52 protein-coding genes (2 of these 52 only partly in view) are annotated in these 57,671 nt (G+C 53.8%); 37 read left to right on the forward strand and 15 right to left on the reverse strand.

Annotated features, from left to right (window positions below; translation table 11 throughout):
- Positions 1-544, forward strand: the end of a protein-coding gene (locus tag ACZ5BI_RS01360; RefSeq protein ID WP_464896459.1) for a TrpB-like pyridoxal phosphate-dependent enzyme. Its footprint begins 761 nt before the window's first position; 544 of the gene's 1,305 nt are visible here — the last part of the coding sequence; its start codon lies beyond the left edge, outside the window; it ends in the stop codon at positions 542-544.
- A gap of 45 nt (positions 545-589) precedes the next feature.
- Here ACZ5BI_RS01360 and ACZ5BI_RS01365 read toward each other — a convergent pair whose 3' ends face one another.
- On the reverse strand, positions 590-2,164 hold the full coding sequence (locus ACZ5BI_RS01365; protein ID WP_464896460.1) for an AMP-binding protein: 1,575 nt from the start codon (positions 2,162-2,164) through the stop codon (positions 590-592).
- 618 nt (positions 2,165-2,782) lie between these two features.
- Here ACZ5BI_RS01365 and ACZ5BI_RS01370 point away from each other — a divergent pair.
- From ACZ5BI_RS01370 to ACZ5BI_RS01380, 3 genes are all read left to right on the forward strand, one after another.
- The gene (locus tag ACZ5BI_RS01370; protein ID WP_464896461.1) at positions 2,783-3,874 is read left to right on the forward strand and encodes a 1,4-dihydroxy-2-naphthoyl-CoA synthase; all 1,092 of its coding nucleotides are present in this window, start codon (positions 2,783-2,785) and stop codon (positions 3,872-3,874) included.
- A gap of 111 nt (positions 3,875-3,985) precedes the next feature.
- Positions 3,986-5,068 (forward strand): o-succinylbenzoate synthase, encoded by a 1,083-nt coding sequence (locus ACZ5BI_RS01375; RefSeq protein WP_278613024.1) that lies wholly within the window; start codon positions 3,986-3,988, stop codon positions 5,066-5,068.
- Complete coding sequence (locus ACZ5BI_RS01380; protein ID WP_464896462.1) at positions 5,065-7,242, forward strand: thiamine pyrophosphate-binding protein; 2,178 nt, start codon at positions 5,065-5,067, stop codon at positions 7,240-7,242. The genes ACZ5BI_RS01375 and ACZ5BI_RS01380 overlap by 4 nt, the downstream gene beginning before the upstream one ends.
- An 8-nt stretch (positions 7,243-7,250) precedes the next feature.
- On the opposite strand, the gene ACZ5BI_RS01385 is transcribed toward ACZ5BI_RS01380, so the two are convergent.
- On the reverse strand, positions 7,251-8,633 hold the full coding sequence (locus ACZ5BI_RS01385) for an isochorismate synthase (protein WP_316691022.1): 1,383 nt from the start codon (positions 8,631-8,633) through the stop codon (positions 7,251-7,253).
- Between the two features lie 397 nt (positions 8,634-9,030).
- On the opposite strand from ACZ5BI_RS01385, the gene rpsL reads away from it, so the two are divergent.
- From rpsL to tuf, 4 genes are all read left to right on the forward strand, one after another.
- Positions 9,031-9,405: a 30S ribosomal protein S12 gene (gene rpsL / locus ACZ5BI_RS01390; RefSeq protein WP_022864284.1), complete on the forward strand. Its 375-nt coding sequence runs from the start codon at positions 9,031-9,033 to the stop codon at positions 9,403-9,405.
- A 1-nt stretch (position 9,406) separates the two neighbouring features.
- Positions 9,407-9,877 carry a 30S ribosomal protein S7 gene (gene rpsG / locus ACZ5BI_RS01395; protein ID WP_022864283.1) on the forward strand — a complete coding sequence of 157 codons (471 nt, stop codon included), beginning with the start codon at positions 9,407-9,409 and terminating at the stop codon, positions 9,875-9,877.
- A 21-nt stretch (positions 9,878-9,898) separates the two neighbouring features.
- Entirely contained in the window at positions 9,899-12,052 is a 2,154-nt protein-coding gene (fusA, locus tag ACZ5BI_RS01400) for an elongation factor G (RefSeq protein WP_464896463.1), read from the forward strand.
- A gap of 128 nt (positions 12,053-12,180) precedes the next feature.
- Positions 12,181-13,371 carry an elongation factor Tu gene (gene tuf / locus ACZ5BI_RS01405; protein WP_024059455.1) on the forward strand — a complete coding sequence of 397 codons (1,191 nt, stop codon included), beginning with the start codon at positions 12,181-12,183 and terminating at the stop codon, positions 13,369-13,371.
- A gap of 174 nt (positions 13,372-13,545) precedes the next feature.
- Here the strand turns inward: tuf and ACZ5BI_RS01410 are convergent, their stop codons facing one another.
- Positions 13,546-14,697 (reverse strand): IS1249 family transposase, encoded by a 1,152-nt coding sequence (locus ACZ5BI_RS01410; RefSeq protein ID WP_464895789.1) that lies wholly within the window; start codon positions 14,695-14,697, stop codon positions 13,546-13,548.
- A gap of 464 nt (positions 14,698-15,161) precedes the next feature.
- Here ACZ5BI_RS01410 and relB point away from each other — a divergent pair, with 464 nt between their 5' ends.
- The 16 genes from relB (at position 15,162) to ACZ5BI_RS01490 (ending at position 24,947) form a co-directional block, all read left to right on the forward strand.
- Positions 15,162-15,383, forward strand: coding sequence for a type II toxin-antitoxin system RelB family antitoxin (gene relB, locus ACZ5BI_RS01415; RefSeq protein ID WP_024059454.1), 222 nt, complete (start codon positions 15,162-15,164; stop codon positions 15,381-15,383).
- Positions 15,380-15,646, forward strand: coding sequence for a type II toxin-antitoxin system RelE family toxin (locus ACZ5BI_RS01420; protein WP_278606102.1), 267 nt, complete (start codon positions 15,380-15,382; stop codon positions 15,644-15,646). The genes relB and ACZ5BI_RS01420 overlap by 4 nt, the downstream gene beginning before the upstream one ends.
- 61 nt (positions 15,647-15,707) lie before the next feature.
- On the forward strand, positions 15,708-15,926 hold the full coding sequence (locus tag ACZ5BI_RS01425) for a hypothetical protein (protein ID WP_278609057.1): 219 nt from the start codon (positions 15,708-15,710) through the stop codon (positions 15,924-15,926).
- Positions 15,927-16,440: 514 nt separating this feature from the next.
- Positions 16,441-16,749 carry a 30S ribosomal protein S10 gene (gene rpsJ, locus ACZ5BI_RS01430; protein ID WP_022864279.1) on the forward strand — a complete coding sequence of 103 codons (309 nt, stop codon included), beginning with the start codon at positions 16,441-16,443 and terminating at the stop codon, positions 16,747-16,749.
- 11 nt (positions 16,750-16,760) lie between these two features.
- Positions 16,761-17,429, forward strand: coding sequence for a 50S ribosomal protein L3 (gene rplC / locus ACZ5BI_RS01435; protein WP_278606100.1), 669 nt, complete (start codon positions 16,761-16,763; stop codon positions 17,427-17,429).
- A 2-nt stretch (positions 17,430-17,431) separates the two neighbouring features.
- Positions 17,432-18,076 (forward strand): 50S ribosomal protein L4, encoded by a 645-nt coding sequence (rplD, locus tag ACZ5BI_RS01440; RefSeq protein WP_024059451.1) that lies wholly within the window; start codon positions 17,432-17,434, stop codon positions 18,074-18,076.
- A 4-nt stretch (positions 18,077-18,080) separates the two neighbouring features.
- Positions 18,081-18,386, forward strand: a complete 306-nt coding sequence (gene rplW, locus ACZ5BI_RS01445) for a 50S ribosomal protein L23 (protein ID WP_024059450.1) — start codon at positions 18,081-18,083, stop codon at positions 18,384-18,386.
- A 14-nt stretch (positions 18,387-18,400) separates the two neighbouring features.
- Entirely contained in the window at positions 18,401-19,237 is an 837-nt protein-coding gene (gene rplB, locus ACZ5BI_RS01450; RefSeq protein WP_024059449.1) for a 50S ribosomal protein L2, read from the forward strand.
- A gap of 14 nt (positions 19,238-19,251) precedes the next feature.
- Positions 19,252-19,533: a 30S ribosomal protein S19 gene (gene rpsS, locus ACZ5BI_RS01455; RefSeq protein WP_024059448.1), complete on the forward strand. Its 282-nt coding sequence runs from the start codon at positions 19,252-19,254 to the stop codon at positions 19,531-19,533.
- Positions 19,534-19,560: 27 nt separating this feature from the next.
- Positions 19,561-19,929, forward strand: coding sequence for a 50S ribosomal protein L22 (rplV, locus tag ACZ5BI_RS01460; RefSeq protein WP_022864273.1), 369 nt, complete (start codon positions 19,561-19,563; stop codon positions 19,927-19,929).
- Positions 19,929-20,825 (forward strand): 30S ribosomal protein S3, encoded by an 897-nt coding sequence (rpsC, locus tag ACZ5BI_RS01465; RefSeq protein WP_278610649.1) that lies wholly within the window; start codon positions 19,929-19,931, stop codon positions 20,823-20,825. Before rplV ends, rpsC begins: the two co-directional genes overlap by 1 nt.
- A 1-nt stretch (position 20,826) precedes the next feature.
- The gene (gene rplP, locus ACZ5BI_RS01470) at positions 20,827-21,246 is read left to right on the forward strand and encodes a 50S ribosomal protein L16 (protein ID WP_024059446.1); all 420 of its coding nucleotides are present in this window, start codon (positions 20,827-20,829) and stop codon (positions 21,244-21,246) included.
- Positions 21,246-21,476 (forward strand): 50S ribosomal protein L29, encoded by a 231-nt coding sequence (gene rpmC / locus ACZ5BI_RS01475; protein ID WP_022864270.1) that lies wholly within the window; start codon positions 21,246-21,248, stop codon positions 21,474-21,476. Before rplP ends, rpmC begins: the two co-directional genes overlap by 1 nt.
- A 5-nt stretch (positions 21,477-21,481) precedes the next feature.
- Positions 21,482-21,766: a 30S ribosomal protein S17 gene (rpsQ, locus tag ACZ5BI_RS01480; RefSeq protein WP_278610651.1), complete on the forward strand. Its 285-nt coding sequence runs from the start codon at positions 21,482-21,484 to the stop codon at positions 21,764-21,766.
- A gap of 301 nt (positions 21,767-22,067) precedes the next feature.
- Positions 22,068-23,267, forward strand: a complete 1,200-nt coding sequence (locus ACZ5BI_RS01485) for a Gfo/Idh/MocA family protein (RefSeq protein ID WP_464896464.1) — start codon at positions 22,068-22,070, stop codon at positions 23,265-23,267.
- A gap of 30 nt (positions 23,268-23,297) precedes the next feature.
- The gene (locus ACZ5BI_RS01490; protein ID WP_464896465.1) at positions 23,298-24,947 is read left to right on the forward strand and encodes an MFS transporter; all 1,650 of its coding nucleotides are present in this window, start codon (positions 23,298-23,300) and stop codon (positions 24,945-24,947) included.
- A gap of 272 nt (positions 24,948-25,219) precedes the next feature.
- On the opposite strand, the gene ACZ5BI_RS01495 is transcribed toward ACZ5BI_RS01490, so the two are convergent.
- Positions 25,220-25,975, reverse strand: coding sequence for a sulfite exporter TauE/SafE family protein (locus ACZ5BI_RS01495; protein WP_464896466.1), 756 nt, complete (start codon positions 25,973-25,975; stop codon positions 25,220-25,222).
- Positions 25,976-26,391: 416 nt separating this feature from the next.
- On the opposite strand from ACZ5BI_RS01495, the gene ACZ5BI_RS01500 reads away from it, so the two are divergent.
- Positions 26,392-27,519, forward strand: a complete 1,128-nt coding sequence (locus ACZ5BI_RS01500; protein WP_278610657.1) for a zinc-binding dehydrogenase — start codon at positions 26,392-26,394, stop codon at positions 27,517-27,519.
- A gap of 479 nt (positions 27,520-27,998) precedes the next feature.
- Here the strand turns inward: ACZ5BI_RS01500 and ACZ5BI_RS01505 are convergent, their stop codons facing one another.
- Positions 27,999-28,229, reverse strand: a complete 231-nt coding sequence (locus tag ACZ5BI_RS01505; RefSeq protein ID WP_024059439.1) for a hypothetical protein — start codon at positions 28,227-28,229, stop codon at positions 27,999-28,001.
- A 394-nt stretch (positions 28,230-28,623) separates the two neighbouring features.
- Here ACZ5BI_RS01505 and ACZ5BI_RS01510 point away from each other — a divergent pair, with 394 nt between their 5' ends.
- Positions 28,624-29,427, forward strand: coding sequence for an HAD-IIB family hydrolase (locus tag ACZ5BI_RS01510; protein WP_238127487.1), 804 nt, complete (start codon positions 28,624-28,626; stop codon positions 29,425-29,427).
- On the opposite strand, the gene ACZ5BI_RS01515 is transcribed toward ACZ5BI_RS01510, so the two are convergent.
- A complete protein-coding gene (locus ACZ5BI_RS01515; protein WP_464896467.1) occupies positions 29,417-30,826 on the reverse strand; it encodes a hypothetical protein in 1,410 nt (469 codons plus the stop codon). The genes ACZ5BI_RS01510 and ACZ5BI_RS01515 overlap by 11 nt on opposite strands.
- 236 nt (positions 30,827-31,062) lie before the next feature.
- Between ACZ5BI_RS01515 and ACZ5BI_RS01520 the strand changes: the two genes are divergently transcribed.
- Positions 31,063-33,072: a hypothetical protein gene (locus ACZ5BI_RS01520; protein ID WP_464896468.1), complete on the forward strand. Its 2,010-nt coding sequence runs from the start codon at positions 31,063-31,065 to the stop codon at positions 33,070-33,072.
- 117 nt (positions 33,073-33,189) lie between these two features.
- On the forward strand, positions 33,190-34,377 hold the full coding sequence (locus ACZ5BI_RS01525; RefSeq protein WP_278610665.1) for an ADP-ribosylglycohydrolase family protein: 1,188 nt from the start codon (positions 33,190-33,192) through the stop codon (positions 34,375-34,377).
- 82 nt (positions 34,378-34,459) lie between these two features.
- Here ACZ5BI_RS01525 and ACZ5BI_RS01530 read toward each other — a convergent pair whose 3' ends face one another.
- From ACZ5BI_RS01530 to ACZ5BI_RS01540, 3 genes are all read right to left on the reverse strand, one after another.
- Positions 34,460-35,332, reverse strand: a complete 873-nt coding sequence (locus ACZ5BI_RS01530) for a polysaccharide deacetylase family protein (RefSeq protein ID WP_412585300.1) — start codon at positions 35,330-35,332, stop codon at positions 34,460-34,462.
- 135 nt (positions 35,333-35,467) lie between these two features.
- A complete protein-coding gene (locus ACZ5BI_RS01535; RefSeq protein ID WP_464896469.1) occupies positions 35,468-36,325 on the reverse strand; it encodes a 5'-methylthioadenosine/S-adenosylhomocysteine nucleosidase in 858 nt (285 codons plus the stop codon).
- Between the two features lie 12 nt (positions 36,326-36,337).
- Positions 36,338-36,799, reverse strand: coding sequence for an S-ribosylhomocysteine lyase (locus tag ACZ5BI_RS01540; protein WP_024059432.1), 462 nt, complete (start codon positions 36,797-36,799; stop codon positions 36,338-36,340).
- A 707-nt stretch (positions 36,800-37,506) separates the two neighbouring features.
- Between ACZ5BI_RS01540 and nrdH the strand changes: the two genes are divergently transcribed.
- The 3 genes from nrdH to nrdE all read left to right on the forward strand — a co-directional run bounded on the left by nrdH (position 37,507) and on the right by nrdE (position 40,453).
- The gene (gene nrdH / locus ACZ5BI_RS01545) at positions 37,507-37,755 is read left to right on the forward strand and encodes a glutaredoxin-like protein NrdH (protein WP_024059431.1); all 249 of its coding nucleotides are present in this window, start codon (positions 37,507-37,509) and stop codon (positions 37,753-37,755) included.
- A gap of 143 nt (positions 37,756-37,898) precedes the next feature.
- Positions 37,899-38,312 (forward strand): class Ib ribonucleoside-diphosphate reductase assembly flavoprotein NrdI, encoded by a 414-nt coding sequence (gene nrdI, locus ACZ5BI_RS01550; RefSeq protein WP_238127490.1) that lies wholly within the window; start codon positions 37,899-37,901, stop codon positions 38,310-38,312.
- The gene (nrdE, locus tag ACZ5BI_RS01555; protein ID WP_024059429.1) at positions 38,297-40,453 is read left to right on the forward strand and encodes a class 1b ribonucleoside-diphosphate reductase subunit alpha; all 2,157 of its coding nucleotides are present in this window, start codon (positions 38,297-38,299) and stop codon (positions 40,451-40,453) included. Before nrdI ends, nrdE begins: the two co-directional genes overlap by 16 nt.
- Before the next feature lie 132 nt (positions 40,454-40,585).
- On the opposite strand, the gene ACZ5BI_RS01560 is transcribed toward nrdE, so the two are convergent.
- Entirely contained in the window at positions 40,586-41,362 is a 777-nt protein-coding gene (locus ACZ5BI_RS01560; protein WP_238127491.1) for an SDR family NAD(P)-dependent oxidoreductase, read from the reverse strand.
- A 181-nt stretch (positions 41,363-41,543) separates the two neighbouring features.
- Positions 41,544-42,518, reverse strand: a complete 975-nt coding sequence (nrdF, locus tag ACZ5BI_RS01565; protein ID WP_024059426.1) for a class 1b ribonucleoside-diphosphate reductase subunit beta — start codon at positions 42,516-42,518, stop codon at positions 41,544-41,546.
- 121 nt (positions 42,519-42,639) lie between these two features.
- Between nrdF and ACZ5BI_RS01570 the strand changes: the two genes are divergently transcribed.
- Entirely contained in the window at positions 42,640-44,370 is a 1,731-nt protein-coding gene (locus ACZ5BI_RS01570; RefSeq protein WP_464896470.1) for a P-loop domain-containing protein, read from the forward strand.
- A 404-nt stretch (positions 44,371-44,774) separates the two neighbouring features.
- Here the strand turns inward: ACZ5BI_RS01570 and ACZ5BI_RS01575 are convergent, their stop codons facing one another.
- The 3 genes from ACZ5BI_RS01575 to ACZ5BI_RS01585 form a co-directional block, all read right to left on the reverse strand.
- A complete protein-coding gene (locus tag ACZ5BI_RS01575; protein ID WP_464896471.1) occupies positions 44,775-46,262 on the reverse strand; it encodes an amino acid permease in 1,488 nt (495 codons plus the stop codon).
- 441 nt (positions 46,263-46,703) lie between these two features.
- Entirely contained in the window at positions 46,704-47,135 is a 432-nt protein-coding gene (locus ACZ5BI_RS01580) for a low molecular weight protein-tyrosine-phosphatase (RefSeq protein WP_464896472.1), read from the reverse strand.
- 104 nt (positions 47,136-47,239) lie between these two features.
- Positions 47,240-48,661 carry a GuaB1 family IMP dehydrogenase-related protein gene (locus ACZ5BI_RS01585; protein WP_464896473.1) on the reverse strand — a complete coding sequence of 474 codons (1,422 nt, stop codon included), beginning with the start codon at positions 48,659-48,661 and terminating at the stop codon, positions 47,240-47,242.
- Positions 48,662-48,853: 192 nt separating this feature from the next.
- Between ACZ5BI_RS01585 and ACZ5BI_RS01590 the strand changes: the two genes are divergently transcribed.
- From ACZ5BI_RS01590 to ACZ5BI_RS01600, 3 genes are all read left to right on the forward strand, one after another.
- On the forward strand, positions 48,854-49,384 hold the full coding sequence (locus ACZ5BI_RS01590; RefSeq protein ID WP_307738028.1) for a phosphoribosyltransferase: 531 nt from the start codon (positions 48,854-48,856) through the stop codon (positions 49,382-49,384).
- A 64-nt stretch (positions 49,385-49,448) separates the two neighbouring features.
- On the forward strand, positions 49,449-49,949 hold the full coding sequence (locus ACZ5BI_RS01595) for a SprT-like domain-containing protein (RefSeq protein ID WP_464896474.1): 501 nt from the start codon (positions 49,449-49,451) through the stop codon (positions 49,947-49,949).
- 87 nt (positions 49,950-50,036) lie between these two features.
- Entirely contained in the window at positions 50,037-51,428 is a 1,392-nt protein-coding gene (locus tag ACZ5BI_RS01600) for a serine/threonine-protein kinase (protein WP_464896475.1), read from the forward strand.
- Positions 51,429-51,438: 10 nt separating this feature from the next.
- Here ACZ5BI_RS01600 and hrpA read toward each other — a convergent pair whose 3' ends face one another.
- Entirely contained in the window at positions 51,439-56,232 is a 4,794-nt protein-coding gene (gene hrpA, locus ACZ5BI_RS01605; protein WP_464896476.1) for an ATP-dependent RNA helicase HrpA, read from the reverse strand.
- A 128-nt stretch (positions 56,233-56,360) separates the two neighbouring features.
- On the opposite strand from hrpA, the gene ACZ5BI_RS01610 reads away from it, so the two are divergent.
- Together ACZ5BI_RS01610 and ACZ5BI_RS01615 are read left to right on the forward strand one after the other, a co-directional pair.
- Positions 56,361-57,656 carry an FAD-dependent oxidoreductase gene (locus tag ACZ5BI_RS01610; RefSeq protein WP_464896477.1) on the forward strand — a complete coding sequence of 432 codons (1,296 nt, stop codon included), beginning with the start codon at positions 56,361-56,363 and terminating at the stop codon, positions 57,654-57,656.
- A gap of 1 nt (position 57,657) precedes the next feature.
- Positions 57,658-57,671: the beginning of a ferredoxin family protein gene (locus tag ACZ5BI_RS01615; RefSeq protein ID WP_316086342.1), read on the forward strand. It continues 283 nt past the right edge of the window; 14 of the gene's 297 nt are visible here — the first part of the coding sequence; its start codon is at positions 57,658-57,660; the stop codon falls past the right edge of the window.

The following is a 57,671-nucleotide window of genomic DNA, read 5'->3' on the forward strand; positions in this document are numbered from 1 at the left end:
GGCAGCAGCCGGAGAATCCGGAGCGGACTTCATATTCGGATGCGCGGGGGGAGGATCTAACCTGGGCGGTCTGGCTACTCCCTTTATTGGAGAGAATCTGCGTGAAGGCAAGAACGCCCGGGTAGTGGCCTGCGAGCCGGCTGCCTGTCCTTCGCTCACCCAAGGCGAATATCGTTACGACTTTGGGGATATGTCGGGACTGACGCCTCTAATGAAGATGTACACCTTGGGGCATGACTTCGTTCCTGATCCGATTCATGCTGGTGGCTTGCGTTATCACGGGATGGCGCCGATGGTGTCTCACGCCTATCACTTGGGATTAATGGAGGCGCGCGCCTATCGGCAAGAAGAAACCTTTGCGGCCGGTCTGGAGTTCGCGCGTGCCGAGGGGATTATTCCCGCCCCCGAATCTACCCACGCGATTGCCGGCGCTCTGGACTTTATCCGTTCGGGGCAGGCTCGTGACGGTCAGGCACTCTTGATCGGACTTTCCGGCAACGGGGTGCTCGATTTGGCGGCCTACCACCAGGTGCTAAAGAAGTAACTGAACTTTCGATAGCGGCGACGAGGTTTTCCTCGTCGCCGCTATCTATTTGCGCCAGGTGCGATTTTGTTTATCGAGGACGCGAACGGCTTCTTCTAGGGCGCGGCGATCCAGTTTTCCGCTGGGTAGCTCAGGAAAGTGAGGGAGCAGAGCCGCCGCGCGAGGCAGATGCGAGGACGGCAAGTGCTCTCTAAGGGATTCACGCAGTTCGTAGCCTAACTGGGCAAGGTCGGGAGTAGCGGTGGGTTCGGCAGTAGGCAAACTGACAGAAGAAAAAACAGCGCAAAGTATCTGCCCCCATTCCTCATCCTTGAGGGCGCAAAACTCTAACCCGGGAAAACCCACCTGTTCGGCAGTGTGGGTAACCAGCGGTAAAGAGATATTTTCCCCCCCAGAAATAATGGTGTCATCCAGGCGTCCGAGCACTTTCAAATGGGCAGGGCTGGACATGTCGATAATGACAGCCCTATCCCAGAGCTCATTCTTCTCCGCTTTAATGCCCTCATTCTCGTCTGCAAAAACTATCCTGCCAGTATCGTTGGTGGCTAGCCAGCTGGTACTGGAAAACTCGCGGATTTCTGGATCCGATTCTGCCTCCAAATAGCCGCTCATCAAAGTGGGGGTAGCCAGCCAAATTCTGCCCTCGTTGACCGCAACGGTAACTCCGGGCAGCGGCATGCCGTCATAGACACAGCCTCCGCAAGTTTCGGTCATCCCGTAGGTGGTGACCAGATTTAACCCAGCCGCGCGTCCAGCGGAAAGTAGTGAGGAGGAAATATGGGCTCCCCCTACCAGGATCGCAGAGCATATCTGCAAAGCTGCAGTAGTTTTGGGATCGGCAAGGGCGCGACGCAGCTGAGTGGGAACCAGCGACAGATAGACGGGAACGTTATCCGCGAAAATGTTTTGCAGTGCCTCCCGGAGTCGAGAGAGCTTAAAACCGCCGGTCATATCGATAGTTACCGGTTCAGTTCCGCCCGCATAGGCGCGAGCAATCACCTGGAAACCGGCGATATGATCCCTAGGAAGTGCTGACACCCAGATACCGTTTCCTCCCAGACGCTGCGCGGTCGCCCGATGGGAAGCCTGCAAAGCCTCCACAGATATTCCCACCAGGCGCCCTCCGGGTTTCGTAGACCCCGAGGTGGAAAGGATAAAACTGACCTGGCTAGGGAGGCGGCGCAGACGCTGTGCTTGCCTCAGCGCCCATGAGGGAGAAAGATGCTCGGTGCGTGCCGGGAAAAATATTGGGTGGTAATCGGCCAGAATCCTTAACGCGAAAAACGGTTTAGCTGGCACGGCAACCGCGGATAAATCAATAGTGGGTAGGGAAGTGAAACTATCCGGCCAGAGGGCGGTGCGTAGCGCGGTAAAGAATAAGGTATCGCGCGCAGGATTATCGGATACTGGCAAGAAAATCAGTGGACGCGGGATAGAGTCCTCGGTTTCTTCTCCCAGTTTCTTCTCTGCATCCAGTTCGCTTTGCAACCAGACAAGTTGCGGAGCAGGTTCTTGTTCTCCACTCTGGAAACCTTTAGCGCCATTGCCCTCCTGAGGAGCTAAAATTTCACTGGCTGCCCGAGCCTCGGCACTCGGTGGGGGAACAATGCGCAAAGTCAACCTCCGTAAATAAACGTTACTGCCCAGTCTATCGCCAGTTCCCGCCATCCTGATTCAAGCGCAGATCCTGGGTTTTTCCTCGCTTCCGCGTGCAGGGGCGGATTTTGCCTCGCGCCCCGAAATCCGGAAAATGCTCTGGCATTTTCACGGATTTAGTGCCCGAAGCCTACCCTGCGGCATAAATCCGCCCCTGCACGCTCAGTACGTACCTTGCGGAAATCTTGTACCAGCTGTGTCCCTTGCGTGGGGGAGAAGTTTTATCCGAGCAGGCTAGGTGGGCGCAAAATTTGGAAAACGCCGCTACGTTTTCCAAATTTTTGGGCAGGAGGAAAAACTTCTCCCCCGCGCCCACCCCTGCACGCTCATTGCGTATCTCGCGAGACCCCTGTTCTGCGGGTATCCCTTACGGATGCGATGTCAGCGAGCGTGGAGCCCGGGTTTTATCCGAGTAGGTGCGGTGGGCGCAAAATTTGGAAAACGCCGCTACGTTTTCCGAATTCTTGGGCGGGAGGAAAAGCCTGGGCTCCGCGCGGAATACTGCAGGAGCAAAAACTTCTTGCCTGCGTGGACTGACTTAGGGGAAACTTGGCAAACGCGCGCTCGGGGTAGGGTGGGGGTATGAGCCAGCTTGCACATGTTTCTGATACTTTCGACGCGCAGCGTTGGATTCCAGTTCCCGGCTTTGAAAAGCTAACTGACCTGACCTTTCACCGAGCGGTAGTGAAAGCAGGAGGGGTGGATGCCCTCGCTACCGCGTCCTCGTCCGAATTGAAAGAGCCTAAAAAGCCCTATAAACCGGGGCGGGATCGCTATGAAATAACCGACTTAGTGGCTACCGAATTGGCTGATAGCGGGAAAAATGAGGCGAAACTTCCGGTTTTACGGATTGCCTTTGACCGCCCGCAGGTGCGCAATGCTTTTCGTCCCCATACCGTAGATGAACTGCTGAGGTGTCTGGAATACGGGCGCAGCGCCGCCGATGTGGCAGCGATAATCCTCACCGGGAACGGTCCGAGCGATTCTGATGGAGGCTATAGCTTTTGTTCTGGCGGTGACCAGCGGATTCGAGATCGAGGTGGATATCGTTACGAACAGGAGGGCGCCAATCCGGATGCAGAAGTTTCCCAGCGCCGCCAAAACCTGGATTTGGCACGTACCGGACGCCTGCACATTCTGGAAGTCCAGCGCTTGATTCGCGCGATGCCGAAACCGGTGATCGCGTCGGTTCCCGGGTGGGCAGCCGGAGGTGGCCACTCCCTGGTAGTGGTGTGCGACTTGGCGCTGGCCAGCGTAGAGCATGCCCGTTTTAAACAAACCGACGCGAATGTAGGCTCCTTTGATGCCGGATACGGTTCTGCGCTACTGGCGCGACAGGTTGGCGACAAACGTGCGCGGCAAATCTTTTATCTGGCGAACACCTACGATGCCCAGCAAGCCGAAGATTGGGGAGTTATCAATGCGGCAGTGCCGCATCTCCAGCTAGAGGCCGTGGCGCTCGAGTGGGCACTGACTATCGCTCGCAAATCCCCGCAGGCGATCCGGATGCTGAAATATGCATTTAACCTGGCAGATGACGGTTTACTGGGGCAACAGCTATTCGCCGGGGAGGCAACTCGCCTGGCCTATAGCACCGATGAGGCCGAGGAGGGGCGGCGTGCCTTTTTGGAGCATCGGGAACCGGATTGGACACCTTTCCCCTACTACTATTAGGTTTTTTGACGCAGATAGGCCGACAATAGGAAGCGGTAGAGTTAACCGGTCAGTGCCAGGTCAAGTGCTACTTGTGTAAATAGCAGGATTCGAAAAAACAAGGACAATGTGATGGCAGGAAACATAAGCGACCCGATGCTAGTGGAGGTACCGCAGGTACAAGTTAGTGACCTCGGTAAACTATTTGAAAACTCTGAGTTTCCCGCGATCGACATCGACCAGGCACTAGTGTATTCTTTGCCGCTGGTCAACCGCTTCCGCCGCATAATTGTGCGTGAGGGTGTGCTGTTGCGTTCTGGTAACCGTTGGGGCGAATTCGCGCCTTTTTGGGATTATGGACCGCACGAATCGAAACGATGGCTGTGGTCAGCGGTTAACGCATTGACCGAGGCGTTGCCCGATCCGCTGCGAGACAGCGTACCGGTGAACGTGACCGTGCCAGTGGTGTCGCCTAGACGCGCCGCGGAAATTGTGGAGCAAAGCGGAGGCTGTCGGACTGCGAAGGTTAAAGTAGCAGATCGGGGCACTGAACTTGCCGGTGATGTGGAGCGTGTAAAAGCGGTGCACGCTGCCCTCGAAAATCAATTCGGCCGGGACTGCCGGATCCGGGTAGATGCTAATGGCGCGTGGAACCTGGCGGAAGCCAAGGAGGCAATAGCGGCCTTAGACGAGGCAGCTGGAGGATTGGAATATGTAGAGCAGCCCTGCAAGAGCGCCCGGGAACTACTGGAATTGCGAGACGCAACTTCGGTGCCACTCGCGGTTGATGAGCTGATTCGCCGCTCCCCAGATCCACTCGCCGATTTGCCGGCAGGCTGCGCGGATGTGATGGTTGTGAAAATCCAGCCCCTCGGGGGAGTGTCAGCGGTTATTGATTTGGCGAAAAAAGCTAATGAACGCGGGATGGAAGTGGTGGTTTCTTCCGCAGTCGATAGTGCCATCGGTATCGGATTAGGGGTGCACGCCGCAGCCGCAATTCCCCGGCTTCCCCATGCCTGTGGCCTGGCCACCAGCCAGCTACTCAAATCCGATGTTTCCCGCCAGCCCTGGCAAGTACGTGCCGGTCAACTAGAGGTACGGGAAGTAGAAATAAACTCCGACTTAATTAATGCCCCTGACAACGATAACCGCCGAGATCTGGTTAACCGTTGGAGTCAGCGGATGCGGGACGTAGCGGAGGTAGCTAGTCGGTGAGCGACGTTTCTTTTCCCTCCACGCCTTCTCGCAGCTCCCAAAATAATCAATCCCCTAACCTGGCTGGAGGGCACCTAGAATCCGCTACCTCCTTAGCGCGACTAGTGGTCAGCGAGTTAGTGCGTGCCGGAGTGCGTGATTTCGTGATTTGTCCGGGTTCTCGTTCTGCGCCCCTAACCTATGCTTTGGCAGCGTTAGAACAGGCGAGGGTGGTGCGTACCCATGTGCGCTTGGATGAGCGTTCTGCTGCTTTCTTTGCGCTGGGACTGGCCAAATCCGGTATCTATAAAGACGAGGACGCAGCTTACAATCCGGTAGCCCTGGTGGTCACTTCGGGGACAGCAGTGGCGGAGTTGCATGCTGGATTGCTGGAGGCTTTCCACTGCGGTATCCCGCTGATTGCCTTGAGCGCTGATCGTCCCCGCAGCGCTCGCGGTACCGGAGCGAACCAAACTACCTGGCAGGAAGGGATTTTTGGGACTGCCTGCCCGGTGGCATTAGACATCGACGCTAGCGAGGACGCCCTGCCACTAGTAAAAGACCGTTTGAATGCAGCTCTCGCTCAGACCGGAGGACCCGGGGAGGGCGGACGCGGGCAGCGCTGCCCGCTACATATCAATTTGTGTTTCGCTCCGCCCCTGGTGACTTCAAATACTTGGCAGATTCCCCCCGAGCTGCAAGCTCTTACCTTAGAGCAAGGGCAAAGCGCGCCCTCCTCGCAGTCATCTTGGAAAAATCAGATAGTTGCGGATGGTGAGGGTGAACCTCCCCGAAAAAACGCAAAAACCGTGATGGTTTTGGCCGATCAATGTCCCCCGCAGGTGACGCGGGCAGCGCAAAGTTGGGGGCTCCCGGTGTTGGCGGAACCAACAGTTACCCTGAAACCGGGCAACGCGGTGCAGATCGCGCATGCTCCGCAGGTGCTTCCTGCCTTCGCCAATGAAATAGAGCAGGTGATTATAGCTGGTCATGCCACTTTGTCGCGTCCGATAAGTGCGTTGCTTTCCCGGGAAGATATTCTCATCTACCGTTTGCCTAGTTTAGGAGCGAAAACTAATCTCACCGGTAAATATGTTCCTACCACTACCGCGCAGGTAGATTCCGTTTTTCCCGCGGCTGCTAGCCCTGCCTGGTTGACGCGATGGCGCCAGGCAGCGCAAGCGGTTGAACGCGCCTACCGTACAGGTGTTGATCGACGGGCGGTAACCGTGTGGCAAAACGCCAACTACGCGGCGATCGAACCCCGAGAATTGCCGCAGGTAGCGAAGGATATACCGGTTACGCCCTCGGAAAAAATAACTAATCTCGGTTTTGCTACCGCCGGTGAAGAGAAACACGGCGAGAATGAAGCTGCCCACCGCCTCCGTATGTCCCTTCCCGAAAGCGCTCCGGAACTAGAAGGTAGCCTGCGGGAACTGGAAATGGGGATCGATCCCTACGCTTTCGCCCGTATTTATGAGGATGTGTATGACGCGTGGGTTAACCGTGACCCTGATTCAGCTCGGGACAGTGGAACGAAGGCTAAAAAAGCTTTAAACGGCGCGGATAATCTCCTGGATAGCGGCGCTGTAGGCAGCGGTGAGAGCATACCTGCCCAGCTAGACGATAAGCAGGTGAGTGCTGCCGGTGCTCCTCCGCTGACTATGCTCGGTGCCTCTAATACGATTCGTGCTTTCGACTTGGCGGCGCGGGGAGATCGGGGGATTACCTATTGCGCGAATCGCGGCTTGGCAGGGATCGATGGAAATATCGCGACTGCCTTGGGACTTGCTTCCGGAACCGGGCGGGCGGTGCGGCTGATTGCCGGAGATTTAACTTGCCTGCATGATTTGACCGGGTTGCTCACCGGGTCTTTGGAGGCTGCTCCGGTCTTGCAGCTGTTGGTGCTCAGCGATGGGGGAGGACGCATTTTCTCTACCCTTGAACATGGCGAACAGGAAAACCAGGAAGTCTTTGAGCGCTATTTTTTGACGCCGCAAGACTTCGACCTTTCCTTGCTCGCGGCTGGTTTGGGTTGGGATTACCGCTGCGCAAATGACATAGAGGAACTGAAAAGGATTCTGTGTGAAAATCCGCGCCGGGAAGTCGTGGAAATTAATGCTTATTTGCCGGATTTGCGGGCTCGCCGTGCCGCTTTAGAATCTGAAATCCGCCGGGAACTAGCTGCCCTTTGACCCAAGTTTTACGCCTGGAGGGCGCGGTAGAGAGGTGACATTTTGGTTTCTGTTTCGGCCAGTTCGCGCTGGGGATCAGAATCTGCCATGATTCCCGCCCCGGCTATCAGTCGGTAAGTGTCAGCGCGAGCAGGGTTGCGCTGCGCGCACCGCAGGGCAATCGCCCACTCGCCCTCGCCATAAGCGTCCATCCAACCGATTGGGGCGGCGTAACGGCGCCGATCCATAACTTCGAGGGCGGACAGGCGTTCGGCAGCAACTTCGCGGGGTTTGCCACAAACTGCTGCCGTGGGATGGAGCGCCGCTGCCGCGCGCAGAGAAGTAACTGCCTGTTCTGCAAGGTTCTCGGCGGTAATATCGGTTGCCAAATGGGTAACATATCCCAGGTGCAGCAGGCGGGGGGCAGGTACCTGTAAATCTAAGTTCAGGTCGGTCAGCGATTCCTGGGCGCTTTGTACCGCTAAACGATGTTCTAACTGCTCTTTGGGGTCGTTTAACAGACGTTGTTCCTGGGAAGGAACGGCGGAGCCTGCGAGGACGCGACACAGCAGCTTCCCTTCATTTACACTAGCTAGCATTTCGGGGCTGGCTCCCACCAGGTCACCAATCGCATAAGTCCAGCAAGTAGGGTATTTGTCGGCCAAGTATTTGGTAACCCTGGTCAAGGAAACATCGCGGTCAAAGCGTATTTCTTTATCCCGGGCAAGCACGATTTTTTCCGCCCTTCCGGCGCGGATTTCTGCTACCGCGCACCCGACTGCCGCCTTCCAGGCTTCTGGTTTTAAATGGGGGTACGTTTCGCGAAGTACCTGCGCCGGGCTAGAAGGCGATAGCGGGGATGATTGAGCAGTATGCGCTGCTGTAGGCTTCGCCGCTTCCTGTGCATTCTCCCGGCGTCCTCGCAAATCTGCTTGCCCTGCCTGCCAGCGAGCTTGCCATAGCCAGGTGTGAGAGCCGCTGGAAACTACCGCTAAAGCCGGCACTAGTAGCAGTGAGGGGGTAGCGGTAGTGAATCCGAAACTGCCCAAAACTAGCGGCCAGTTTAGCTTTCCTGCTTCCGTATGCTTGAATCCCGTACTTCCCTCTGAAATGTCGCTAGAGTTACCACCAGTATTCTGAGCTTGCTCGCACAAATCCCGCCACGCTTCCTCGGCTATAGAAAAAGCATTATCGCCGCTAAACTCGGCCTGCCAAGCGATTCCTAAACCAGCTAACTTGAGCCTCGACCCGCTCCAAACGGTAAAAGTATCCGGGGCAATGCTTTCCGGTGAAACTAGCCGATGCTTTTGCTCTAAAATCCCTATTGCCTGCTCTAAGTGGCATTCATGATCGCTTAGCCGGGAGACGCGGTAATGTAAAACTCCGTTTACAGGCAGGCTAGATGGACGCACGATTCCCCATAATATGCCAGGAAGCTAGCCGACACGAACCTACCGGTAATATCGGCAAACGATCCCGGAACTCTAGCTTTGCACATGTAATCAGTCACAAAAGAGCGGTTATTGTTTAATCCGGTTTGACCAGCAATAGGGGGGCTGACTAACTTTAAACATGGTGCCCGCGATACCGGGCTCCGAACTAGCCAGATTTTCTGGCGCGGGCTCTTCTCCGTTGAGCTCCGGACGTTAAGGGTAAGTCAGTTAGGCGCGATCCGCTGACCACCTAGGCAAGCATCCTGTGTAGCCTTAACCTGGCGGGCCGGCCCCGGCGGTGCAGTATACCCGTTTTCGGGGCTGATATCTTGGTACCGCGTGGCAAGTGTTTTGACATTAAGTAACAGGAGAAGTAGTGCCTACCATCCAACAGTTGGTCCGCAAAGGACGCTCAACTAAGAAGGCGAAGAGTAAAACTCGTGCGCTAAAGGGCTCGCCCCAGCGTCGCGGCGTTTGCACTCGTGTTTACACCACCACCCCGAAGAAGCCGAACTCGGCATTGCGGAAAGTGGCGCGTGTTCGCCTGTCTAGCGGCATTGAAGTGACCGCTTACATCCCCGGCGAGGGACACAATCTGCAAGAACACTCCATTGTGCTGGTGCGCGGTGGACGTGTAAAGGATCTGCCCGGTGTGCGTTTCCACATCGTGCGCGGCGCGCTGGACACCCAGGGTGTGCGTGACCGTGGCCAAGGTCGGTCCAAGTACGGCGCGAAGAAGGAGAAGAAGTAGTATGCCTCGTAAAGGTCCAGCTCCCAAGCGCCCTTTGGCAGTTGATCCGGTTTATAACTCGACCATTGTTACCCAGTTGGTCAATCGGGTGCTGCTAGACGGCAAGAAATCTTTGGCGGAACGTATCGTTTACGGTGCGCTCGAGGGCGTACGTGAACGTACCGAGCAGGAACCGGTAAGCGTGCTCAAACGAGCTCTAGAAAATGTTCGTCCTGCTCTAGAGGTTCGTTCTCGCCGTGTCGGTGGCGCCACCTACCAGGTTCCGGTGGAAGTGCGCCCGGCGCGCGCGACCACTTTGGCGCTGCGTTGGCTGGTTGATTTTTCGCGGCAGCGTCGCGAAAAAACCATGACCGAACGCCTCATGAACGAAATTTTGGATGCTTCTAACGGCTTGGGTGCTGCGGTGAAGCGTCGTGAAGATATGCACAAGATGGCGGAGTCCAACAAGGCCTTCGCTCATTACCGCTGGTAAACCTAACCGGAAGGAACGATTGTGGCATTAGAAGTGCTTGCTGACCTATCTCAGGTTCGCAACATCGGCATCATGGCACACATTGATGCTGGTAAAACCACTGTAACTGAACGCATCCTGTACTACACGGGCATCAACTACAAGATTGGGGAAACCCATGATGGTGCCGGCACCATGGACTGGATGGAACAGGAAAAAGAACGCGGAATCACCATTACCTCCGCGGCAACTACCTGCTTTTGGAACGGTAAGCAGATTAACATCATTGATACCCCTGGTCACGTTGACTTTACTGTTGAGGTAGAGCGCTCCCTGCGCGTCCTCGACGGTGCAGTTGCCGTTTTCGACGGCAAAGAGGGCGTAGAGCCCCAGTCGGAAACCGTTTGGCGTCAGGCGGATAAGTATGACGTTCCCCGTATTTGCTTCGTCAATAAGATGGACAAACTGGGTGCGGACTTCTACTACTCGGTTAAGACTATTGAAGACCGTCTGCACGCCAAGCCGGTAGTGATGGTACTGCCGATTGGTGCTGAGGCCGAGTTTAAAGGGGTTGTTGATTTGCTGGAAATGAAAGCAATCTACTTCCCCGAGACTTTCAGCGCCGAGCAGGCTGAGAAAGCCGGCGGTAAGGTTAAAGAAGGCGACCCCACTTTGGGGGCAATCTTAGAATACGGCGAGATTCCTGCTGAGCTGCAGGCTCGCGCGGAAGAGTACCGCGAGAAACTGATTGACGCGGCCGCGGAAGCTAACGATGAATTGATGGAGGCTTACCTGGAAAACGGGGAGCTTACCAACGAACAGATCATCGCGGGTATTCGAGAACTCACTTTGAAGAGCGAAATTTACCCGGTGTTCGCGGGTAGCGCTTTCAAGAACAAGGGTGTACAGCCGGTTCTCGATGGCGTTTTGCGTTACCTGCCTTCGCCGTTGGATGTTCCCGCTCTTGAGGGACATCTACCCAGCGATGAAGAAAAGACGGTGCTTTGTCCTCCGGATAATGAGGCTCCTTTCGCTGCTTTAGCGTTTAAGATTGCCGCGCATCCTTTCTACGGCAAACTGACATACGTGCGAATTTATTCTGGGCAGATTAAGGCCGGGTCTAACCTGGCTAACGCCACCAAGGATAAGAAAGAGCGCGTTGGCAAGATTTTCCAGATGCACTCCAATAAGGAAAATCCGATTGAGGTCGCACATGCCGGTAACATTTACGCCTTCGTGGGTTTGAAAGACACCACCACTGGCGATACCTTGTGTGACAGTGGCCATCCGGTAGTTTTGGAATCTATGAACTTCCCGGATCCGGTTATTCACGTGGCTATCGAGCCTAAGACCAAGGCTGACCAGGAGAAGCTAGGCATCGCCATTCAGCGCCTGGCGGAAGAAGACCCGACCTTCACCGTGCGCCTAGATGACGAGACCGGCCAGACCGTGATTGGCGGTATGGGCGAGCTCCACCTGGACGTACTGGTAGACCGGATGAAACGCGAGTTCCACGTGGAAGCAAACGTGGGCGCACCGATGGTTGCCTACCGCGAAACCATCCGTAAGACGGTCGAGGATGTAGAGTACACTCACAAGAAGCAGACCGGTGGTTCCGGCCAGTTCGCAAAGGTACTGGTAACTTTCGAACCGCTCCCTACGGATGCGGAAGAACCATACGAGTTTGTAAACAAGATTACCGGTGGACGTATTCCTCGCGAATACATTCCTTCGGTAGACCAGGGCATTCGCGAATCCATGGAGGGAGGCGTCTTGGCTGGTTACCCGCTAACCGGTATTAAGGCGACTTTGACGGATGGTGCTTACCATGACGTTGACTCTTCGGAAATGGCGTTCAAGATTGCCGGTAACATGGTTTTGAGGGAGGGTGCACGTCGCGCTAAGCCCGTATTGCTCGAACCGATTATGGCCGTTGAGGTCAGAACTCCGGAAGAGTACATGGGTGACGTGATGGGCGATCTTTCCTCTCGCCGCGGATTTATTCAGTCCATGGACGATGTCAATGGAGTGAAAGAAGTCCGGGCAAAGGTTCCGCTGTCGGAAATGTTTGGGTATGTGGGCGACTTGCGTTCAAAGACGCAGGGTCGCGCCGTTTACACGATGCAGTTTGACAGCTACGATGAGGTCCCCCGCTCAGTTGCTGAGGAAATCATTGCTAAGACCCGAGGCGAATAGCCCTCGCGGGTGCCTTTTATTTTGTTAAAAATCACAGATAAACCCGTAGGAGATCATTCGCGTTGGGTGTTAACCTTTACTTTGACAACCAAGCGATAGATAACTACCCGAGTCCAGGAGGACATTAAGTGGCTAAGGCTAAGTACGAGCGGACTAAACCGCACGTTAACATTGGTACTATTGGGCACGTTGACCACGGCAAGACCACCTTGACCGCGGCTATCACCAAAGTGCTGCATGACACCTATCCGGAACTGAATGCATTTACTCCTTTCGAGGACGTAGACAACGCTCCGGAAGAACGTGAACGCGGGATTACTATTAACGTTTCCCACGTTGAATACCAGACCGAGAAGCGTCACTACGCACACGTAGACGCCCCCGGTCACGCCGACTACATCAAGAACATGATTACCGGCGCAGCCCAGATGGATGGAGCCATCTTGGTGGTTGCCGCAACTGACGGCCCCATGGCGCAGACTCGTGAGCACGTACTGCTCGCTCGTCAGGTGGGCGTTCCCGCCATCCTGGTTGCTCTGAACAAGTGCGACATGGTTGACGACGAAGAAATGCTGGAACTGGTTGAGGAAGAATGCCGCGACCTGCTGTCCAGCCAGGACTTCGATGGCGATAACGCCCCGATCATCCAGGTGTCTGCTTTGAAGGCGCTCGAGGGTGACGAAAAGTGGGTTGGCCAGGTTCAGAAACTGATGGAAGCGGTTGACGAATACATTCCGGAACCGGTTCGTGATCTGGATAAGCCCTTCTTGATGCCGGTTGAGGACGTATTCACCATTACCGGTCGTGGCACTGTGGTTACCGGTCGTGTTGAGCGCGGTACCCTTCCGCTGAACTCCGAGGTGGAAATCCTGGGTATTCGCGATCCTCAGAAGACCACCGTTACCGGTATCGAGACCTTCCACAAGTCTATGGATACTGCTGAAGCTGGTGACAACACCGGTCTGTTGCTGCGTGGTATCAAGCGTGAAGACGTTGAGCGCGGCCAGGTTGTGGTTGCTCCCGGTTCTATCACCACCCACACTAAGTTTGAAGGTCAGGTCTACATTCTGAAGAAGGACGAAGGTGGCCGCCACAAGAGCTTCTACTCTGGCTACCGTCCCCAGTTCTACTTCCGTACCACCGACGTTACCGGCGTTATCACCCTGCCCGAGGGCAAGGAAATGGTTATGCCCGGTGACACCACCGAAATCTCGGTAGAGCTCATTCAGCCTATCGCTATGGAGGTTGGCCTCGGCTTCGCTATTCGTGAAGGTGGCCGCACCGTTGGTTCTGGTCGTGTAACCAAGATCGATCTGTAAACTAATCAACGATTAGTTTCTAATCTTTTCAGTTGTGCCTGGGAGTTAACTCCCAGGCACAACTTTTTTAATTGTCCTTCAGTTGGCAAGCGGCGGGGGATAGTTTTTCCTCCCACCTAAGAATTTGGGGTTAATACCCAAATTGTGTGTATTTTTCGGGCGTGTCGGGTTGGTTTAGTGTCCTGCCCAGCCTTTGCGGATGTGTAGGGATCCGTCTTGGTAGGCCGGGTTGTAGTCGATGGCGGTGTCGTATTCGGGCGGGGCGGGCGGGTTTGGCTGTGTTTGGGACAGTTTTTCTTGGTCTAGGTGTTTGTGCTGGGTGGTGAGATATTTTACGGGGTCGGTGGGGTCTATAGATTTTTGGTTGATTAGCCATTGGATGGCTTTTTTCATGTGGGGCTCGGATAGACCGCGGTGGGTGTTGAGTAGGCGGCGGATGGGGGCGTTGATGCCTCCTTCTAGCTGGTTGGTAGTGCGGTGTATGTTGTTGTTAGCGAATTCGGGCTCTAGATAGGTAAATAGGTTCTCGGATCTAGAAAGTCTTTCTAAGCGTTTGTAGCCTCTCCTTAAGCGTTCGTGTGTCCACCACCAGTGGGTTTTACCGTTGGGGTTGGTGCTGTAGGTTTTCTCGTTGATGAACTCTTGGTAGAGCTGGTGCCACTGGTGTAGCAATCTAATCCAGTTAGCGGCTTCTTGAGGGGTATTGATGGTTAATAACTGGTTGGTAAGAGCTAGGAGTGCCTTTCCAGCGGCAGTTTTTGGTCTACGGGTCAAGTCGGTGATGGTATTGGTTTTAACATGGAAAAGGCAACGTTGCACGCGGGTTTTAGGCCAAGTGTTTCGCAGAGCTTTTCTAATGCCTGCCCCGCCATCAGTTACCACTACTTGTGGTGGTGGCAGTCTGTTCATTAATGCTTGGTAGGCGGGCGCGTTTTCTCTTTGGCACCACTGCCAGTCAATGATTCGTTTGCCGTTAGTAGCGGTGATAAGACACCAGTTATAGGGAAGGTAGATACCGTCAAGAAGGATCTGGTCATATATCTCGCCGGTAACTTGTGGCTTAGGTACTCTAACCTTCCAACACCAAGCGGTTTTAGTAGCAAAAGAGGTTTTAGCTATCCCGAGTTGCTTAATCGAATAGCCTTCTAGCAGCCATTTTATAAACAAGTCCGCTTGGGCTCTAGCACTAATATCAGGACGTGATTTAACTGTTGAGGCCCCGCAGGCCAGGCAACGCCAACGAGTCCTGCCAGCACTCGTGCGACCATTCTTGACAAGTTTTTCTCCGCATACACCACAAACCGGTCGATTACAAGCACTCTTCACACAATATGCTCTCAAAGCATATTCAAACCATCATAACCCCTGATCAAACCCCAAAAAACAACGAATTTATACACACAATTCAGGTATTAACCCAGAATTTGAGAAACGTAGCGACGTTTCCCAAATTCTTATGCCCACCGCACCTACTCGGATAAAGCCTCCCCCCGCATGCGGTACGGTGTTCTGCACCCGTAAGTGCTGCGGCTGTAAATGGGGTGACCAGGTAAAAATGCGAGAGGGGGCTAGATCCGAGCGAAGCAAGGCTCACTGGGGTCCCCGAGCGCTTTTACAGCGGCAGCCCCAATGTCAGGTGGGGATTATCTCCACTTTTGCGCGAGATAATACCCCTACCGCCACGATGTCAACCCGGTTACGGCACTATGTCATTGGAAAAAAGCCGACACCCTTGAGGTGTTTGCCCATAACCGGAATACTATGAAGTAAAGGAAAGGGGAGATTGTATTATGCCGATATCTATTAGTTTGACTGACGAAGAACAACGTCTAGCCTCCAGCTATGCGCGCATTCATTCAATCTCTCTTGGCGATGCCTTTAAACAGGCGTTCTTTGAGCGGCTTGAAGATGAATACGATTTACAAATAGCGCGCGAAGCTCTTGAAGAATACGAGCGCGATGGCCGCAAATCACGTCCCATTGAAGAACTATGGGAAGAGTGCGGTCTATGAGATGGATCCTGCAAACATCGAAACGCTTTGATAAAGACTTTAAAAAGCTTGACCGTTACACACAACGCATCATAAAGGGATGGATCACTAAGCATATTTCCGGTACCGAAAACCCACGCGCCCTCGGAAAAGCTTTAACGGGAAATTTAGCTGGATTATGGCGCTATCGGATTGGGGATTATCGGCTTATAGTCGAAATCAAAGATGACCGCTTTGTTATTCTTGCACTCTTCATAAGACATCGGCGCGAAGTTTATCGCTAACCCCCACAGCAGGAGTTGATGCCCAGCATCTGTTAAATCCTGTTACTTCAAAGCGGCGTTTATGCGCGGAAATTTTCGCCACGGGAAACGCGGGGGAGGGGAAAATGGCGATATTTATTCCGAGGACGAGTTGGAGGTGGCAGCGACCTGTCGGAAATTCCGACAGGTCGCTGTGAATGAGAGCAAGAAAGGTCGAGCGCGGCGCTCCCTGATTGCGGCAGACAATTTCACCGTGCCCACTCGGATAGATTTTTCCCGCTCAAGTATGGTGCCTGCGTAAGAGTATTTCTTGGCAGGCCGCGCGGGAACTAGGTTTTATCCGATCAGGCTAGGCGGGCGTAAAACTCTGAAAATGAGTAGAGCATTTTTAGAGTTTTTGGGCGGGAGGAAAAACCTAGTTTCCGCGCAGGAGGTTAGGAAAAACAACCCTTGCGTGGCAAAAATAAGTGCCGCGACACGCCCGGATGCGGGGACGTGGGGTCATTCACATGAGTGCAGCTTGAAAGGGTTCTAGGCGGCGCGTTAGAGTTGTTTACTGGCTCTAGTTGAAAGGTGCGCAGTGCGTACCCGCTCTCCTAGCGCCCGGCAGCAAGAACGCAGGAATCGATTCGTGCCTGGTGAAACAGTTCGCCAGGGATCACGCAGATCACCTCCCTAAACTTTTTAGGGTTTTTTGCGCTTGCAACCGGCTAAGTTCGCCCCGGCGGGCTTAGCGCAAGCAAGGGAGGAAATCCCCTGGCAGGCCCGGGATAAACACCGGGGAAACATCTACGGAAGAAGAAGAGGTAGACGGAATGGCGGGACAGAAAATCCGCATCCGGCTGAAGTCATATGACCACCAGGTCATTGACTCGTCCGCGAAGAAGATCGTGGAAACGGTCCAGCGCGCGGGCGCCACAGTGGTAGGCCCAGTACCTTTGCCGACCGAAAAGAACACGTTCACCGTGATTCGGTCGCCACACAAGTACAAGGACAGTCGCGAGCAGTTTGAAATGCGTACGCACAAACGGCTCATCGATATTGTCGACCCGACGCCTAAGGCAGTCGATTCGCTAATGCGTCTCGATTTGCCCGCTGACGTAAACATCGAGATCAAACTCTAAGGAAAATAATTATGACCACGCAGACCCAGCCGGCTGCCGCAGTACCCACTCGGGCACTTCTCGGCCGCAAGCTAGGCATGACGCAGGTTTGGGACGAGGACGGAAAAGTCGTTCCCATCACCGTCGTGCAGGTCGACAAGAACGTGGTGACGCAGGTTCGCGACCAAGAAACCGATGGCTACACCGCCATTCAAATCGGTTTCGGCCAGATTGACCAGCGCAAAGTCACCAAGCCTCTTGCCGGCCATTTCAATAAAGCAGGCGTCACCCCCCGTCGCCACCTGGTAGAGGTGCGCACCGGCGGAGATGACGAATTCACTCTTGGCCAGGAACTGGCTGCCGATATTTTTGAAGTCGGCCAGAAAGTGGATGTTACCGGAAAGACCAAAGGTAAAGGCTTCGCCGGGGTTATGAAACGACACGGCTTTGCCGGCGTTTCCGCCTCCCATGGTGCTCACCGTAACCACCGTAAACCTGGTTCTATCGGCGCTTGCGCCACCCCCGGACGCGTATTCAAAGGCTTACGTATGGCCGGACGCATGGGTGGAGATCGCCGAACCATCCAAAATCTTAAAGTTCAGGCAGTCGATGCCGAAAAAGGCATTGTCTTGGTTACCGGTGCTATTCCCGGACCCAAGGGCGGCATTGTCCTGATTCGTAGTGCAGTGAAAGGTGCGTAACTATGACTAATCTTTCGCTAAACGTAACTGATCCCGCTGGTAAGCAAGTTGGCAGCGTTGATCTGCCCGCCAGCATTTTTGATCGGGATCCCAATATCGCTTTAATGCACCAGGTAGTTAACGCACAGCTAGCGGCGGCTCGTCAGGGTACTCACTCCACGAAGACGCGTGGGCGGGTGCGCGGTGGCGGCAAGAAGCCGTGGCGTCAGAAAGGCACCGGCCGGGCTCGACAAGGCTCCATCCGCGCGCCGCAGTGGCGTGGTGGCGGAGTAGCCCACGGCCCACAACCGCGTGATTACTCCCAGCGCACCCCCAAGAAGATGAAGGCGGCCGCACTGGCTTGCGCCCTGTCTGATCGGGTACGTAAGGATCGTATGCATCTCGTGTCTCAGTTGGTAGCCGGGGATACCCCGTCCACCAAAGCGGGTCGCGAACACATCGAATCCCTGGTAGATCAGCGTTACGTTTTGGTAGTGCTGAGCCGCTCGGAAGAAGAACAGGTATTGTCAGTGCGTAACCTGCCGCAGGTACATCTGCTCATGGTTGACCAACTCAACACCTATGACGTACTCAACAACGAGGACGTTATCTTCACTGAGGCCGCGATTCGCCAGTTCATCTCCGACAAGACCGGACAGGAGGCGTAAAGCAATGGCACTCGAGGTTACTAAGAACCCGCGGGATATTATTTACCGCCCGATCGTCTCGGAAAAAGCCTATGGCCTAATGGATCAGGGTAAATACACTTTCGAGGTAGACCCCAAAGCCAATAAGACCGAGATTCGGATTGCCATCGAAAAAATCTTCGATGTGAAAGTAAAGACCGTAAATACGATTGCGCGCAAAGGTAAGCGGGTACGTACTCGCACCGGATATGGCAAGCGGAAGGATGGCAAACGCGCCATTATTACTCTCGCTGAAGGCACAATCGATATCTTCAACGAAGCGTCTGCGTAAGGGGTGAACAAGTAATGGGTATTCGTAAATACAAGCCGACTACTCCCGGGCGTCGCTTCGCGTCGGTTTCCGATTTCGCGGAAATCACCCGCGACCACCCGGAGAAGTCTCTGCTGCGTCCTATCCACAAAACCGGTGGACGTAACAATGACGGCCGTATCACTTCCCGCCGGCGTGGCGGGGGACATAAGCGCCGTTACCGCGTGATCGATTTCCGTCGTCACGACAAAGATGGGGTGCCCGCAAAGGTTGCCCACATCGAATATGATCCGAACCGCAGCGCCAATATCGCCCTTCTGCACTATGCAGATGGCGACAAGCGTTACATCATTGCCCCCAATAAGTTGCATCAGGGCGATCGGATAGAACAGGGGCCGGCTGCTGATATTAAGCCTGGCAATTGTTTGCCCCTAACCAACATTCCGTTGGGTACCGTTATTCACGCAGTGGAAATGCGTCCTGGCGGGGGAGCGAAGATCGCTCGCAGCGCGGGAGTTTCCGTGCAGCTAGTGGCGAAAGAAGGCAAATATGCCCAGCTACGGATGCCTTCCGGGGAAATCCGTAACGTAGAGGCTGCTTGTCGCGCCACCATCGGCGAGGTTGGTAACTCTGACCACGGCAATATCAACTGGGGTAAAGCCGGACGGATGCGCTGGAAGGGCAATCGTCCCAAGGTACGTGGTGTGGTAATGAACCCGGTTGATCACCCGCACGGTGGCGGCGAAGGCCGTACTTCCGGTGGTCGTCACCCGGTTAGCCCCTGGGGTAAGCCCGAGGGTCGTACCCGCCGTCCGAATAAAGCCAGCGATCGCCTGATTGTGCGTCGTCGGCGGACCGGCAAGAAGCGTTAGGTAGGAGATAAATCATGGCACGTAGCCTAAAGAAGGGTCCTTTCGTCGACGACCATTTGATGAAAAAAGTCGACGCTCTGAATGACGCCAATAAAAAGTCGGTTATCAAGACCTGGTCACGCCGCTCTATGATTACCCCCGATTTTATTGGGCACACTATCGCGGTACACGACGGACGCAAACACGTTCCGGTGTACATCACCGAAAACATGGTTGGTCACAAGTTGGGCGAATTTGCTCCTACTCGTACCTTCCGCGGACATGACAAGGACGACCGAAAGGCACGCCGCCGCTAGGCGCGCCGGAAGAGAAAGAAGGCAAAGATGGAAGGCATGGCGAAAGCGCGTTTCGTGCGCTCTACGCCGCAGAAGTCGCGTCGCGTCGTGAACATGATTCGCGGCAAGAACGCCCTCGAGGCCTACGACATCCTGCGTTTCGCTCCGCAAGCGGTCGCAACTGATGTTCGCAAGGTGCTTCGCAGCGCAATGTACAACGCCGCCGCTAAAGCAGATCGGTCTGGCGACAAAGAAACGTTTGCGGAACTGAAGGTTTCGCGGGCATACGTAGATGAAGGTCCCACGATGAAGCGATTCCGTCCGCGCGCGCAAGGGCGTGCTGGGCGAATCCTTAAACGGACCAGCCACATTACGATCGAGGTTTCTGACGGCAAACAGGAAGAGGAGAACGACTAATGGGACAAAAGGTTAGCCCTACCGGTTTTCGGCTAGGTATTACCACCGATCACCGTTCCCGCTGGTTCTCGGACTCCACTAAGCCGGGACAGCGTTACAGTGATTTCGTAGATGAAGATGTGCGCATTCGTAAGGTCATGGAAAAGAGCCTGGAGCGCGCCGGGATTTCGCAGATCGATATTGAACGTACCCGCGATCGGGTACGGGTTGATTTGCATACCGCTCGCCCCGGTATCGTTATTGGCCGGCGTGGCGCTGAGGCAGATCGCCTGCGTGGCGATTTGGAGAAGCTCACCGGTAAGCAGGTGCAGCTGAACATCCTCGAGGTTAAGAATCCCGAGATCGATGCGCAGCTAGTGGCGCAAGGAATCGCGGAACAGCTCGCGGCACGCGTATCGTTTAGGCGCGCAATGCGTAAAGGTATGCAGTCAGCGCTGCGCGGGGGAGCCCTCGGGATCCGGGTGCAGTGCTCTGGCCGTCTGGGCGGGGCAGAAATGTCACGTTCAGAGTTTTACCGCGAAGGTCGGGTGCCGTTACATACGCTGCGCGCCCTGATCGATTACGGCTTCTATGAAGCTCACACCACTTTCGGACGCATCGGCGTGAAAGTGTGGATTTATAAAGGCGATCTCACCGAAACCGAATTCGCCCGGAAACAGGCGGAATCCGGTGGACGCGGCGGACGCGGCAGCGGACGTCGTGGCCGCGCAGGTCGGGATGGCGGACGCGGCGGACGTCGCGGACGGGGCGAGGGCCGGCAAGAGGCCGCTGCCCAGGCTCCGGCGGAAAACGCCGAGGCTGCGTCCTCGGAAAAAGAGGCACCCGCAGCTGAGGCTCCTGCTGAAAAGCCGGTAGCCGACGCCGAGAAGCCGCAAGAAAACGGAACGGAGGAGTAACGTGTTAATTCCTCGTAGGACTAAATGGCGCAAACAGCATCGCCCCAACCGTAAGGGCATGGCTAAGCGCGGTACCGAACTGGCGTTCGGCGAATACGGCATTCAGGCTCTCGATCACGCCTATATCACCAACCGGCAGATTGAGGCCGCTCGTATCGCGATGACACGCTACATTAAGCGCGGCGGTAAAGTGTGGATCAACATTTTCCCCGACCGTCCGCTGACCAAGAAGCCGGCCGAAACTCGTATGGGTTCTGGTAAAGGCTCTCCTGAATGGTGGGTGGCTCCGGTCAAACCTGGTCGCGTACTGTTCGAATTGGCGGGCGTGTCTGAAGACATCGCTCGGGAAGCTATGAGCCGCGCGCAGCATAAGCTGCCGATTAAGACCCGGTTCATTAGTCGTGAAGGCGGTGATCAGTAATGGCAAAGGGCCTTAAAATGTCTGATTTGGATTTGCTGGACGAAGAACAGCTTTCCCAAAAGCTAGACGAAGCCAAGACCGAACTGTTCAATCTACGTTTCCAACTGGCCACCGGTGCTGGTGAGGATCGGGGACAGATCGGGCAGCTGCGTCGCGATATTGCCCGCATTTACACCATTGCTAGAGAGCGGGAGCTCGGTATTCGTACCGCTCCGCAGGCTGAGGAGTAGGATTCATGAGCGAAGAAACAGAGAAGACCGGCACGGTAGAGCGCAATCACCGCAAGGTGCTGCAAGGATACGTGGTGTCCGACAAAATGGACAAGACGGTTGTTGTGCAGGTAGAAGATCGCGTTAAGCACCGCTTGTACGGCAAGGTGATTAACCGTCGCAAACGCTACAAGGTGCATGACGAGAACAACTCATGCGGCACCGGCGACTTGGTACGGATTATGGAGACTCGTCCCCTGTCCAAGACCAAGCGTTGGCGGGTTAGCGAAATCATTGAGAAAGCCAAGTAGGTTTTCGATAGCTTTTTAAAGGGATCGCTAAGGCCTAAGATTTGGCAAGATTTTTCGCCGGGTTCCTGATAGCTGTAAGGCGCGGGGAGAGTTTAATCGGGTAAATGCCCGGGTAAACTCTCCCCGCGCCTCTTTGTTTTTCTTCTTATATACGCGTCTCACCATTAAATGTAACAATGTTAAGTCAAATGCTGGACAAAGCGAAATATTTCGGTTACATTGAATGGCGTGCGTAATAGAGCAGGGAGGCTCCGACGCGCTGAATGGATGACAGCCGATGGTGGCTGGGTAAGGAGTTTATATGTCCGATAAGAAGAAGATTGGCGTAGGGGTGATATCCCTGGGCTGGATGGGGCGCTTGCATACGCGTTCCTATAAGGCCATGGCTGAGCGTTTCCCGGAGTTGGGAGCCCAGGTTCGTTTGGTGGTTGCTTGTGATCCGATCGCGCAAACCCAAGAGCTCGCAACTAAAGCTTTGGGTTTTGAGAAAGCCGTTTCCGATTACCGGGAAGTGTTGACTGATCCGGAAGTGGATGTGGTGTCTATTTGTTCACCGAACTTTTTGCATCGTGAGATCGCGGTGGCGGCGGCGGAAGCTGGTAAGCCTTTCTGGATTGAAAAGCCAATGGGGGTAAGTGCTGCCGAGTCTCGGGAGATTGCTGAGGCTGCGGCGAAGGCAGGGGTTAACACGGCGGTTGGTTTTAACTATCGTCATACCCCGGCAGTTGAGCAGGCGCGGGAACTGATTGCGCAGGGGAAGCTAGGGCGGATTACCAACGTTCGTTGTTGGTTAATCGCTGATTATGCTGCTAGTCCTGATGGGCCTTATACCTGGCGTTATGACCGGGATAAGGCAGGTGCTGGTGTGGTTGGTGACCTCATGAGTCATGGGGCTGACCTGGTGCAGTATGTGTTGCGTGATCGGATTAGTCAGGTGTCGGCGCTTACTGACACGTTTATTAAAGAGCGTCCTATTCCTACTAAGACTGGTGTGGGTCATACTGGTTGGGAAGTTTCTGATGAAAAGAAGGAAGTCGGGAACGAGGACTATGTGGCCATGATGGTGCGTTTTGATTCCGGCGTGGTGGGGACTATGGAGTCTTCTCGCGTCAGCGTGGGGCCGCGCGCTGAGTATATTGTGGAAGTTTATGGTACCGAGGGTTCGGTGCGTTGGAACTTTGAATACCTCAATGATCTGCAGGCTTGTATTGGTCAGGATAATGGGGTTATTCACGGGTATGTGCGTTCGATGGCTAATCCTCACTATCCGCATTTCTCGCGTTTCCAGCCGGGAGCGGGTACTTCGATGGGCTTTGACGATATGAAAGCGGTCGAGTGTTTCCAATTCTTGTCGGGTGTTTTAACCGGTGAGCAGGTGGCGCCGTCAGTGGCTGATGGTTGGTCTGCAGCCGAGATCGACCAGGCAACCGTGGCCTCCGCCGCAGACGGTAAATGGCACGATGTCCCTAAAGTAAGCGGCATCACCACTTACGACAAATAACCTATCTCTTCAATATAGAAAGTTCTAGCAATGGAAATTAATAAGAAAAAAACTCCTCTTAATGAGTTGAGTAAAGATGAACTGCGCGAAATGGTGCAAGAAACGCCATCCTCCGGTAAACACCGGGGAGTTATCGCCGTGGCAGCAGTGGCTACGCTAGGCTCCCTGCTATTCGGGTATGACACCGGGGTTATCTCCGGAGCCTTGCCCTATATGTATATGCCACATGGTGCAGGCGGCATGGGGATTACCCCGGCTCAAGAGGGTGCGATTGGCGGTATTCTTACCCTTGGCGCAGCCTTCGGAGCGCTATTTGGAGGACGGCTCTCCGACCGTTATGGACGCCGGCACAACATCATCATGCTGGCGATTCTGTTCCTGATCGGCGCCCTCGGAAATACTTTCGCCCCCAATATTTGGGTAATGTATCCGTTCCGCCTGATCCTGGGGCTAGCCGTAGGTGGCGCCTCGGCAACCGTGCCGGTATTCCTGGCGGAAACTGCGCCTAAGCGTATCCGCGGTACCATCGTGGCTGTTGACCAGCTGATGATTGTGGTCGGCCAGTTGTTAGCCTTCTCGATGAATGCCATCATTAACTCTGCTCACGGCGGCCCGCAGATTACCGTCAAATCGGATCCTGCTGGGGTAGTGAAGGCTGGAGAATACTCCTGGGATGCCTTAAACCAGATCGTTTCTAAGCACCTGGGTAGCTCTGATGCCCAAGCAATCCACGAATTCATCTCGAATATGGCGGTTTCCGCCGGTAACGGCTCTGCCTGGCGTTGGATGATTGTGTTGTGTTCTGTGCCTGCCGTTGCTCTGTGGCTAGGGATGCACCTGATGCCGGAGTCTTCGCGTTGGCATGTACTGCAGCAGGAAGTCTACGCCGCTATTGGATCCTTGAAGCGGGTACGTGACCCCAAGAAAGATGGGGATCTTACCGAGGAACTATACGAGATGGTCGAGGCTCGCCAGAATGAAAAACATGGCAAGAAGGGTACTTTCCGCGACGTAATGAACACGCCGTGGCTGCGTAAACTAATGTTCGTTGGTATATTCCTGGCGATTGTTAACCAGACCACCGGGGTAAATACCGTAATGTACTACGCCCCGAAAGTCTTGGGAATTGCCGGTATGGGAACTTCGGCCGCGATTACCGCACAAGTAGCTAACGGCGTGATGAGTGTAGTAGGCTCGGCAATCGGCTTAATTCTGATTACCAAGTTCCGCCGGCGCACCATTTTGATCTGGGACGTCACCCTGGTGGGTATCCTGTTGCTGGGAATTGCTGTAATCTTCCAGTTTGTGATTGCTCCTCATGACGCAGCCGGCAGTGTGCCGGTCTGGGCCGGGTACTTGGTGCTGCTAATGATGTCGCTATTCATGCTGGTGGTGCAGTCTTCGAACGGTACCGTAGTCTGGACGATGCTGGGTGAGATGTTCCCCGCGAATGTACGCGGAATTATGAATGGTACTGCCATCTTCTGTATGTGGATTATGAACGCCATCATTACCTGGACCTTCCCGCCGATGATTGCCGCTCTGGGCGGTGGACCCACCTACGCAATGTACGGGGTACTAAACCTGATCATTGCAGTGGTGCTATTCAAGATCATGCCGGAAACCTCCGGACGGTCTTTGGATGAAATCGAAACCTACATGGAGCACATGTACAGCTAATAACTGCTAAATCTACAGCTGAAAATCTGTAGGTCAGTTACCTGATACGCGGGGGCGAGCTGAGCTCGCCCCCGCGTTTGCGTGTGCTGGTAATCGAAAGCCACCGAATTGTGTTTGCGCGGAGAGAAAATAGGTTTAGGCGCCGGGAAAGGTTTTATCCGAGTGGGCGCGGTGGGCATAAGAATTCGGAAAATGCCTGAGGTCTTTTTCCGAATTCTTGGGCGGGAGGAAAACCTTTCCTGGCGCGATCGGATTACGCGGCGCACTCGCGGTTAGAGCAGCAGGAACACTGCGGAAACGATGGTTAGGACAGTGACAATCGGATCGAAGATTTTGTTGTCGATGCGCCCTATCCACCAGCGCCCCAGGAGGGCTGCCCCTAGAACTAGAGGAGCGAGGCATAGGGCGATCAGTAGCATTTGCCGATCAATCAAGCCAATACCGGCGGAAAAAGGTAGTTTTAGCAGGTTGACGATAAAGAAAAACCAGGCTTGAGTGCCCATGAAGCGGCGGACTTCAAAACGGGAGGCCAGGAAGTAAAGGGAGACCACCGGGCCTCCTGAGTTCGCGGCCATAGTGGTAAAGCCCGATAGAGAACCGTAAAAAAGCCGCGCGGGTAGGGAAGTGCCCATAGAGGTCGCCAGGTCACGTCCGGTGCGGCGCGCATACCAGATTAGTCCCAGGGTGAGGGCAGTCAACGTCAAAATAATAATCCCGATAGAAACTTTCATCACCTGGTTAGATACTTTTGCCAGAAAAACTGCGCCGATGGCTACCCCCACGGCTACCGGTGGAAACAGGCCGCGCAGAACTTTCCAATCAGCATCTTTACGGTAAGTCCAGATGGCCAGCAGGTCTCCGGTCAGCAGCATCAGCAGCATTAGGGCAGTGGAGGGGCGGGTAGGCATTACTGCTGCCAGGATGGCGACCGGTATGCACGCTAGTCCCGGAAGAGCTGTTTTTGCCAGTCCGCACATTAAAGCACAGGCGACCAAGATAGCGATTAGCCCAGGGGTGAGGTCAAGCATGGTTTCCTTTCTAGGATCCGATAGATACTGGAGGTGTTCGTGGCACCATCGCGACGGGCTCGGGAGTTAGAGTCAGTATCTGTAGTTTGTTGCCTCTAAGGGGTACGGTTAAGGAACCCAGGAAAGTTCCGATAAGCGCAAACCAATAGAGCTATTGTTGTTACATTTATATTGTAATACCAACGCATGGCGAAACTGGGTTAAATCTTCTTGTGCAGCGTTTTTACTTGTGTCCATAGTCCCGTCCGTGTCCTCTTTAATGAAATCATTAGGTAAAAAAACAACTTTTTGTCAAAATGTATGGACAAAGATGTGAATCTGTATGATACTGGAAATGAGCAACAGGAGTAGCTTCTAGGGCGCACCTGTCAAGGCTGTAACAAATTCAGATATTAAAGCTAGCAAAGGAGCAGGATATGACGATTCCCGAGACAATGAAGGCCGCAGTTCTTCGTGATGTTGAGAAGGGACTAGAAGTAAATGAGATTCGCACCCCCCACCCCAAGGCGGGCGAGGTACTCATCAAAGTCGCTGCCTGCGGTCTTTGCCATTCTGACTTACACGTAATCGGGGGAGCTATCGACTTCCCTAAGCCCTGCGTCCTCGGGCATGAAGTTGCTGGACAAATCGTGGAGCTAGGCGAAGGAAATGAGCATACCGGGTTGGAAGTTGGCCAGTATGTTTCCGGAGCCTTCCTGATGCCTTGTGGCCAGTGTGAAGCCTGTGCATCTGGACGTGACGACCTGTGTGCACCTTTCTTCGACCTCAACCGTTTGCAGGGCAAACTCTATGACGGCACCACCCGGCTGGCGGATCTAGATGGCAGTGAAATCGCCATGTACTCTATGGGTGGGCTCGCCGAATACGCGGTAGTGCCCTCCACTTCCGTAGCAGTGGTACCTGAAAGTATGGATTTGGTTTCCTCGGCGATTATTGGTTGCGCCGCTATGACCGCCTATGGGGCGGTACGCCGCGGCGCTGACCTGCACTTTGGTGAATCCGTGGCGGTAGTTGCTACCGGAGGTGTGGGTTCTAACATTATCCAGATAGCCAAAGCCTTTGGTGCTAGCCAGATCGTGGCAATCGATATTTCCGATGACAAACTCGCCAGCGCCAAAGAACTGGGTGCCACCGACGTAATTAACTCGGTCACTCAGGATGCGCGCGGCGAAATCCTCAAGATTACCGGTGGCAAGGGCGTAGATGTAGCATTTGAGGCGCTCGGGCGTCCGGAAACCTGGACCACTGCCTTGGATGTACTTAAAGATGGAGGCCGCATGGTGCCGATCGGTCTGGGGGCTGGAGTGCAAACTGCGCAGGTAGAGATCAATCGCCTAGTCCGTCGCTCTCAGCACATTTTAGGATCGTACGGTGCCCGTACCCGTCAGGATTTGCCGGAGGTAATCCGGATGGCTGATCTGGGAATGATTGATTACCAGAAGATTGTTACCAAGCGGATTCCGCTAGAAGAAGCCGGCGCCACCTATAAGCTGCTTTCCCAGGGCAAGGTGCAAGGTCGCGCAGTGGTTGATATGTCGCTGTAAAGCAAGTTACTTCTGTTGAGGCGATTAAGTATCTGCTAGTTGCCGCAAACTGGGTGGGCAGGTTCTTTTGAAAAGAAGAACCTGCCCATTTTTTTATTTAGCTGTTTAATTTGTCTTTGCTCCCTGGGGTAGGGAGGATCTGAGATGGTTGGCTGCAGTAGTTGTAAAATCCGCAGCTGGAGATGTTGCCTGAAAATATCTGCTTAAGGGAAAAGTGAGGGCATCGAAACTCGGCGTGAAAATAGAAAAGCGGGGCGGATGGAAATCCATCCGCCCCGCAAAGGTAACAGTCTTGAGAGAGCCTGCCGAGACAAGAACTATTAGGAGGCTGTCCAGACCATCTTGACGCCTAGCGTCTTAAGTACGCTAGCGTCTAGACTTTCCGAGATTCTATTCAGCTGTTATATCTAGCTCAGCGAGACTTTAGGCGTCGCTGGCGGCGACGCGCATATGGTTTTTAGGCGTATGCCAGGTAAAACCTATTCTCCCTTGAGCTGGAAATAAACATTAGACCAGGCGAAACCAAATCCGCTAACCGCAGTTAGGAGTCCGCCCAGGATTGCGGTGACCGCGTAAGCGGAAAATGCACCGATCAGAGTAATCGCTACACCAGCTACCATCAGGGAGATGAAAGCGATGTAGGCAACCATCTTCGGCTCTTCAAGCCGAGTAGAAGACAATGAAATCGAAGGAGCAACCAAAGTAGCCATTTTTATTTTCTCTCTTTCTGTTCTAGCGATTCGAAAAGTTCGATTTGAACTTTCTCCCTCGTGGAAACGTTTACATGTTTACTATACGAGGTTTTTTTGAAGAGCGTCAATGTCAGGACAAAAAATATGAGAAATTTTGGTGGTGTGCGGCTTTTGTTGTCAATAAAATACCTGGTAGAACCGGTAATTATTAGATTAGAATCGCTATTGTGAAAACGATTACACGCTGTCGATGGGAGGCTTAAATTCTCAAGATACGCTATTTTTAGATCTTTTTGGCTCTGCTGCCGTAGCAATACCTGACAAGCGATCCTGGGCTCCGATTGGCCGGGGGTAAATTACTAAACTAAGTTGCCTCAGGTAAATGCAGTTCCGACTCGTTTTTAGCTCTACAATGGCTTTTTGGTTAACTTATGGAACCGCGCAAGAAAGGCAACGAGTGGGCGTGATTAAGGCGATGATATTTGACCTGGATGGCACTTTGGCACCCTCGAAACAGGTGATGCTGCCCGAAATGGCGAGCGTCTTCGCGCGTCTTACCCGCGTTTTACCTACCGGGGTGATCAGCGGGGGTTCCTTCCAGCAGTTTTCCCGCCAGCTCTTAGATCCTTTAGCGGAGCATGATTTCTATCCCCAGCAGCTACATCTGCTGCCCACTTGCGGTACTCGTTATTATCTATTTGCAGACGGGGACTGGAGGGCGCAGTATGTGCTGAAAATGGCGCCAGAACAGGTGCACAAGGCGCGGAGGGTAATCGAGGAAGTTGCTCGCTCCCTCGGGTATTGGTGCGAGAATCCGGCGGGGGAGATAATTGAAAACCGAGGTTCGCAGCTAACCTATTCCGCCCTCGGGCAACAGGCAGCCAGGGAAGCAAAAGATGCTTGGGATCCCAGTGGGGCTAAGCGGGCGGAGCTTGCTGCCCGTGCCGGTAAGCTTCTGCCAGAGCTGACGGTGCTTTCGGGAGGATCTACGTCTGTGGATATTACGATGCGCGGGATTGATAAAGCCTATGGGGTGGAGAAGTTCCTAGCGCAAACAGCGCTGGAGCCGACCGAAGTGCTATTTGTGGGGGACCGTCTCGACCCGGATGGAAATGATTATCCGGCGGTGCGAACTGGGGTACAAACCCGCTCGACTTCCGGGCCGCAGGAGACCCAAGAAATAGTCGCGCAGGTTTTGGCCTCCGTTAGCAGTTGACGCGGATCGGACGGTTGTCAATCACGTTCTTGCGAATCCTCCAGCCTGCTATCACTAAAACTAGCGACAGGATTGTTACTGTGCCTCCAAGGGTACCGGTACTAGCCAAAGCCGGATCGTTGTTGGAGTTTGCTGGCTTAGTAGTCGCCTTCGCTGGCTTTGTTTTGTTTGGGGTGGCGCCAGTAGATTGTGGCCTGGTCACAGTATCGTTTTGAGACTTTGCTGCTGGGGACTTTGAGTTAGGTTGGGTTGGTTTTTCTTTTTGGGTAGCGGCTGCCGCTTTCTTTGCCTCTGCCGCCGTTGCCTCCTGCTGAGCTTTTTCATGCTCTGTGGCCTTTATAGCAGCGTTTTGAGCGGCCGCATCCTTCGTAGCCTGGGAACTATTTTCAGGCTTGGAATTGCTAGCCAACTGGGGGCTGGTAGTGGCTTGAGGATTAGCAGTTGTAGCAGTGCTGGAGGATCTAAAGCTCGCCAAGCCTACCTTTTGGGTGGCGTTAGCGTTGCTGCCAGTAGCCGGGGTGCTAGTCACCTGTTCCTTGGCGGCTTGGGCTTTGGTGTTATTGGAAGTGCCGGTGTATCCGCCCTCAGGAACCACGACTTTCTTATTGGGTGTGGCTGCAGGAGCTGAGCCTCTTGGGTCTCCGAACCAGCGTTGATAAATGTTGAAGAAATTGTAGTTACCGTCAGAAGAACACCGGTCAGGCTTGCCGGATAGCAAAGCTTGATTCGGCTGGTAAGGGGTGTAATTGTAGAGCGATGCTGTGGCCTGGTTTTCTAATCTGACTGTTGAAGCCCCGCATCCGTTTTGGTAAGAAAACTTGATATTGGCGGTTTTGCCGCCCCGGTAACTGTAGTATCCCGGCTTGAGACGGTATCGCTGCAACTGGTGCGCCGCCTGATAGATTTGATTTTGAACCCCATAGTATTGCTCATTGCAGGGCTTGCCGTCTGGGCATCCGTAGCCGGTAAGTTTATTTTGGCTAACAGTTGACAGGTTGCGAGTAATTCCGGATTGTTCTTTTTGAATGGTCACCAGTAAAACCTTCGGGCTGATTTGGCAAGCCTGGGAAATCTTGAAGATAACCTGTGAAACTGGCTCATTGTTTGCTCCCCGGTAACTGCCCTTGCAGTAGTTGTCGGCGTTAAAAGACCGGGTATTTAGGCGCATATTTTTCAAGCATCCATTGCCGCGACAATCTGCGCCTTGGGTCTCCAGGAATTTTTGAATTTCTGCCGCTGACATGGAGGGGATCTTCTGATACATGTTGGCATCAGAAATAATGTTTCCCGCCCGGAAACCAGTTTTGCCAAACGCCGATGAGAGGGGAACTGAAAGTATTGCTAACGAGAGGGCGAGGATGCCAGCTGCTATTTTAAAAATATTTTTCTTACTAACCATTGGGACCATCTTGTTATGTAAGTTACGAATGTTGTAAATGTTTCTATTGTGATTAAAGTATATTATGGGTGATTTGTCCAGCTGTTTTACAAAAAGTAAGTAACACTCTCGGGAAGATAGTACTTTCGCTTCCGCGAGTAGCTGCGGGGTTGTCCCCAAGGCGATTTGGTTTCCCGATACCCTGAAAATGTTTTTTGGATCTGGCTTACCTCCTTCCCAAAGCGGAATCTATGGGTATGGAAACAGTAAAAAATAGCGGTAATACTCCCGCCAGAAATAGTCAGATACCCGATCCTTCCTCGAGAATCAGTCCTCGCCGTCGACGACGAGCCCAAAGACGAAAACATCTCGGTATCCTCGGGCTCGCCGCCGCCATCGCCATGATCAGTTCCGCTATGGTAGTTACCGATCAGGGTGCTTCCCAAGCCGCTGGACCTGGGGCAGCCTGGAAGAGTTATGGGGACTCAAAAATGGAGTTGAACGCCCGAAAGTCTGCAGACGATAGTAAAATCGCAGTCTGTGCCACAGATCGGCAGATCAACTCGCCGCGAAACAAATGGATTACGTATGAAGGGCGCAGAGTAATCGGTGCGGGAAAAGAGTATCGCTCCAACAAAGCTACTTTCGAAGTTAAAGATAAGGTCAAGGGGACTGCCGTAATCTTTCCGGCATCGGCACAATATCGGGTGGCATATCTGGCTGGCCAGCTGCGAAGCGCCATCGCTAAAGGAAACCCGGAACTGGGAGCCACAGTCTATGCAATTCACTCTCTGTCCGGACGTCTAACCACAAAGCAAAATGGCTCCGCCCCAATCAAGCAGAGAGCAGCCCAGCTATTGCAGCAAGCCGCTGCCTATGCCGGTCCCTACCGGATGGGAAAACCAGAAATACAAGTAAAGCCGGGATCCAAGCAAGGAACGGTGCGCTTGCCAGTGCCCCAAAGCGCAGCCGGCCGCCCTCTCAATGGCTTCAAAGAAAGCATCACCTTATCGGGGCCGGCACATTTTTCCAGTAAAGGCCAGCCTAAAACCCTAATTACTTCCTCCGAAGCTACGGTCAAAGAGATCCCGATCGAGATAACCGGCCCGGGAAAAGTCAGTGCCCAGGTTGAGGTGGCAGGACTGCCGCCAGTTACTTACGAGGTATGGGAACACCATCGTTGGCAGGATTTGCTGATCGCCGGCCCGAATTCGCAGCTAAGCGCCATCGCCACCATCAATGCTGATCCTCGGCAATTCTTTGCGGTAAAAACACAGACTAAATCGAAAATGAATCCGCTAGAAGAAGGATCCGAGTTAACGGACACTATTTTGGTGACAGCCGAAGAAAAATGGGGGAAGAACACCGGAAAAGATAGCTGGCAAACGGTCATGATCGACCTGTCGCTTTACGGTCCTTTTAGCTCTGCGCGCGGCCCGGGACAGATTCCAGCTCAGGCTCAGCCATTAAAAACCTGGAAGTTACCCGCGACTCCCCAAAATGAGCAAGAGGCAGAAAAGGGCGTTACTATCTCAAATGAAACTGATCCCTTTAAGATAGACAAATCCGGTTTCTATACTTTTGTCGCCGCCGCTCACCGGGATCTGCAGCCGGAGAATACCTATTTGAAAGCTGACTATGTCCCCAATTTTTTCGAGGAAGACGAAACGCAAGTACTGCCGTTTTTCCCCGGGGTAAAAACTCAGGCAAAAGTAGTAACTGATAAAGAGGGCAAAATATTGACCGATCAGGTAGAACTGAGCGGATTCCCCGACGACCACTTGGAATTTACCGGCAGCGGCAAATGGAAGGGCGATGAACGGGTAGTGCACAATGACCTTTACTGTTTGCCCCAGCCCATTAAAGACCAAGATGCCCAAGGGAAAGAACCCCTAGCGAGAATTGAGTTACCGGCTAAGAACGGAACCTATATTGTCGACAAAGATAAAGAGGGAACCCCGCTCAGCCTAGAACGCTTCGAATGCAAAGATACCTATGTGTTTGTCACTAGCTATGAGGGCGACTCTCGGACACAGGCTTTTAGAAGTTCGGAAACCGAAACGGATGAACAATATACCCTACCCCAGGCTCCGCCTCCCACTACTCCGCCGCCATCTACTCCACCACCGTCTACCCTGCCTCCTACTTCAGTGGAACCGACTGTGCTTTCTGAAACCGGTGCCAGTCCCTCTGCTCCGCTGTCGGCGGCTCTAATAGCGCTCGGATGTGGGGGACTACTAGTTTCCTATCGTGCCCGCCGCAAGTGAGCAGGCCGTCTGAAACAAACAGGTTATTCGCGCCCAACCCCTGGCTATTACGCCCACCACGCGTTCTAGCCAGGGGAATCTCGCTTATCTGGTAGTAGGTGCATTAAAGTTGAAAGGGTGGCTGAAGCGCGTGATAAAAATCCAGAACGCACCGATCAAGCACATAACTTGATTCGGCGCGGCGGACAAGCCCCCCTCGCCATCATGGCAGATCGGGCAAGCGGCGTCCTCGTAGGGCAAGCATGCGGTAACGCTTTAGGAGTTGGCTACGAATTTAAAACTCCCACTCTAGAAGGAATTCCCCGAATGCAGGGAGCTAACGGACGGTTAAGTCCGGGAGAATGGTCGGAAGCCACCCAGCTGGGGATCTGTATAGCAGAAGTTGCGGTCACCGGAATCGATTTGACTACAGAAGAAGGCTTAGATGCAGTCGCTACTCGTTTTTTAGCCTGGTACCACGGGGGAACCCGTAAAATAGATGCGCCCACCAGAGTGGTGTTGGAAACTACCAGCAATGACATTTCCAATATGAATCCCGCCCGAAAAATGCGTTCGGCCGCTGCATATTTTCACTTGCGTACCCGGCGTACTTCGGGAGCCGGGGCACTTAGCCGCTGCGCTATTTTGGGGCTCACCCGAATAAAAGATCCCCAATGGACAGCAGAGTCAGTACGGGCAGTATCCGAACTAACCCATGTAGATCCCTTAGCCAGTGAAGCAGCGGTTATCTATGCGGAAGCGATCCGCCGAGCCGTTACCGATCCGCTCCCCGGCGAGGAAACCTGGGTAAACCGGATCAACCTGGGGGCGGGAATAGCGCTACTACCCACAGCTCGCCGCGAACAGTGGCACGAATGGTTACAACAAGCCGAGGAAACCTACTTCAAACCTCCGCGTGACAACACCTATGCAGTTACCGCTTTACAAGCAGTGGCAGGGATTTTACAGGCCGTGAAAATCGAGCATGCCGGGATGCCGCTCAGCGGACAAGATGCCTTCCGACGCGCTACCTCCCTCGCGGTACAACTAGGAGGAGCAACTGACACTATTGCCGGTTTAGTGGGGGCATTATTTGCATCCGGAATTGGGCTCGCGCAAATACCTGCCGATCTGCAAACGAGGTTGCACGGCTGGCCGGGACTAAAAGCTGACGCTCTTTCCGAAATGGGGTTAGGAACTGCGCTAGCGGGGGTAGTGGGCACTCACGGAATGGCACGGATGATTGCCTCCGCCTCCTCACTTAACGATCTGATCGCCGCCCATCCGGATGCGGAACTAGATACTGTGACCACCCCGGAGCCTTAAAGCTTAAACAAATTAGTAATTAATCCCGAGGATAGATAAAGAATCTCTGAGTAAGCCTGCAAGAAAAATCCCGTGGCCGCGACTAACCGCGAACCATGTTTTGATCCAGATAAATCTTGCCGGGAGTAAGCGATCCCCCGAATAATTCGGGAACCGTCACCATCGTGAATCCTTGAGAGCGTAGATATTTAATGATCGCAGGTACTGCTTGAATGCTGGTGGGGTGAATATCGTGCATCAAAATAATCGACCCTGGTTTAGTTTGCTGTTGTACCTGAGTTAGTACCGCATTCGGATCACGATGCTTCCAATCCAAGGTGTCAACGTCCCAGATCACAGCAGCATGATTCAAGGATTTCAAGACAGAAATTACCCGGGGGTTAAAAGCTCCATAGGGTGGGCGGGTAAAGGTAATCTGCGCATTCGGGGCAGCTTTCTTGATCGCATCTGCCGTGCTGGTTATTTCGTTGACTATTTTGTCGTCAGGAAGCTTCGTTAACTGCGGATGGTTCCAGGTGTGAACACCCAGGGAGTGCCCCTCTTTGAACTCGCGTGCCACCGTATCCGGGTAAGTGGCAACCGACTTGCCCACCAGCAGGAAAGTAGCGGGAACATTTTCCGCCTTTAAAGTATCCAAGAGTTTCGGAGTGTCGGGGCCTGGTCCATCATCAAAAGTTAGGGCCACACATTTTTCCTTAGTGCAATCTACCGGAGGACGAGTGAGAGTGGGGGTGGAAGTCGGGCTGGAAGTAGTAGTGGGGGGAGTAGTGGTGGTGGGAGCGGTTTTGGAAGGCTTAGTTTTAGTAGGGGTCGTGTTCGAAGCTGAGGTGGAGGCTGTTGCTTTCGGGGTTCCCGAATCCCTGGTTGCCGCGTAAGCGACCACCATAGCCGAACACAATAACGCCACCCCTACGATTACCCCGAGCATTACTTTGAAGTTACGAGGACGCGACAAGCCCATCTCAATTCTCCCACTGCAATAAGACTATATGGATATCCTAACCTGCTGATTTTTGAACAGCCCTAATAAGGGAGAAAAAGCGGTAAAAATCTCGGTAAAACTACGATTTTATTGGCGCTTTGCATGGAATTAGCAGGCGCTAAGTAGGCAAATGGTGGACGCCGCGGCAATCGCCCCGCAGACAGCGGCATTGCCATGGTAGACGTCTTGCCCTTCCGGGGAGCACAGATCAGAAATGCAGCGCACCGCCAAGAAGGGAACCTGGGATAAAAATGCCACTTGGGCTGCGGCAGCTGACTCCATTTCTGCGGCTAGAGCTGCAGGAAAGGCCGAGCGTACTGCACTTACATTGGAGTCAGTAATAAAAGAATCTCCCGTAGCTATAGTGCCGCAACGTGCCGGGATCTCTTCTAAAGCGCCTGCAAGTTCCGTCTCTGCAGTAAAAATCGGATTTTTAAATGCAACAGCACCGGTTCCAGTACTTGAATCCTTTCCATCGCTAGCACTCAATAGGCTACGGACGCTAGCTAGTAATCTTTCGTTACCTGCATAGGAGGGAGGCATCCCCGGCAGCTGCCCGCGTTGATAACCAAAAGCGGTAGCGTCTGCGCTGTGGAACACGTAGTTGTCGCCGAAAACAACTTCCCCCACCTGGCTGTCTTTGGCTAAACCACCAGCGGTGCCGGAATATAGCACTTGGCGGGCACCTAATACCTCAATCGCGATTGCAGCGGTGCGGGCGGCATTAACCATTCCCACCCCGCTTTGCACCCCGAGAGTTTTCCCGGGAATTTCCGGCAGATCTAGGGGATAAAACCGCAGTCCCGAGAGCTCTCTACCAGGAGTGGGGAATACTTTTTCGGGATCTGGTGGCTGACAAGAGTCCTCAAAACGGTGAGCCAGGCACTCCTGTAGCCACGTTCGGTTGACGAAGGGCGCCAGTTCGGTCAGTTCCGCGCAAATAATAACAGTGTCACAGCTGTTCATAGCGGTTTTCTCCTAACGATAAACCTGATTCCAGCTTTCTCGTGCTGCCAAGAAGTGAGCGGTAGCTTCTTGCGCACCTTTCAAACTATGGTGAGCGCCCCACCCGCATTGGCGTTCGTTCGCCGCGGGAACCTGGTCGGCACTTTGAATATCTTCAAAAGTTGTGGCCAGTAGCTGGATGAACTCGTCAGGTTCTACCCCCAGCATCAGGGCATAAAACCCGGTTTGGCAACCCATAGGCGAAAAATCAATCAACTTATCGGTGTGGTTGCGCATCAGTTCCGCGCTTAGATGCTCAATCGAGTGCACGGTGTCCATTTCCAAGTGTTCCTGGTTTGGTTGACAAAAACGCACATCGTATTTGACCAGTTCATCTCCGCCAGGTAGTTGTTTGCGGTCGGCTACCCGCACAAAGGGAGCCGCCACTTTCGTGTGGTCTAGGTTGAAAGATTCCACGTTCATGCGCTCGCTCATCGCCTACTCCTTAATTCTCAGCTGTTCTGGATACCACCTTATCTACAATCATTCGCGTGTGGGGGCTAGCTTGCCGTCGTTGCGGGTCTGGCTCGGGTTGCGCGGGGGATAAGTTTTTCCTCCTGCCGTTTTCCGCGCGGAGCCTGGGTTTTTCCTCCTGCCCAAGAATTCGGAAAACGTAGCGGCGTTTCCCGAATTCTTATGCCCACCGCACCCACTCGGATAAAACCTAGGCTCCCCGCTCGCTGGTACCGCCTACGTACGGGTCGGGTGGTAAAAGATGCGAGAGGGGGCTTGAGCCGAGCGAAGCAAGGCTCACCGGGGTCCCCCGAGCGCTTTTACGGCCCGACCCGCTACAGGAGGTAAAGTCCGGCCGGGTGCGCGGACGACTGCGACACGCCGAAGGAAGTTTTTATCCACAATTTTGGTGGAACTGCTCACCAATCATCTCGAACTAGATTTCACCCTAAAAGGCAGGCAGGTGCCGGGTGTCCAGCTAGTAGATTGTTCGGGGTCGCGGGGTATCCCCAGAAATTCGCCCTCTTTCCACCGGTTATCCCCAAACACATTATCTTGGGGTGCTGGTGTTGAGTCACTACTAGGTGTAGTGTTTACTTCATCGCCTAAATGTGGCGGCATAAAAACTACACTGATGTTATTCTTTGAATAGCGCAGACGAACAAAGCCAAATTAAGGAGCGCAGAAACATGTCGGTCACCGTTTACTCTAAGCCCCGTTGCGTACAGTGTGATGCGACCAAGCGCGCCCTCAAAAAGCAAGGAATTGCCTACGCGGAAGTTGATATGAGCCAGGATCTGGATGCGCTCGAGCATGTAAAGTCTTTAGGTTTCGTACAGGCTCCGGTAGTGGTCACTGATACCGATTCTTGGAGCGGATTCCGTCCCGATAAAATCAAGGGGATAGCGGTTGCTGCGCGTGCGGCAGCTACCGCCTAAGGCAGGTGCGTCCTCTAAAACTTGTAATCTAGTTCCGAATACTTCCTGCTCTCCAAGAGGGGCGCGGTATTGCGGAGCAGATAATAATGGTTCATCCCAAAGCAGGTATTAACGAGAATAGAAAACAGTAAGGCAGGTCAAAGGTGAGTAATGCAGAACCCCTGCTAGTCTATTTTTCTTCCGCAACGGGTAACACTAAACGCTTCGTAGAAAAACTTGGCTTTCGCAATAAAAGGATTCCGCTGCGTCCTCGTGACGAATTCCTTTATGTAAACGAGCCCTACGTGATTGTGGTTCCTACCTATGGGGGTGGAAACATCAAAGGGGCTGTACCTAAGCAGGTAATCAAGTTCTTAAACGAAAAGAGCAACCGAGATCACTGTGTAGGGGTTATAGCCAGCGGAAACACAAACTTTGGCAAAGCATATTGCCTTGCCGGCGATATCCTCGCCCAAAAACTGAAAATCCCGTTTATGTACAAGTATGAACTCCTGGGAACCCCTCAGGACGTTGAGATATGCCGTAAAGGACTGAGTGAGTTTTGGCAGAAAATCTAACTGACACCGGAGTAGAAACCGCGCCCGCTCCCGAGCTGGACTATCACGCTTTAAACGCGGAACTGAACCTGTATGACAAAGAGGGCAAGATCCAATTTTGGGCAGATAAAGAGGCAGCCCGCCAGTACTTTCTGCAGCACGTAAACCAGAACACTGTCTTCTTCCACGACCTGGAAGAAAAAATGAAATACCTGGTAGAGCAGGGGTATTACGAACAGGAAGTGGTAGACCAATACCAATTCCAGTTTATTAAAGACCTGTTCAAACGAGCCTATGCCTATAAATTCCGTTTCCCCACCTTCCTGGGGGCGTTCAAATATTACACTTCCTACACCTTGAAAACGTTCGACGGTAAACGCTACCTGGAACGCTTCGAGGATCGGGTATGCATGGTGGCACTTTACCTGGCACGCGGGGATGAAGAACTGGCAATAAAGCTAGTAGACGAGATCATGACTGGTCGTTTCCAGCCGGCTACCCCCACTTTCCTAAATGCGGGCAAGAAAGCCCGCGGAGAACTGGTTTCCTGCTTCCTGCTGCGTATCGAGGACAATATGGAGTCGATCGCGCGGGGTATCAACTCTGCCCTGCAGCTTTCTAAGCGCGGAGGAGGGGTGGCCCTCTCGCTTACTAACCTGCGGGAAGCGGGGGCTCCTATTAAGAAAATCGAAAATCAGTCCTCCGGGGTAGTGCCGGTAATGAAACTGCTCGAGGATTCGTTTTCTTACGCCAACCAGTTGGGGGCGCGGCAAGGTGCCGGGGCAGTCTATCTAAATGCCCACCACCCCGACATTATGGAATTCTTGGACACGAAACGGGAAAATGCGGACGAGAAAATCCGGATTAAATCGCTGTCCCTGGGGGTGGTAATCCCGGATATTACCTTCCACCTGGCACGCAATAAAGAACCCATGTACCTGTTTAGCCCTTACGATATAGAGCGGGTCTATGGGAAACCGATGAGCGATATTTCCATCACCGAGCATTATCGGGAAATGGTAGAGGACGGGCGGATCCGCAAAAAGAAGATTGACGCGCGCCGTTTCTTCCAGACCCTGGCAGAGATCCAGTTCGAGTCGGGCTATCCCTATATCGTTTACGAGGACACCGTTAACCGCGCTAACCCGATTAAGGGTCGGATCTCTATGTCCAATCTGTGTTCCGAGATTCTGCAGGTATCCGAAAAGAGCGAGTTCAACGAGGACCTCACCTATGAGCAGGTGGGTAAAGATATTTCCTGTAACCTAGCTTCGCTAAACATTGCGAAGACTATGGATTCTCCAGACTTTTCCGCCACCATTGAAACCGCGATACGTGGCCTGACCAGTGTGTCTGATTTGTCAAATATCCGGGCAGTGCCTTCGATTGAACGCGGAAATGCGATGAGCCACGCCATCGGCCTCGGGCAAATGAACCTGCACGGCTACCTGGCACGGGAAAAGGTATTCTATGGCAGTGAAGAAGCCCTGGATTTCACCAATATGTATTTCATGACCGTGGCATTTGAAGCCATTAAAGCTTCGTGCAAGATTGCTAAGGAGCGCGGGGAACGCTTCGAAGGGTTCGAGGATTCGCAGTATTATTCCGGGCAGTATTTCGAGAAATATATTAACGGGGATTGGACTCCCAAGACCGAGAAATGCCGTCAACTGCTAGAAAAATCCTCTATCAACGTACCTACCAGCGAAGATTGGAAAAAACTGGCGGAAAAAGTCCGGGAATACGGAATGTACCACCAGAATCTGCAAGCGGTACCCCCAACCGGATCGATTTCCTATATCAATAACTCCACTTCCTCGATTCACCCGATTGTGGCCAAGATTGAAATTCGTAAAGAAGGTAAAATCGGGCGGGTTTACTATCCGGCTCCCTATATGGATAACGATAACCTGGAGTATTACCAGGATGCTTACGAGATTGGTCCCCAAAAGATTATCGACACCTATGCGGTGGCCACCCAGCACGTAGACCAAGGGCTCAGCTTAACCCTGTTCTACCCGGATACGGTCACTACCCGCGAGGTAAACAAGAACTATATTTATGCTTGGCGTAAAGGCATTAAGACCCTCTACTATATGCGTCTGCGTCAGCACGCCCTACAGGGAACCGAGGTCGAAGGCTGCGTATCCTGTATGCTCTAAGGCGCTGGAGGGCGTCGTAGCAGAGTCGGGAGACCATTTGTGAGCTTGCTCCGGTGCGGGGTTAGCGGCCGGGACAGTCAATCCTAAAGGCTGCCGGCAGGACTGAGACTTGCACCCAGCGCCACCTGCAGTCTAATCCTGAGAGCGAGCTATCAGAGTGTTGGTTGCCTGGGCAACCGGACGGATAATAACCCGGTCGATATTCACGTGTGGCGGACGCGATAGGCACCAGCTGATTAAATCCGCAATATCCGCGGCGACTAAAGGTTTTTCCACCCCGCGATAGACCTGCTCCGCGGCCTCTCTCGAGCCCAGGCGATTCAGAGAAAACTCGGGGGTTTTCACCATGCCCGGCGCGATTTCGATCAAGCGTACCGGCTCGCCCACCAGTTCTTGACGCAAAGTCAAGGGAATCATCTGTTCGGCGTGCTTAGCGGCCACGTACCCGCCGCCACCGGGATAGGTGTCGAGGGCGGCAGTAGAAGTAACATACAGCAAGTCGCCACCATTTTCGCGCAGAGCAGGCAGAGTAGCTTGGGTGACATTCAATGCCGTAACCACGTTGCGCTGGTACATTTCTTCCCAGTCCGCTACTTTGCCATCCGCTACCGAATCGGTGCCGATAGCGCCACCCGCGTTATTAACCACCGCGGTGAGCGAACCTTTTGATAACAGTTCAGCGACCATTTCCTCAACCGCCGCGCGGTCAGTTAAATCGCAGGCAAAGAACTCACAACCGGTTTCCGCCGCTAGTTTTTCCAGGCGTTCACGCCGGCGCGCTACCGCGATTACTGCCCAACCGCTAGCACGTAGTTGCCGAACCGTTGCCTCGCCAATACCGGTAGAAGCACCAGTAACTAATACGCGGGAAGCGGGACGAGGCTGCGGGTAAGTAGGAATATCACTCATACCTTTACGATAACCCGATTAAGGCAGTTGTGGGCAAAGGGGTTAAGAGATAAACCGGTAAATGTTTTGACCCGCCTGCTTATAAGACAGGCGGGTCAAAAAGCATTGTTTAGATCTGGCGCCGGGACACGAGGTCATGATCCATAAGAATCAGCCAGCGTCCTCGCCAAACGACAGAAACCTAGAAGTCCCAGTCGTCGTCCTCGGTATCTACGATCTCTCCGATCACGTAGGAAGAACCTGACCCGGAGAAGAAGTCATGGTTTTCATCCGCCGACGGTGAAAGCGCCGCCAAAATCGCGGGGTTCACATCGGTAGAGTCCGCTGGGAATAGCGCCTCGTAACCCAGGTTCATCAGGGCTTTATTGGCGTTATAGCGCAAGAACTTCTTTACGTCCTCGGTCAATCCCAGGGGATCATACAGGTCTTCAGTGTAGGCTTCTTCATTGTCATAAAGCTCTGTCAACAGGTCAAAGGTGTAATCCTTGAGTTCTTCTTGCCGCTGCGGCGAGGACTCGTTGACCGCTAACTGGTATTTATAGCCAATGTAATAACCATGCACCGCTTCGTCCCTAATGATCAGACGAATCAAATCCGCGGTGTTAGTCAGCTTGGCGTGCGCCGACCAGTACATAGGGGCGTAAAAGCCGGAATAGAAAAGGAAAGACTCTAGCAGGGTAGAAGCCACTTTACGTTTTTCCGGATCATCACCCTGATAGTAGTTCATGATGATATGCGCTTTACGCTGTAGGTTCTCGTTTTCTTCACTCCAGCGAAAAGACTCATTAATCTCGGTGGTAGAAAGCAGAGTGGAGAAAATCGAAGAATACGACTTCGCGTGCACGCTCTCCATAAAAGCAATATTGGTGTAGACCGCTTCCTCGTGCGGGGTGCGCGCATCCGGAATCAGCGAAACCGCGCCCACGGTACCCTGCAAGGTATCAAGTAAGGTCAGGCCAGTAAATACCCGGTTAGTCATGAGCTGTTCTTCCGGCTTCAAGGTTTTCCAGGAAGGTAGATCATTCGACAACGGAATTTTTTCCGGCAACCAAAAGTTTCCCGTGAGTCGATCCCAAACTTCCATATCTTTATCATCTTCGATATCGTTCCAGTTGATCGCTTGGATCGTATCAACCAGTTTCAGCTTGTCAGTCACGAAAAATCCCTTTCATCCTCTGAGTTAATTCGCGCAGCCGCCTCGTAAAGTTTGGGAGTTGCCCCGGGGCTACCATGCCAGTCTACAAGGCAAAGTAAAGTGCGGCATAGAATAGGAAACTATGCGGGATGCAGATGAGCTAATTCGAAAAACAAAATCACTAGACGGTCGCTCCTATGGGGGCTATAAACAACTGCTTGGGCAATGGAGTTTCGGGGACTTTAGTTTCTCTATCGACCGGGTACAGTCTGATCCCTTCGCCCCGCCTTCAGCCTGCCGGATATTGGTGCCATTGGATACTGCCCAGATCCCCTCCGAGATCGCTCTAGATAAGTTAGCGCGGATAGCTGCCGGTGATTTCTTGGCACGGCGCGCCCGGAAGATTTTTGGGGCGAGGCGTTCGGGTGGGAAATCTGAAGCACAACTGCGGATCGCGCCGGTAGGGCAAGAAATCCTCCCGCGCTCCTCGGTAACCTTGAATGAAGAAGGGATGGAACTGCGCGTCCAGGTACCGTTTCCGGCGGCAGGCCGGCGGATTCTAGGACGTAATTTTGCGCGTTTCTTGGACTATGACCTGTGCGAATTGGTTTATAAAACCGTATGTTTTGGCGAGGACGACGGCCCAGATTTAGCTGACCTTACTCGCCATATTCACACGCTCAAAGATCATGCGGCACTGCAAAAGATTCTTCATGAGCGTGGCTGGGTGGCTTTCGTGGCGGATGGGGCGCTGCTGGCTCGAGCCTCCGGGATCAGTGATTTACCGATGACAGACGCGGTGCCCTTCCAGCTACCTAAGGTATTAGGGGAGGATACGCCCTCGTCCCTGGTGCAAACTATAGAGCTGCCCTATAGCGGGAAAATATCCGGAATGGCGATCCCCAAAGGAATCACTGTGATTGTAGGGGGTGGCTATCACGGTAAATCTACCCTGCTAGAAGCCTTAGAGCGGGCGGTTTATCCCCATATTCCTGGGGATGGGCGCGAACTGGTAGCCACTTTACCCGATGCGATAAAAGTGCGCGCCGAGGATGGAAGGGCTATAACTGCCACTGATATTTCCCTATTTATCGGCGCGTTGCCCGGCGGGGCTGATACGCGACAGTTCTTTACTGAAAATGCCTCGGGTTCAACTTCACAGGCCGCAGCGATTACTGAAGCCATAGAATGCGGTTCGCGTGCGCTACTGATTGACGAAGATACCTCGGCTACCAACCTGTTGTTGCGCGATAGTCGGATGCGGCAGCTGGTGCGCAGCGAGCCGATTATTCCCCTAATCGACCGGGTAGGAGGCATTCGGGAGGAACTAGGGGTGTCCACCATTATGGTGATGGGAGGATCGGGAGATTTCCTGGATTTAGCCGACCAGGTGTTATTACTGGAAAACTATATTCCTTACGATGCCACCGCCAGGGCGCGGGAAGTAAGTAGGGGAGAGGCCGCGGCAAGTAGTACGGATAGCGCAGCCCCTGACTGGCCGCAAGAGGCAGTGCGCAAACGGCTCCTGCTATCTTGCCCGCCTCCACCTGCGGGGCGACGCGAAAAAACTCGCGCGGAAGGCACCGCCACTTTGCGTTTGAATCGGGAAGAAATCGATATTTCCGCCCTTGCTCAAGTAGTGGATCCCGGTCAAGCAGAAGCGATTGCTTACGCGATTCGAGCTTTGGTTACTGATGCTAACGGCAAAGAAACGATTGCAGATGCCTGCTCCCGCTTCGCTGCCGAGTTTACTTCCTCTAGCTGGCAGGCGTTCGCCGCTGGGCGTCACCCGGCGTTCCTGGCCGCGCCGCGACTCCAAGACATTTTCGCAGCGCTATGCCGTTACCGGCACCTAAAAGCCCGCTCTGCCTAAGTCTCCCGTTAATTCCCCCGCGAATGACGGGTCGCGGCCGTATGAGTGCTTGGGAACCTCAGTTGAACGCGGGGGAGAAGTTTTTCCTCCTGCCCAAAGATTTGGAAAACGTAGCGACGTTTTCCAAATTTTGCGCCCACCTAGCCTGCTCGGATAAAACTTCTCCCCCACGCAAAGGGGTACAGCTGGTACAAGAATCCCGTAAGGTACGTGCTGAGCGTGCAGGGGCGGACGAATACGGAGGGGTGGGAAACTTCTCCCCAAGCCAAGGGTCGGGCGGTAAAAGATGCGAGAGGGGGCTTGATCTGAGCGCAGCGAGGATCACCGGGGTCCCCCGAGCGCTTTTACCACCCGACCTGAAGCAAGGTGTTAGATGAATTTCAGATGACTAAGGCGGGGGCAGGTTAGTTGGCTTGGTATTGCTGGGCGGCGGCTAGTTCTCGGCGGCGACGGTCAGCGAACTCGGCGCGAACTTTGGCATTACGCGGAGTACGGCGTACCAGGAACGACACTGCAGCAATAACACCAATCCACAGCAGGCTCGCCAACATGGCATACAGGGTTGCTGGATCGAGGGCGAGGACGAACACCATCGCCACGATAAACACGCTGATTACCGCGATAGAAAAATATCCACCGGGCATGGCAAATATTGATTCTTCATGTTTTTGGGGCAGACGGCGACGAAACTCTACGTAGGCGGCCACTATCATCACCCATACGAACATAAATAGCACCGAAGCCACCGACGTTACCAGGGTAAATGCTTCCATTACCGTGCCGCCTACTGCCATCAGGGCAATGGAGGTAAGCAAGAACAGACAAGTGACTATCAGGGCATTTAAAGGTACGGAGCGACGGGAAAGCTTTCGGAAAAGCTTCGGGGCGTCACTGCGCAGCGCCATGGCGTACATCATCCGGGAGGTCGAATAAACTCCCGAGTTACACGAAGAGGCGGCCGAAGTCATTACCACCAGGTTCACTAGCGACGCCGCAAATACTAGCCCTACTAGGGAGAATAGTCCTACGAAGGGAGAGGATTCCGGGTCGAGAGAATCCCAAGGAGTAACCGACATGATCGCTGCTAACGCCAAAACATAGAACAACAACACCCGCAACGGGATCGAGTTAATCGCTTTGGGGAGAGATTTTTCTGGGTCTTTGGTTTCGGCGGCGGTAGTACCGACCAGTTCGATTCCTACGAAACTAAAGATTGCTAGCTGGAATCCGCCCAAGAACCCGGATAAGCCATTCGGGAAGAATCCGGAACCAGTAACTCCCGGGTGTGACCAAAGATTAGTGATGGTGGCGCGCTGGCCATCGGGAGCAGTAAACCCGATAATCACCATTACGGTTCCGCAGCAGATCAGGGCAATAATCGCGATAATTTTTATCATCGAGAACCAGAACTCGGTTTCTCCGAAGGCTTTCACCGTTAGGGCGTTAAGGAAAAATAACAGCGCCACGGTAGCGATCGCGGGAATCCATCGTGGCAGGTCTGGCCACCAAAAATTGAAATAACCGGCAATCGCGATCACTTCGGCGGTTCCGGTAACTATCCAACATAGCCAATACGTCCATCCCACAACGAAACCGGCACCTGGCCCTAAAAGGTCGGTGATGAAATCGGCGAAAGTGCCATAGCGGTGATTGGAAACTAACAATTCCCCCATGCATCGCATCACCAGGAATAGCACGGCTCCGATAATGGCGTAAACCAACAGCACTGAAGGACCCGCCAAGTGAATTGTGCGTCCGGATCCCATAAACAGACCGGTCCCGATGGCTCCACCGATCGCGATTAACTGGATATGCCGATTCGAGAGGCTGCGTTGCAATCCCCCCGAATGACTATTAATAATGTCCTCAACCTCGACTGGTTTATTTGGCATGGGCGTTCCCTTATCGATCGCTTTTCGTTTCCTCGATTTTAAGCGCTAAAACCCAAAACAAGGCAAATGAGCCAATGCGCGGATTAGACCCTCAACATGTGTCTCGGTAAAAGTACCCTGGGTTAAGCGCGGGGGAGAAGTTTTTCCTCCTGCCCAAAAATTTGGAAAACGTAGCGACGTTTTCCAAATTTTGCGCCCACCTAGCCTGCTCGGATAAAACTTCTCCCCCACGCAAGGGTCACGACTGGTACGAGAATCCCGCAAGGTACGAGACTAGCGTTCAGGGGCGGATTTATGCCGAAGGGTAGGCTCCGGGCACTAAATCCGTGAAAATGCCAGAGCATTTTCCGGATTTCGGGGCGCGAGGCAAAATCCGCCCCTGTACGCGGAAGGCTCCCCACGTTGAGTCAGCCAAAGGTTGAGGACATTCAGAGAGAAGGGTCAGGAGATCTCGGAGAGGACTTCTAGGATTACTGGGGTTACCCGCTCGATTACTTCCAAGGTGTCGGCGAATTCGCGTTCCCCGCCATACCAGGGATCAGGTACCTCCATATCGGCGGGGTTAGCCTCAGGATCAAATTCGCGGTAGAGGCGAATTTTGTTCTCGTCTGCTCCCCAGCGCTGCGCCAGGCGGGTGAGGGCGCGTTTGTGCCCGCTAGTCATAGCTAGCAAGAGATCAAAATCGTTAAAATCACTGCGACTAATCTGACGGGCATGATGGTCTGGCGTCAGCCAGCCATGATCTTCCAAGATATGTACGGCACGGTAATCTGGGGGATTGCCGTGTTCTTCGTCAGAGACTCCTACCGAATCAAACACTAGGTTATCGAGAGTTTCTTCTTCGGCCTTTTGAGTCGCAACTGCCTGTGCCATTACTGACCGGCAGATGTTACCGGTACATACGAACAGTACCCGGGTCAAGGTGATTCCTTTCGCTAGTTATTTGGTTTGGTGTGTTCTTGTCTTAGTTAACAGGTTTACCAGGAGCTTTCGACGGGAGCGCCCTCTTTATATCCGGCGGCGCTTTGAATCCCGACGATTGCTTTTTCCCGGAATTCTGCCTGGTTAGTGGCGCCCGCATAGGTGAAGGAGGAACGCACTCCCGCCAAGATCTGGTCGATCAAGTTTTCCACCCCGGGACGGGCAGGATCCAGGTACATCCGAGAGGTAGAAATCCCCTCTTCGAATAGTTCTTTACGGGCGCGCTCAAAGCCGTGGGAGGTGGCATTACGGTTACGAACCGCCCGGCGGGAAGCCATCCCAAAGTTTTCCTTGTAGGGGCGCCCATTCCCATCGCGCACAATGTCGCCAGGTGACTCGTGAGTACCGGCGAACCAGGAGCCGACCATCACGTTAGAGGCTCCGGCTGCCAAGGCTAAGGCCACATCTCGCGGATGACGCACGCCGCCGTCAGCCCAAACATGTTTTCCTAGTTCGTGGGCGCGGCGGGAACATTCGAGTACCGCCGAGAATTGGGGGCGGCCTACGCCGGTCGCCATCCGGGTAGTGCACATTGCGCCGGGACCAATGCCGACTTTCAAAATATCCGCGCCGGCAGCAGCCAGTTCGGTTACTGCGTCTGCGGTGACCACGTTTCCTGCCACGATCGGCACTTCCACTCCGGTGGATCGTACTGCCTTTAAAGCCTGGATGGTTTTATCTTGATATCCGTGGGCAGTGTCGACCACTAAGACATCTACGCCCGCTTCTACGAGTTGGCAGGCTCGTCCCGCCACGTCACCGTTAATGCCGATCGCTGCGGCTACCCGCAGCTTGCCGTCTTTATCAGTGTTCGGGGTATAGATGGAAGAACGCACTGCCCCTGGCGCGGTCATTACCCCTACCAGGTGTCCGTCAGTGTCTACTACTGCGCCGAGACCTAGGTGTTCTTCCGCTAATTGGCGGTACGCGTCCTCCGGGCCAATCCCTTCCGGTAATAGCAAGGTGTGGGTATCCATCACCGTATGTAGCTGCGCAAAGTGATCTACTCCGGTCAGCGCCGATTCGGGAACTACCCCTATCGGGCGGTTTTCTTGATCTGCAACCAGTACTGCGCGGTGGGAGCGCTTTGAAATCAAGGATAGAGCCGCCGCTACTGTGTCGTGCGGACTGAGCACTACCGGAGTGTCATAGACCGTGTGACAGGCTTTAACCTCAGCAACGGTTTTCGCAATGATATCGCCGGGGACATCTTGAGGTAGAGTTACCAGACCTCCGCGGCGCGAAACTGTTTCCGCCATGCGTTTACCGGCGACCGCCGTCATATTTGCGACGATAATCGGCACCGTGGTGCCAGTGCCATCATCGGAAGATAAATCCACGTCGAAGCGGGAAGCAATCCCCGAACGTGAAGGAACCATAAAAACATCGTCATAGGTCAGCTCATAAGGTGCCGACATTCCATTTAAAAAGCGCACGGCTACTCAGCTTAGTGCAAAGAAAGCAAAAGGGGGAGACCTTGATCAACCTGAAGAGTATTTCGAGGCATGATCGGGAGTGTTATTCCTGGTAAATAACTTGGGGAAGGCGAATCAGAAAAAATATTTGCTCGCAGTTTCAAAAAGTTTCCTAAAGATAGCTAGGCTAGTTTTATGGCAGATATACAAGATCGGGAAGTTCTTACCTGGCAGGGATTCGGAGATGCTACCCGAAAAATTGCGCAAAATATTGTAGATTCCGGGTGGATGCCCGAGTTGGTAGTGGCGGTCGCTCGGGGCGGGTTGTTACCAGCGGGTGCTTTGTCTTACGCGCTAGGGCTCAAAGCAATCGGCACCATGAATGTAGAGTTTTATACCGATATCGAGGAAACTCTACCGGAACCAGTGCTAATTCCGCCGCTAATGGATGTTTCCGCCCTGTCCGGTAAGCGAGTATTGGTAGTCGATGATGTTGCCGACTCGGGGAAAACTCTAGAATTGGTGATGCGTTTGATTCGCGAACGCGGGATTCCTTCTGGGCAAGAAGGCGAGCGGGTAGCGGTTTCAGAAGCCAAATGTGCTTGTATCTATGTGAAGTCGCGGTCGATTATTACTCCCGACTATGTACTAAAGCATACCGATAAATGGATTAATTTCCCCTGGTCGACTCTGCCTCCGGTTACAGCGGAAGGGTTGGGACATTAGGGGCAATCGCTAGTTACCATCCCCGTTATCCAACGGGGTGAGGCTACTTTTGAAAGTAGACAGCTTGGAAGAGGTATTAGCATTAGCGCGCCGCACCTTGGATGCCTGCGGCCTGCAGGACTGGGAAGTTGGTCTAGATCATGCACGCCGCCGGGCTGGCGCCTGCCATTTTGGAGATAAACGGATTAGTTTTTCTCGCTATCTGCTCCCGCTCTACGATTCGGCTGCCGCGCGCGAAGTTGTTTTACACGAGGTCGCTCACGCGCAAGTAGGACCTAAGGTGGGGCATGGTAAGCGCTGGCAGCAGGCGGTTAAAGCCCTAGGCGGCAACGCTGAACGGACGGTATCCCCAGACGCTCCCTCCCTCCCGGCTCCCTGGATCGGGGTATGTAAAGCCGGACACCGTATTGAACGTTTCCGCACTCCCACCCGGGTTTTAGCCTGCTCTAAGTGTTCTCGTTACTTTAAAGCAGAAAACATTTTCACTTGGACCTACCGGGGAGCCCCTCCCCGTCACCACCGGGCATACCTGCGCGAACTCCGCAAGATTCGCGCCAATCAGTAAAATCAACATCGAGGTGACAGAAGGATTTTTCGTTCTGAACCCTTAAACTGGATGTTGAAAAGTTATCGACTAAGTTACAGGGAATGTATGGATAGTTATCAGACGGCACAACCCTCTGCCGGATCCGCCTTCCCTGTTGCCGGAAATTCGAAGAAGTCGGCGGTACAATCTTCCAACGTACAGACCGCGACGATCGCTGGTTATCGCCTGTTAAAGGCCTTGGGTTCGGGCACTATGGGTGAAGTGTGGAAGGTCGCTGATCCTTGGGGGAACTTATACGCCGCTAAGATTTTGCGTTCCAAATTGGCAATCAAGCCCGGGATTGTTCAACGCTTTCGAATGGAAAAAGATTTGGTCACTGGGGTGCGGCATCAAAATATTGTAGAGGTTTATGACCTGATCCAGACCCCGGAATATATGGCGATCATTATGGAATATACCGATGGCGGAGATTTGGGGGAGTTACTTAAAAGCAGAGGCACCCTGCCACCGCTAGATGCTGTCTACTATTGCATGGGTATTGCCGCTGGTCTGTCTCCGATTCATCATGCCGGAATTGTCCATCGTGACCTAAAGCCTTCGAATATTTTGTTGCAACTACAAGGTGGCTACCTGGTGCCCAAAATTGCGGATTTTGGTTTAGCCCGGTGGATTGATCCCCGTTACGAAATCCAGACTACGAAGCGTTCCGGAACCCCCTACTATATGGCGCCCGAAATGATTGAAGGTAAAGGGGTGAGCTCCAAAACCGATATTTATTCCCTGGGAGTGATCCTTTACGAGCTGCTCTGTGGAATCACCCCTTTTAGAGGCTCGGTGGCGGAAGTGTTAAACCATCAGTTCTACGATATGCCGGGGATGCTTCCGGGGATCCCCGGCTCCCTGTGGAATGTGATTACCCAAATGCTGGCGAAAGAAACTTCGGTACGACCCAGTGCTGCCCAGACCCACGCCCTCTTGAAGTCGGTAGTTGACCAGGTTCGTTCCCTTGAAGCCCTGGAGGTGTTGAAGGAGCCCCCGCCTCCGCAACCTTTAGCCGATGTGGTGCGGGTTTCCCCGCCGGATGCTCAAACTTCCTTGGCGTCGGTCAAACCGATCATTCCCGCCCACGATGAGGCCGAAACCCAGTCGGGGCAGACGGCTCACGGGCGGGTGGAATCGGCGGCTCCCGTCTGGCAACCGGTGACTTTACCTCCGGCGATTATGGTAAACACCGAGGATGCTATCGGGGCAGGAGCGGGATCTCCCGGGGACTTTTCGCCGCCGAGGGAGCAGGAGGATTCTGTAAATGAGCAAACCCTGGGAGCCTGGATGAACAGTTCAGATTTTTCCGAGAATGTAGCCAGGGTATCTCCCAGACAAGATGTGCCAGCTCCCCGTCGGAGTGCAGCCAAAGAAATAGCAGGCGGAGTCGCGATCGGTCTAGCTGTTGGTGCTCTAGTAACCCTGGTAGCAGCGGTAGTTTTGCTATTGCTTTAAGGGATCCAGCTTAGAGTCGCGCCTCTTTTAGAAGTTTGCTTAGGCGCGGTAGTGAAACGCGTTCGCTAGTACCCAGGGGCTGGGCAAACAGCGAGACCCTTAACTCTTCTATTAGCCAGCGGCCGTGGATGAGGGCGGCTACGGCAGTAGGATCTGCGGCTAGGTTTTCCTGGTTGTCTAGCTTTTCGCGTGCACCCTCCCAAATAGCTAGAGCCTGTTCTTCCTGTTGGCTTCCCTTGTTTTGCCCCTGGCTTGCCTTTTGTAGGCGAGTAGCTATCGCCTGCAAGTAGCGTTCTAAATCCTCAGCGCCCTCACACAAGTCCCACAGGAACCCCGGGTAAATCAGTTGTGATAGTTGGGAGCGTACCTGGGTAATTTCCCCTAAGGCTCCGAGAGGGAAATGCGAGGAGAGGGCAGCTAACACCTCCCGGTAGCTGGCACCAACCTCCCCAATTTCGCGGGCGAGGACGTACACTTCGTCCTCGAAACGGTCACGGAAATCTGCAGCGAGTTGCCGCAGGGTGGAAGAATCCCGAACTGTCCAGGTGTCGGCCTGGGCTTTTTTGAGGCAGCGCCAGGTGGCAACCAGCTGCAGATCGGAAAGTAATGCTACTTTTTCGTAAGGCAGTGCTGCCAGGTTTAGCGCTAAACGAGCTGGCCAGCGGGTAAAGATGCGGCTAGGCGGTAAGTAAAGCTGGGAGCAAAGCAGGCAGGTAACCCCAAAGTGGTGGGCGCGCTGAGCGTGCAGCAAGCTGTCGAAGCGCGCCAGGCGCACCGGGAAAACCAGGGAAGTGGAGTTCTGTTGGTTGCGGCTTTCACTGTCAGATCGAGCGGGAGGGGGATTTTCGTAGCGGTTTTGTTGCGAGCCAGACAGCAGAGATAGTCCAAAGGGGCGAGGAAGGCGCTGCGGGAGTAAGCCCGGGAAAGCCCTACCAGGCACCCCGCCAATAGCAGTGGTTATCTCAGCAGGTAATACTGCTTCTTTCCCGCGTATCTGCGGCCAAGCGTGAGCATAATCTGTTTCCGGGAGACGCTGCTTGGAAGTCTTAGTAGCTTCCTGATTGCTACGTCTCGTTTGGGAAGGGACAGGGTTTTTCTGTCTGCTTTCGGCTTTGCTTACCTGCGAGAGCGCTTCCCGGATTACCTGTTTGCGGGCGGCGCGCCCTTTTTTACCGTAGCGCTTCTGCAGTTTTTCGAGGTCGCGAGAATATATTTGCTCTTTCCCTACGTGCAACGCAAAGCGAATCCGCAAATGGGCAGGTAAACTCGCGACCGCTTGGGAAAATTCTTGTTCGGTTACCTCCACGGCGCGCAGCTGGTCAAGAGCCGCAATGAAAAGTGAAGCCAGCGGACGGGAGGGGGCAGTGTGATTTTTATTGCTTGCGGCTTCGCCTTGGTCGCGGTGGCTATCATTTTCACCAGTGCTCGCAGCGTTAGCAGCAGCGGGGTTGGGGTCTTTTGAGGCGTGGCTATTTTTCTCGCGTCTTGCGTTAGCGTCAGGTGTTGCTGAGCTACCCTTGTCCTCACTGCCCATATTTCCCGTATCTTTAGGATTGGGGTCGCTGGGGGGAGTAGATTTATCGCCGTTATCAATCCCCGCCCAAGCAGCTAGGCGTCCCAGGGAAGCTTGCAACGCTTCCTCTTGTTTAATCTGCACCGGGGTAGGTTCGTGGCTTTCGGCGGCGCCGGTAGCAGCCGTGGGATTAGCTAGTTCCCGCTCAATCCATCTGCTTACTTCTGCCCCCACCTGCGGGGCAGGTACTAGTTGGCGGCGTACCGGTTTCGGTAACGCTCGAATCAGCGCGGTGAATAGCTCTGGCCACAGCCCCGGAACCGTCCATTGGAATTCTTGCGGATTAAGGTAGGGCAGCTGCTCCAGTGTGACTTGGCAGGTAATGCCATCTTCTTCCTTGCCGGGAGCAAACTGATATTGCAGGGGCAAACTAAACTCTGCCCCTATCCAGCGGTCAGGGAAACCCGAAGTGGAAAGCTGGGTGAGTTTGCCCGCTAGATTGGTTTGGTTTCCAATCGATTTATCTGCGGCTTCACCGCTGGAGTAGTTGCGGGGAGCGCTAGTCTTGGCAGCAGACGGCAACAATATGTCCTCGGGATAATCCAAAATATGGGGGTCATCTTGACGTTTGAACCAGGCCGCAAAAGTTCCCGGATTGGTTACTTCTTTGCCCAAGCGGGCAGCGAAAAATGCCGCCAAAGCGTCCTCGCCGGCAACAATCCCGGCCTGGCGGGTACGTTGCTCAACTTCTAGGGCACGCTGCAGCAGCTTTTCATTGCGTTTTAAGAAGGGATAGTTTAAGGGGGCATCCCCTCTGACCAGTGCATTAGTGATAAAGAGGGCGCGTGCCCACTGCTTCGCGGTCTGCGGGGACTGCTCACCGGGCAGATTAACAATAGCTGCTACCGGTGATAGCGCAGGCATGGCTTTATTCCCGAGTCGAGACAGAGGTATCGGCACATCAGCAGCAATCGTGAGGCCATACAGGGTAATGCGCTCCGGTACCATTGCGGTACCTTTCCGGCTCGACCAATACGGCTCCCCATAGGAGCGTTTCACCAGGTGCTTTCCCGCATGAATAATCCAATCAGGATTAACCCGGGTAACATTGCGGGCAAAAAGCCGGGAGGTTTCCACCAGTTCGGCAGCCATTACCCAATCGAAAGTGCGGTTAGAAAGCCCAGAACCAGGCCAAATCGTGAAGCGAGCACCACGCGGAGCCAAATACTGTTTGGCGCGCTGATCCCAGTTACCAATCCCGGATAGCATTCCTACCAACAAGGAACGGTGAATCGCATCCGTGTCGGAATGCTTGGAAGTCAGGCTTTGACAAGCCGCAATCAGCTCTCGGGATTCCGGGTCTGGCCGGTAGCTTGAGCGGGAGGGTTTCGCTAGGGGACGCGCGTTAATTCCCAGTTCTTTTAAAAGCTGCCGCAGTTGGTGGGTAAGGTCTTGCCATTCCCGGGTACGTAAATAATGCAAGAACTCGCGCTGACACATTCTCCGAAAAGCGCTCCCGGACAGGTCACGGGATTGAGTGCGCAGGTAGCGCCAAAGATTTAGATAAGTCAGGAAGTCAGAACTGGGATCTAAGAAACGTGAATGGGCCTGGTCTGCGGCCTCTTGCTGCTCTAGAGGGCGCAGGCGCACATCTTGCATCGATAGCGCCGAAACAATAACTAATGCCTCAGATACGCAGCCGCGCCGGTCCGCCTCCAGCAGCATTCGGGCTAATCGCGGATCAATCGGCAACTTGGCGAGGCGTTTGCCCAATTTGGTAAGGCGATACCCCTCGGAGTTTTCGCTCCGCTGCGAGAGCGCCCCCAATTCGTAAAGCAACTGCTCTCCGTCCCGGACTTGCCGAGGATCCGGGGCATCAATAAAGGGAAAATCGGCCACTTTCCCCAGGTTTAGCGAGGCCATCGCCAAAATCACCGAAGCTAGGGAAGTACGCAATATCTCGGGTTCAGTAAAACGCGGGCGTGCCAGGAAGTTCTCTTCCGAATACAGCCGGATGCAAATCCCCTCGCTAATCCGCCCGCAACGTCCCGCCCGCTGGCGGGCGCTGGCTTGGGAAACTTCTTCAATTGGTAGGCGCTGTACTTTAGTGCGCTGCGAATAGCGAGAAATCCGCGCCAGACCAGAGTCAATCACATATTTAATACCCGGTACGGTCAGTGAAGTTTCCGCCACATTGGTGGCGAGCACAATTCGCGGATAAGGATGCGGGGCGAAGATGCGTTGCTGTTCGGCAGGGGACAATCGGGCAAACAGCGGCAGTATTTCCACAGCTCCCGGAGTGTTTGTACGCTCGCCCGCGCGCACGTACCGGGAACCTAAATGCGCGGCGAGGGCGGCTTCGGTGTCCCGAATATCCCGCTCGCCTGGCAAAAACACCAAAATATCGCCGGGACCGCAAGCAAAAAGTTCGTCAACCGCCTGACAGATGCCCTCGGTCTGGTCTTTTATTTCACCGCGGGCGGCTCCCTCTTTTTGCTGGCGCGGGAGGTGCTTACGGTTTTCCCCGCGGGCTTCCTCATCGCCCTCTGCGTCCTGATCCCCGCTATCGGAGCCATCCAGGGGTCGATAGCGCACTTGAACCGGGTAGGTGCGCCCGGAAACCTCGATAATTGGGACTGGGGAACCGGGGCGGGAAAAATGCTCGGCAAAACGCTGGGAATCAATAGTTGCCGAGGTGATAATCACTTTCAGATCCGGGCGGCGAGGCAGGAGCCGCGCCAAATACCCCAAAATAAAATCAATATTGAGGGAGCGTTCGTGGGCTTCATCCACGATGATCGTGTCATAGCGTTTCAGCAGGGGATCGGTGCGGATTTCTGCCAATAAAATCCCATCTGTCATTAACTTGACCATGGTTTTACTAGAGACCACGTCAGTGAATCTCACCTGGAAGCCGATGGTTTTTCCCAGGTCTTCTCCCAGCTCGTGGGCAATCCGGGTAGCTACTGAGCGAGCCGCAATCCGCCGCGGCTGGGTGTGGCCGATTAAAGCGCCGCGTCCTCTGCCTAGCTCTAGGCAGATTTTGGGCAGCTGGGTAGTTTTCCCGGATCCAGTTTCCCCGGAAACCACTACCACCTGGTGGTTGGCGATAGCTTCCGCGATTTCTTGCCGCCGGGCGCTAACCGGAAGCTCCTCGGGATAGGAGATAGTAACAGGCGCATTATTTAAGGTTTTCGCGTGGCGGCGGGCAGGATGCTTAGCTTCCTTATCGGGTTTTTTGGCTCGCGCAGGGCGCTTATCCTGCTTGCCAGCTGCGTGCTGCTCGCTCATCGCCCTCCTTTACCTCTGAGCAAAGTCTAGCGGTTATCGAGCCGGTGTCATTATTGCAAGCTGCTAACTGCGATAAGGTAGAGATTCTGAAGCAGGTAATCCGCCCAGTGGAGGCAGATAGATAAAACATGAGTGTGGAATACGATTTCGATGTAATCATCGTAGGTGGCGGCGTCGCCGGAACGGTATGTGCCTACCTTTTAGCAAAAGCGGATCACCAGGTCTTGTTGATTGAGCGCGGCTCGGAAGTGGGGGCTAAGAACCTTTCGGGCGGGGTGTTCTACTGCCAGGTAATGAACCAGATTTTCCCCGGCTTCATTGAAAAAGCCCCAGTTGAACGAAAAATCACCAAGAACATTCTTTCCTTCCTGAACCCGACCTCCGCCGTAAATATGGAGTATTGGGATCAAAGGCTAACTGATCCGGTAAACGCGGTCAGCGTTCTGCGCGCCAAACTTGACCCTTGGCTGGCGGAGCAGGCAGAAGCAGCCGGTGCCACCATTATGCCAGGCATGAAAGTTGATGAACTGGTGCGCGAGGACGGCAAATTCTGCGGAGTGCGTGCGGGAGAAGACACCGTGTACGGCAAAATAATCGTGGCAGCAGACGGGGTGAACTCCTTCCTCGCGCAATATGCCGGGATTCGGCCTAAAGAGCCGCTGGATCACCTGGGAGTGGGGGTAAAGTCTGTTGTCCAGCTGGGGGAAGGAACCCTGAAAGAACGCTTCAACCTGCAAGAGGGCGAGGGCGCGGCCTATCAAATGGTAGGGGACTGCACTCAAGGAGTAGCAGGCGGCGGCTTCCTGTACACCAACCGGGATTCGGTTTCTATCGGGATCGTGGCGATGCTAGATGACCTGAAGAAAAAACAGTTATCCTCCTCTGAACTGCATGATCATTTCTTACAGCACCCCTATATCGAACCGTTCCTACGCGGAGGAAAACTGCTCGAATATGGCTGCCATCTGGTAGCCGAGGGTGGTAAATCCATGCAACAAGGACTGGTACATGACGGGCTGATTCTGATAGGCGACGCCGCCGGTTTCACCCTCAACACCGGGTTCACGATTCGGGGAATGGACTTGGCAGCCGGATCTGCCCAAGCCGCCGCCAGCGCCATTGATACCGCGCTCAAAGCGGAAAACTATAGCGCGTCCTCATTAAATAAATATCTGGAAAACTACCAGGCGACTTTCGTTGGTAAAGATATGGAAACTTTCGCGCGCGCGCCGCAGTTCCTACATAATCAGGAACTATATGGCCAGGTGGGCAAGCTCGCGGCGGACGTGTTCCACGGGGTCTATAACCTGGATACCAGTCCCAGAAAGCGCCTCTTACCGGTGGCGCGGGCAGCGTTGAAGAAATCCTCGCTCAGTATGCGCCGCCTGGTAAAGCTCGGTTTACAAGCAGTGAGGTCGATTTAAAATGACTGATTACCT

It is taken from the genome of Varibaculum sp. GTC20041 (genome assembly GCF_055387755.1).

Coding starts and splice junctions, on each gene's coding strand:
- ACZ5BI_RS01600 (WP_464896475.1), top strand. CDS start 50,037: ATGGATAGTTATCAGACGGCACAACCCTCTGCCGGATCCGCCTTCCCT.
- rpsQ (WP_278610651.1), top strand. CDS start 21,482: ATGAGCGAAGAAACAGAGAAGACCGGCACGGTAGAGCGCAATCACCGC.
- rplB (WP_024059449.1), top strand. CDS start 18,401: ATGGGTATTCGTAAATACAAGCCGACTACTCCCGGGCGTCGCTTCGCG.
- rplW (WP_024059450.1), top strand. CDS start 18,081: ATGGCACTCGAGGTTACTAAGAACCCGCGGGATATTATTTACCGCCCG.
- rpsG (WP_022864283.1), top strand. CDS start 9,407: ATGCCTCGTAAAGGTCCAGCTCCCAAGCGCCCTTTGGCAGTTGATCCG.
- ACZ5BI_RS01580 (WP_464896472.1), bottom strand. CDS start 47,135: ATGGCACAGGCAGTTGCGACTCAAAAGGCCGAAGAAGAAACTCTCGAT.
- ACZ5BI_RS01425 (WP_278609057.1), top strand. CDS start 15,708: ATGCGCGGAAATTTTCGCCACGGGAAACGCGGGGGAGGGGAAAATGGC.
- rpsS (WP_024059448.1), top strand. CDS start 19,252: ATGGCACGTAGCCTAAAGAAGGGTCCTTTCGTCGACGACCATTTGATG.
- ACZ5BI_RS01575 (WP_464896471.1), bottom strand. CDS start 46,262: ATGCCAAATAAACCAGTCGAGGTTGAGGACATTATTAATAGTCATTCG.
- ACZ5BI_RS01585 (WP_464896473.1), bottom strand. CDS start 48,661: ATGTCGGCACCTTATGAGCTGACCTATGACGATGTTTTTATGGTTCCT.
- ACZ5BI_RS01520 (WP_464896468.1), top strand. CDS start 31,063: ATGGAAACAGTAAAAAATAGCGGTAATACTCCCGCCAGAAATAGTCAG.
- ACZ5BI_RS01490 (WP_464896465.1), top strand. CDS start 23,298: ATGGAAATTAATAAGAAAAAAACTCCTCTTAATGAGTTGAGTAAAGAT.
- ACZ5BI_RS01570 (WP_464896470.1), top strand. CDS start 42,640: ATGCGGGATGCAGATGAGCTAATTCGAAAAACAAAATCACTAGACGGT.
- ACZ5BI_RS01485 (WP_464896464.1), top strand. CDS start 22,068: ATGTCCGATAAGAAGAAGATTGGCGTAGGGGTGATATCCCTGGGCTGG.
- ACZ5BI_RS01510 (WP_238127487.1), top strand. CDS start 28,624: ATGGCTTTTTGGTTAACTTATGGAACCGCGCAAGAAAGGCAACGAGTG.
- ACZ5BI_RS01505 (WP_024059439.1), bottom strand. CDS start 28,229: ATGGCTACTTTGGTTGCTCCTTCGATTTCATTGTCTTCTACTCGGCTT.
- ACZ5BI_RS01420 (WP_278606102.1), top strand. CDS start 15,380: ATGAGATGGATCCTGCAAACATCGAAACGCTTTGATAAAGACTTTAAA.
- ACZ5BI_RS01590 (WP_307738028.1), top strand. CDS start 48,854: ATGGCAGATATACAAGATCGGGAAGTTCTTACCTGGCAGGGATTCGGA.
- rplD (WP_024059451.1), top strand. CDS start 17,432: ATGACTAATCTTTCGCTAAACGTAACTGATCCCGCTGGTAAGCAAGTT.
- ACZ5BI_RS01495 (WP_464896466.1), bottom strand. CDS start 25,975: ATGCTTGACCTCACCCCTGGGCTAATCGCTATCTTGGTCGCCTGTGCT.
- ACZ5BI_RS01375 (WP_278613024.1), top strand. CDS start 3,986: ATGGCAGGAAACATAAGCGACCCGATGCTAGTGGAGGTACCGCAGGTA.
- ACZ5BI_RS01515 (WP_464896467.1), bottom strand. CDS start 30,826: ATGGTTAGTAAGAAAAATATTTTTAAAATAGCAGCTGGCATCCTCGCC.
- hrpA (WP_464896476.1), bottom strand. CDS start 56,232: ATGAGCGAGCAGCACGCAGCTGGCAAGCAGGATAAGCGCCCTGCGCGA.
- rpmC (WP_022864270.1), top strand. CDS start 21,246: ATGGCAAAGGGCCTTAAAATGTCTGATTTGGATTTGCTGGACGAAGAA.
- ACZ5BI_RS01540 (WP_024059432.1), bottom strand. CDS start 36,799: ATGAGCGAGCGCATGAACGTGGAATCTTTCAACCTAGACCACACGAAA.
- rpsJ (WP_022864279.1), top strand. CDS start 16,441: ATGGCGGGACAGAAAATCCGCATCCGGCTGAAGTCATATGACCACCAG.
- ACZ5BI_RS01535 (WP_464896469.1), bottom strand. CDS start 36,325: ATGAACAGCTGTGACACTGTTATTATTTGCGCGGAACTGACCGAACTG.
- rplV (WP_022864273.1), top strand. CDS start 19,561: ATGGAAGGCATGGCGAAAGCGCGTTTCGTGCGCTCTACGCCGCAGAAG.
- ACZ5BI_RS01560 (WP_238127491.1), bottom strand. CDS start 41,362: ATGAGTGATATTCCTACTTACCCGCAGCCTCGTCCCGCTTCCCGCGTA.
- ACZ5BI_RS01500 (WP_278610657.1), top strand. CDS start 26,392: ATGACGATTCCCGAGACAATGAAGGCCGCAGTTCTTCGTGATGTTGAG.
- rplC (WP_278606100.1), top strand. CDS start 16,761: ATGACCACGCAGACCCAGCCGGCTGCCGCAGTACCCACTCGGGCACTT.
- nrdH (WP_024059431.1), top strand. CDS start 37,507: ATGTCGGTCACCGTTTACTCTAAGCCCCGTTGCGTACAGTGTGATGCG.
- relB (WP_024059454.1), top strand. CDS start 15,162: ATGCCGATATCTATTAGTTTGACTGACGAAGAACAACGTCTAGCCTCC.
- ACZ5BI_RS01610 (WP_464896477.1), top strand. CDS start 56,361: ATGAGTGTGGAATACGATTTCGATGTAATCATCGTAGGTGGCGGCGTC.
- ACZ5BI_RS01370 (WP_464896461.1), top strand. CDS start 2,783: ATGAGCCAGCTTGCACATGTTTCTGATACTTTCGACGCGCAGCGTTGG.
- rpsC (WP_278610649.1), top strand. CDS start 19,929: ATGGGACAAAAGGTTAGCCCTACCGGTTTTCGGCTAGGTATTACCACC.